Here is a 48,417-nt window from a genome sequence, read left to right as displayed (position 1 = left end):
TCTCCAGAGAGGGGCTCCTGCGCTTCGTCTACCCAAATAGCATGGATTGGGGGATACGACGTTTACCCGCTGTAGGCGCATGTGCGTGGGAGAGGCGTTTGCGATCCCCAGCCTCCCCGTGAACAAAAGGAGGAAAGCCAATGAAGATGCTCGCAGCATCCACTCTAACTCTCGCTTCCCTGTTGACCGGGTCAGTGAGCGCCGCCCCTATTCGGCGAGCCGCCGCCAAGACAAGCAACGGTCCCTATGTCGGGTGCTCTCTCTCGGGCGCCGCGGTAAGCGGCTGCAGAAACGTTCTCCACTTCAAGACTTACTAGAGCATGATGTTTTTATACGGAAACATAGCCTCAGTTTTTGAAGTAGTTGGTGCACTCGGCCTCGGAGAAGAGATCGAGGAGTTCACCAACCTTTCTCCAGGTTGCCTCCACGTTGCGGGGCTCCGCAGCTCGCATGAGATGTTTGAGTTTGGCGAAGACCTGCTCGATCGGATTGAGGTCGGGGCTGTAGGGCGGCAGGAAGATCCGGTGGGCGCCTCTCGCGCGGATAGCTTGGCGAGCCGCTTTGCCCTTGTGGCTGCCAAGATTGTCGAGAACGACGATCTCGCCCGGTGCGAGGGTGGGTGCCAACACCTTTTCGACGCACAGCGTGAAGAGTTCACCATTGATAGGGCCATCAATCACCCAAGGCGCACTGATCCGATCGTGGCGCAGCGCCGCGATGAAGGTCATGGTCTGCCAATGGCCGAAAGGTGCAGATGCTTGGAGGCGCTGCCCACAAGGCCCCAGCCGCGTAGCGGCGCCATATTGGTCTTGATCCACGTCTCGTCGATAAACACCAACCGCGCAATGTCGATTCCTGCCTTGATGCGCTTTCCAGCGGGTCCGCTTACGGGCGACGTCTGGGCGATCCTGCTCGGCTGGTAGAAGCTTTTTTTGAAGCTGAGCCCCTCGGCGTGAACAAAAGTCCACACCGCCCGCACGTCTGTCTTGATCCCCCGTGCAGCCAGCTCCTGCGTCAGCTTGCGCAAGGTGAATGGCCCCGAGCGAATGCGTTTGCGCAGCCAGTCGGCGTTGGCATCCGACAGAACCCGCTTCTTGTGGCCGCCGATCTGGCCGGGCGCCAGGCCTCCGGTATCCCGTCTCAGATTCTTCCACTTCGTCACGCAGGAGGGGCTGATCTGGAGCGCCTCGGCAATCGAACGAACCGTTTCCCCTGCGTCAGCTCGCGCTAAAGCCCGTTCCCGGATGTCTTCCGAATAGGGTCGCGTCATCCATGCTGGCCTCCGCCCTCCAACATCGAGGTTGAATCAGAAATCGTTCCCGGTGGGAATCCCGATTCCAGTCAAAAACAACATGCTCTAAGAGTGCCGAAGTAACAGGATGGAGAGGGGTTGGACGGATATCGAGAGCTCCTATTATTGAAGAGCCCTCGACCTGAAATAACGATGGGTTCGGTTTGGACTATTTGGGGAGGCTTTCCTCGGCGGCCTTTTCGCACGAAGGCCGACACGAGGTCGCCTTTGCGGCCTTGCCAGAGCACAGCTTTGCGTCGACCGCCATGGGTACCCCATTCGGACAAACCTACCAAAAGAAGAGCCCCGGCGGTTTCCCGCCGGGGCTCTCTGTCAGGTCGTTAGACCGAACTTACCAGTTGCGCTGAGCGCGCAGGAGCAGGGTGACCGTGTCCTGATCCTTGAGGTCGTAAACCGCAGCCGGCTTGGCAGTGGTGCCGGAGCCGCCGTAGGCGAAGCTGCCAGCATACTTCTGGTCGACGCGGAGCCAGTTGAGGTCAGCCGAGAACGTGAGGTTCTTGACCGGGGTCCAGCGGGTGATGACACCAACCGAGCCGACTGCGAAGTCGGGGTTGCAAGCCGTCACGCCAGCCAGGCCGCCGAACACGCCGCCGGTGCCAGTGGCGCCGCAGAGCGCGGTCTTGGCAACGGTGCCAAACTGCGCCTGAGCGTAAGCGCCGTACAGCGAGGTGTTCCAGTAGGGATCCCAATTGTGGGTGTAAGCACCACGGAAGCCCCAGGTCTTGACCGTCTCCTGCGAACCGCCGGTGATGAACACCGTATCCGGAGCATTGGCGAAGCCGACGCTCTGGTAAGAACCCACGGTCGACGCGCCCGAGAACATCGAGTAGCTGCTGCCCGCGAGGTTCTGGAAGTTGTAGCGGGTCGCACCATCGGTGTAGACCGCCTGCACGTTGATCGTGTCACCCGCGCCGGTCGGGATGTTTTTGATCGACAGAGCGAGCTGAACTGCCCAACCCCACTTGTCATCGGGGTGGCCAGTCGGCTCGGTCGCGCCGTAGTAGGCAACGTGGTTGTCATGCGCCGCAACCGACGCCTGGAACAGACCCCAAGCCTGGTCGACACGCACCGCACCGACGAGGTTCGGAGAACGCGAACCGCCGATGGCGTTGACGCCGTAGGCGCCACCGACCATGCCGGCTACGCTTGCGCCGGTCAGGTTCTGGTTGCCGGCCTGATAGTAAGCCGTGGCATCTTCCGCCGAGAATGAAGCCGTCACGCCCTGCCCGAAGTCAGCGGTGTAGCTGAACTGCGTGACACCAGTGACCGTGCCGGAACCGCCGGGGAGCGAGTCAAAGTTGTTGCCGGGATAGTTGGTCCAGGGCGCGTCGAACTGCGACACGGCCTTACCCATCGTGAAGCCAGCGAACTGGATGAAGGCGTAGTACACGCCGAGCGAACCGGCCGAGGTGTTGCCGTCGGTGCCATTGATGGAGGAACCAACGAGAGCGGGAACTGCACCCGAGGTGTTCAGAGCCAGCGTGCCGCTGTAGGCGGTGCCGCCGAACGCGCTGCCGGTACCGTTGTAGTTACCGGTCGTCCACGAGAACACGCCGTCGAAGAAGGTACGGACAACGCCGTATTCGGTGGCGGTGCGCGTGTCGATGTTCAGGTCTTCACGAGCGCGGATGGTGTAGTAGTTCGTCAGACGGTTGCGCGCGCCGTTGTTGCCGGTGAGCTGACCACTGAAGTCCGAGTTGGTGTTCAGCGCGACTTCAGCGCGCAGATAACCACCCAGCTTGATGCAGGTGTCGGTGCCCGGGATGTAGTAGAAACCCGCACCGTACAGCGAGCAGATCTTCACGTATTCGACCGCCTTGGCCTTCACGGGGAGATCGGCTGCCTGCGCTCCGCCCACGGCGATCAGACCCGCCGCTGAGCCGAGCAAAAGGCTCTTAACCAACTTCATGTTAAACCTCCAAGTTGCTCTTCAGGGAAGGTCACTGACCCGAACGGCCAATTCCCCAACCCCCTCTAAATCACCGCTTTGGCCACCTTCGCGTCTTCGGACACACCCGCATGAACGCGAGGGACTTAAGCGATCCGAATTGCCGGGGCGCTGAGGTCAGAGAAATCAGTAACTTACTGATTGCCAATGCTATTTGGATGCTTGTAGGTACAAGGCATCGTACAAAATGGCACTGGCAATGGCTGGACTGACTCGGACTTCGACCGGCGCATACGTGGCCCGAAAGGTGATTCCGAAGGACATCCGAACGGAATACGCGGCGAGATACGGGAACGCCTGGGAAGAGAAGTTCCGTCTGGAAAACTCGGCCTCCGAGCACGAGGCCCGGGCGCGGTTTGGCGAGTGGTTGGCAGACGTTGAGACTCGCATCGGGCGCCTCAGAGCGGCCAAGAAGAAAGGCCCCCAGCCCCTCACCCGTCACGACGCCTACGCCTTGTCAGGTCGGTGGTACACTTGGTTCATCAACCGGCATGAACGTGACCTGCGTACACCGGCCCACTGGAGGACCTTGGCGGACAATTTGCTGTGGAACATTATCCGCCCGCACGCACCCCAAGAATACGAGCGGAGCCACGGCGACGATCCGGATTGGGACTGGCGATTGGACCCGCAAGTGCGAGAGGCGATACGCCCCGACATGGCGGGCGTGGCACAGACGGCCGCTTTCCTAGGAGAAATGGAACTCAGCTTGTTTTCGGATTCAACTGACCTGTTTATCGATGCCGTGAGTGACAGTGTGTTGCCAGCCCTTCAGCGGCTGGAGGCGCTCGCGGGCGGGGATTATTCTCCAGATGATCATCCGCAGAGCCTGCCGCAATTTAAAGAACGCAATGTGGCTCAGCCCTTGAGGGCAATGGAGCTATTCGACGCTTGGATCAAGGCGGTGCAGCCTGCGGAAGGAACGGTATATCGGTGGGCAACGGTTTTTAAGGAAGCGGACCGATATTTTTCTGACGTAAAGCAAATCAACTACGACCGAGCCAAGGAGTGGATGAAGGGGCTCATCAATGACAAGCGGTCGGCCAACACTGTTGCGACAGCATGGCGCACGGCGCTGAAGACGGTTTTTGCGTGGGGCGTTGCGGAAAAGATGGTGGACAACAATCCCTTTCCGGAGGTGCGCATCAGCGTGCCTCGGAAAAACACGGAACGTGAGACGAAGGCGTTTGATGACTCGGAAGTAAGAACCATCCTCTCAGCCGCGCTACGCTGCAAGGATAGCAAATCGTACCGAGAACGGGCCTTGCGCTGGGTGCCGTGGATCTGTGCCTATACCGGAGCGCGCGCGGGTGAAATTACGCAGCTTCGGGCTAGTGATATTCTGCATCGAGACGGAGCATATTTCGCCCGCCTAACACCATCCGCAGGAAAGATCAAAACGCGAAAAGCACGAACCGTGCCTCTGCATGAGCACCTCGTGGCACAAGGGTTTCTTGAGTTCGTTGAAAGAGCGCAGGGACAACCGCTATTTTACAATCTGCGCAGATCTGATCGGCAGAACGGGAAGACGCGCCCCAGACAGAGCCCGGCTGAACGCATGAGATCACAAGTCGGAAGTTGGGTTCGTTCGTTAGGCATCACTGATCCTGAAGTAAGCCCAAACCACGCTTGGCGGCACACCTTCAAGGCTCAAGCGGCACGAGTCGGGATAGACGAGCGTTACAGTGACGCGATCACAGGGCACACGCCCGCAACTATCGGCCGATCCTATACGAAACCTCTCCCTAGCGATCTAGCTGAAGCACTGAAGAGGTTTCCAAGGTATTCGCTGGATTGACGCCAGCGGGATACGAACGCTTTGGCAAGTTTCACCCGACTAAGTCCCCGGCGGCGACTTCGCCCGGGCCGTACAGTTAGGTGGGATTGCCCCCGAGCGCCCTAAACTTACTGACAAACTGAGAGTTTATGCCGCTCACCTGTGCGGTCTGGATCGCCGTTTTGTGTCGGTAGCAATAGGCGGAGTTAGCTTGCTGCCGCAGCGGCGCCGCTCGAAGGCCCGTAGTTTCTTTGCGCTGATGCGAGCGCGCGCTTCAGGTTGCTATCAAACTCCGCCTGCATGTTCCGCATCGGGTGCGCACACCACTCCTTCGGCAGCCCTCTACGAATGCTCTCCTCATATAGACTGGTGTAAAGCTCAGACATGTAAGCGAAGAACGCTTGCGCCCTCTCCTTCCGCAGCTTCAGCTTAGAGATGGTGTTGCGCTCTGCGTATATCTTGTTGGTCAGCCCCTTCAACTCCAGCCACACCTCCTCGTCCGAGATGAAGGTGTCCATCATGACATTTTCGATGAAGACGAAGTTAGCGATGAACGTGCGGACGATATGGCCGCCTAAGCGGCTCACCACAAAATTTGACTCGAAGGTAGGGCTACTGTGAGAGGTCGTGTGGATGAAGCGCAACTCGCAAAGGTCAGAGAGCACCTTCGCAATCAAGTTGTCACCAAAGCCGATCTCCCGGACATGCTTGCGGATTTCGGACCCCTCCAGATGCCGAAACGCCTTTTCGCTGCTTAAATTCACGATGGCCGACAACACAAAGAGGCGGAGAAGTTGCGCCTCCGATTTGGCGAGTCTTGAATCAAATGGATTGCCGAGCGGCGAAAACTCCTCGAAGTAAACTTGCTGGTTGCTCAGCATGATCGCTCGCAGCGCTTCGTGCTGCGGCATGATGTATCGTCCCGTGGACTGAAAGACCCGCAGCGCCTTCCCGGACGCCGTCCAGCCAGATTGTAGAAATTCCCGGGTCATCCGCAGAGCGAGGCGGATGTCCGAGGTTGCAAGGACCTCGATCAGGTTCCCGAGTTCGGTTCCAAGCACTGACATTTGAACCAGATCGATTACCACGCCGAGACTGGAAAGATGGACCTCCGCCCCGTTTTCAGCCGTAAAGCTAGCCGATCGGCCTTCTAAAAGCTGCCTTGCAACGAAGAACCGTTTCGAGAGAACCGCCTGCACCGCAGGGGCATCAATTGCAACGGGATCAAAATCAAAGGCATCAAACACCGCCGTATGTCGATGGCGCACGTAGGTTGCTTCACGCATGGAACAGACCAGATTGATTTTGAGGCGTTGAGCCAACGCCATTGCGTCGCCAAAAATGCGCGCTTGGACCCCATCGTCCTCGAACTGATCGACATTATCGATGACCAGGAATACAGGGACGTTTTTGGCGACATAGCGCAGCACCTTCTCGACGTAAGGCAAGGTGCTTTCGTAATCCGCCATCAACAGGTGCGAGATCCGCCGCTTTCTTTCGCCCTCGTCGTTCGCCAGAAGATACAGCGGTCCCTTGAAGAGCGCATCAATCTCTTCCTTGTAGGCGTGCTGAATGCACCGGTCGTAATTCGAGAGATATGGCTCGGCGTTTATACGCTCTTTGAGTTCCTTGGCGAGAAAATCCAGAGGAATTTGGCTTGCGGAGTACGTCCTGAAGTCCACGTATAACCAGTGTGGATACGCCCGCCCCGCATGCGGTGCAAAAAGGTCTCGGGCCCCAACTCGCTTGGTAAATTCTAGGAATGTTGTCTTGCCAGAGCCCACTTGTCCCAGCACAAGCACGGCGACCGGCCGGGACCGAGCGGCCGCATCCCGTACTACGGCTGTCACGGCGCGGTCACTGTCCTTCATTGGCCGGACTGGCGCCTTTGCCGTCACCGCTTCCTTTTTCGCCACGTGCATCTTGATCCGGTGATCAAACCGGACCCTCTCGGGCGTCTTTACATAGCACTTTTCGAGCAAATCAGGATCGTTATTCACCACGTCTTCGGTGAAGGCGGTGGTGACAGCATCCTCGATCAGAGGAAACAAGCTATGCCTGCTGATCTTGGAGAAGCTCGTGGTGAAGAACCGATTTAATCGCCGATCATCAACTTGATTTTCAATTCGCCCCAGCAGCTCGGTCTCCAGGCTGCCGTTGATGACCGCTTCTCTCGAAAGCAGATCGTGAAACTCGGCATAGTCATCGTGCAGCGCCGATTGAAGCGTTTTGAAAATGATCGCCGATGACTCGTGAAACGGAACTTGATCGATCCTTGTTGCTGGGAAAACGATCCAACTGTTTCCGTTGGTGACCACCGCGAACGGTATCGAGAGTTTTCTCGCATAATCGCGTGCTTGAATAATGGCGTCCCCAGTCGCGCCAGTCAGGAGCTTGCGGCTGAGCTGCGCGCGGCGAACGTCCGGAACCTCTGAGAAAGTGACTCCGACTTTCTTCGCCTCAACTACCATGGCGGTCATGCCGGTCCGAATAGTGTAATCGGCCCAAGTCGTCTGACCGTCCTCTGAAACGCGGTCTTCCGGGTCGATGTCAGCATGCGTCCAGCCCAGGACACCGTACAGCACATCGTTGATGACCTTGAGACGCGTCGCTGCCTCGTTTGCGTCATGCAACACCAGGTGCTCGTACTGCGCCAAAATCTCCTGGGGCGTGGGCATCAGAACTCCTAGCGGGCGATTCCCCACGAAGAATACACCACGGCGCTGTCCCCGCTCTCAAATCTTACCCGTAAGAACGGTTGTATAAATTCTAAATGGACGTATAGTTTCTATACACCTTAGGAACGCGGCCATGACCCCAAGGGCACTCGTCGCCTACATCCGAGTATCCACGTCGCAGCAAGGCCGATCTGGGCTCGGCATCGAAGCTCAGCGTGAAGCGCTCCGGCGTTTCGCCAGCGCAGAAGGCTTTGAGGTCGCCCGGGAGTTTGTAGAGGTCGAAACGGGAAAGGGAGCGGACGCCTTGGAGCGCCGCCCGCAACTCAGGACGGCCCTCGCGGCCGCGCGCAAACTCAAGTGCCACGTGGCGGTCGCCAAACTGGACCGGCTCAGCCGCGACGTTCATTTCATTTCGGGCCTTATGGCCCACAAGGTCCCATTCCTGGTCGCGGAGCTTGGTCCGGACGTGGACCCTTTCGTCCTCCACCTATTTGCTGCGCTGGCGGAGAAGGAACGCGCTCTGATCGCCACCCGCACTCGGCAAGCGCTTGCCGCTGCGAAGGCCCGTGGCGTGTCGCTCGGAAACCCCAAACTGCACAGGGCGCGGACGACCGCCGTGGCGACGATCAAGGCGGAAGCCGACAAGCATGCGGCCAACGTGATCCCACTCATCCGCGAAGCCCAGAAAGCCGGTGCAAGCACTTTGCGCGAAATTGCGGAGGCGTTGAACGCGCGCGGAGTGGCGACGCCGCGAGGCGGCCAATGGTACGCGACGAGCGTCAAGAACATGTTGGATCGCGCCCCGCGGCCCACGCGAGCCCACGTGTAAGCTCAGGAGCGAACGATGGTCTATCTCACGGTCTTCGCAGTCTTCCTCGCCGGAGTCGCCGTTTCATTGGAATGTGGGGCAGCAGCTATGGTGTTCTTGGGTGTGGCGTATGGCGTCGCCAGGTATCTCGTGTAGCGACCGCACACCTATGGACTACTCGTGGTGCCCTCTGGATCAGGCGTGCGCGCTAGTCGTCATCGTCGCCATCTTTGCCAATCGTCCTTGGGTCCAATCCTCGACTCCAATCACGATCAGGTCCTAAACCGCCGCCCGGAGCAATCGACAAACCGCCTCCGGGGCCAATGGACTGTCCGCCATCGGGACCAATCGAGAGGCCGCCGCCAGGGCTGATAGAGAGACCACCACCCGGCCCGATTGATCGTCCTCCCCCAGGACCTATTGAGTCGCAGCCCCCAGGCCCAATTGAACCTTGGACGCAGTTCCTCCACGCTTGCGCACTAGTTGGGGCTGGGCACAGACAGCACAGCGCCAACACACCAATTACCGAAACAGTTTTCATCAAGCCCTCTTCAGCCTTCCGACGCGTTTTAGTCGCCGCGTGTGGCGCTGAGCAATCGCAACTTTTGTCATGCCCCGCTGCAACGGGTCCCCTTTGCGACGGGTCCCCTTTTGGGCTCATTTTGGAGATTCGGTTTTCGAAAGGGCGAGTAAAGGCCGTTGCTGCTGCTCAGCTCAGAGCAGGAAGTTGTGTCCCCCGAGATTTGCACAAGCCGACCCACAAGAATCCAAGAGCGCGCTTCGCTCACCGGGTCCCCTTGGGTCCGGGTCCCCTTCGCGCCACGGGTCCCATGTGGTCACTTTTGGGTGCTCGTGGAAGGCTGCAAAATCTTCCGCAGAACCGGGCGCATTTGAGCCTTATGTGGAACGCTTTCAACGGCTTACCTATTGAGACCCCTCACTCTTAGAGGAAGGCGCGCGCGCCACGGTCCGAGTGTGGTGCGATTGTGGCGCACTTCAGGGGAAAATGCCGTTAGCTCAACGACTTCGATCAATCTACCCCCCACTCTTACACAGAACGCAATTCGCACACGCAGCGCGAGGCGCGCGAGAACGCCCCGACAACACCCACAAGAACCCAAGAGTATCCACCGGCCAGATATAGGCCCTTGCTGACTCAGAAATGCCCGCGGGTGCGTTTGGGGGCTCCGGGCGCGGAGAGCACCTGCGCCTGACAGCTCTCCCGTGGGGTCCACGTGGACGCCCGTGGGGGCACCTCAGCACCGATCAGACCAGCGGGTCCCCGGTAGCCTCTCAGTGACAATAAACGAGGCTTACGCCCTGCGATTAATCACCTTCGGAACGCACCCCTCTAACCTCTAAGAAGATCATCTTTAGAGCTTTCAAGGGGTCGTTTCCTCAACATCGATCAATTCCAAATAAGGAAACCACCACCAATGCACGGCAACATCGGCCTGCACGAGCAATACGCGCTTGTGTCGCCGCAGGATTTCTCAGACCGCATGAACGACCGCTGGACGCACGACCTTTCCCTGTGCTCCTCGCAAGCCCTTCGGGACCTATGGAGGGTAATGGGCTCGACTTTCCGAGATGCCATCAGGGACACCGCGAAGAACCTCGTGATGCCTTGGCGGGTCCTGCAACCTCCAACGGGCTCCGGGAAGACTCAGGGTGCCTGTGTGTACTCAGCGATGCAAGCTGAGCTGAACCACACGCGCCCCCACGAGCACCCCGTGGGCATACTGATTGTAACACGCCTAATCGAACAGGCCGACGACCTCGTAAAGACCATAAATGCTTTGGCAGGCCGGACGGTCGCCGTTGCCAATCATTCCGCCAGCCGCGCCGCGCCTCAACAGCTCCAAGAGAGCGACGTGTTGGTCATAACCCATCAAGCTTACGTCAACGCCTCCCATAGCCTCTCGGGGCAGCGCGCCGCGACATGGGAGCGCCTCACAGAGTGGCGAGGAGGCAAGCGGCTTCTGACGATCATTGATGAAGCGTTGGCGAACGCCATTGAGGCCAGCAAGGTCACGACCAGCAGCCTCGCCCAGGTCATCGGATATATTCCGATCGAGGTCCGCAAAGCGTATCCACAACAAGTCACCGCGCTCGAACGGCTCAACGGAGTGCTCGTGGCTCTCGTGGATGCTCAGGGAGAGCGGGACAACGCCGCGTGCATGCTGTGGCAGGAGCACACTGCTCCAACCGATTTGGCACAGCTCCGGGAAGCCATGTGGGCGCAGCCTTATGACCGCACGGTCCTTGACAAGGACAGCCCGGAAGACAGAAGCCGGATTGCGAGGCGTGTGGACGACGTCTTGAAGGACGCTGAAGCCATCCTAGATCAGTTCGCCTATTACGCCCAAAAAGGGCGCGAGCACACAATCAACTCAGCGGCGCTGATGGTCCCGTTGGGGACTCCCGGCCCTGTCGTCCTCGACGCGACAGCACGCCAGAACTTTCTATGGGATCTTTTCGAGGATCGCGCGAAGATCACCCCCGTGCCGCACGGCGTTCGGGACTACAGCCGCGTGGTGCTGCACGTCGCGCGCACCCCTAGCGGCTTAGGCAAGTCCAGCATGATCAAGCACGCACCCGAGCGTTTTCCTCGTTTGCTGGACGCGCTGGAGAGAGAGCTTGCCCCCGAACGCTCCGTATTCCTATGCGTCCACAGAGCGGTTGAGCACATTGCGCTGACCTATAAGACGCATTTCACGAAGCTTGACGTTGGCCATTGGGGCGCAGTTGACGGGCGCAATGCGTGGGCGGACTACGATACGGCGGTCATATTCGGTTTGCCTTATCGGGATCAGATCTGGGCCAACAACACGTTCTTCGCACTTCAGGGGGCACAGGACGACGCGTGGCTGAGAGCGCCGAAGTGGAACGGACACAACGATGTGCGCGAGGTTCTGAAGCAAAGGCAATTGTCGGTGTCCATCATTCAGGCCATCAACCGAATTTGCTGCCGCAAGGTCATCGACTCGCACGGCCGGAGTCCCAGCGCAGACATCTACCTCGTGCTGCCGACCAGCATCCTAGGGGACGACATCTTACAAGACATCTTGGCCGATATGCCTGGGCTCGTTGTCAAAGATTGGCATTTCTCGGTGGACGGCCCGAAGCTCCGCAGAGCTCGCAAGGGCACGTCGCACGAAGCGCTGCTGAGCCTCATGAGCAATAAGCTCCCCGGTGAAATGCCAGTGAGCGCGATTCAGCGCGCGTTGTCTCTGACGCCGACCGCCCTGAAGAAGCTGCGGCAGGTTCTTTCGGATGGCGATCACCGCACCACGGCGGCGCTGCGCGAAATGGGGGTCGAGTATGTCGTTAGAGGTGCGGGGCGCGGGGCCAAGAGCTTCCTGGTGAAGCACAAGAAAAACTAAACGACAATGGCTGGGCACGCTGCTTCCCAAAAAGGAGCGCATGGCCGGTCTTTTTGCTGGAAGGCCCGGTAGGGCTTCAGCTGGACGCGCAGGGGTCGCTCAGGTCAACATTGGGAGGCGTGTCTCATTGCGGTCTAGACCCTTAGAGCAAATGTCTCAAAAATCCGAACTCGATACTACTGAGACGCCATTCTTATCGCGTCTTACTGTCTCAGGAGCGTAGACCCTAAGAGACGAAGTCGCTCCCTAGTGCAGCCGACGCTTAGCCGCTTCCACAAGATCAGCGTGCGTCAACAAGGCGGCATCGTAGTCGTTGAACAATCGGCGAATGTTTACCTGACCGTGAGCCTCAACAGTAGCCTCGAACAAAAAAGGCGTCTGATCCATAGTGAGAGACCGATACTCTGCGTTCCAGCCTAAGAACTTCGTTGTCACCTTCTCCGGGCCAACTATTTCGCATCCTAGGAGGACCTTATCAGGATTGTCATCCATCCATGCGCGAACAGTTTTCTGAGCTTCCAAGTCGTTCCCAACGTGCACCAGTCGTTTGCCTTGCAAAATGTAGAACCCGAAAGGAAATAATGTCATTCCGTCGTCTCCCCTTCGTATCGCACTGGTTGCTGAGGTCGTCCTCTGGCTGCTGCATTCTTCTGAGGCCCAGACGCCTCAAAGTTCATGGTATCATCATCAAAAGCTTCCCGAAGCCCCTACTGCGACTTCGCCTATTGCTCAATTTTTAATCTGGCGCGGCAGCGGACGAGGCAACGCTCTAGTTGTTGCATTAGCTCGATGGTGTGCATTGTGGCCGCTTCGCCAAGTTCTTTTTTGATAGAGGAGCAAACGGCACTCCGGCTCGTTGCAAAGCGTCTGATCTCACGTTTTGCCTTGGGAGTGAGGGACAGATAGACAACCCGCTTATCGGTGGTCGAGTTTGAACGACGTATAAAGCCCTTCTCTTCCAATGGGCGCGATTGGTGGACAATGAAGGGAGCGCCCACCCGCAATGCTTCGGCTACCGCCTTTACAGGCAACCCAAGTTCCCCAGCATCAGCAATTACCGAGAGAATATTCCATTGGGGAACAGTTAGCTGCAGTTCTGTGGCCCAAAATGCCTGAACATCGGACATTAGGAAATCTAAGGACCTAACCACGCGCACCACTTGGTCCAAGACATTCGGCTGCTGAGTTTGCTCAGGCTTTTCGTCCGCCATGATTTTCGCCATCCAAGCTAAACAACAAGAACCCCCGGCAGTTTCCCGCCGAGGGCCTTGGAGGTCTACCGGATCGTTAGATGAACCAGTCTTACCAGTTGCGCTGAGCGCGGAGCAGCAGCGTGAAGCTGTCTTGATCCTTCAGCTCGTACGTGCCGGGCGGCTTAGCAACACCAGCCAGACCCGCGGCCGGGATTACGAGAGCGCCCGAGTACTTCTGGTCCAGATGGGTCCAGTTGAAGTCACCCGAGAAGGTCAGGTTCTTCACCGGGGTCCAGCGGGTCACGAAGCCAAGCTGAGCGACATTGAAGTTCGGGTTGCAGGTGGTGCCTGCGGTCGTAGCAACCAGCGCGAAGAAGTTCGCGCAGACAGCTGCCGAAGCCGCACCCGAGTAGTTCACCTGAGCCCAAGCGCCGTAGATCGAGGAGTTCCAATAAGGATCCCAGTTGTGCGTGTAAGCACCACGGAAGCCCCAAGTCTTGATGGTCTCCTGGCTGCCCCCGGTCACGAACACCGTGTCGGGAGCACTGGCGATACCGATGCTCTGATAAGCACCAAGCAGGCCGGTGCTGCCGAAGGCCGACCAAGTTCCAGCGCTAGAAGTGGGCTGGAAGTTGTAGCGGGTTGCACCATCCGTGTAGACACCCTGGACGTTGATCGTGTCCCCAGCGCCGGTCGGGATGTTCTTGATTGACAGAGCGAGCTGGGCAGCCCAACCCCACTTGTCTTCAGGATGACCCGACGTTTCAAATGCGCCGTAGTAACCAGCATGGTTGTCATGCGCAGCAACCGAAGCCTGGAAGAGACCCCAAGCTTGGTCAACACGGAGCATGGCAATCAGGTCGGGAGAACGCGAGCCGCCGATGTCGCTCGCACCATAAGCACCGCCGAGGATGCCAGCAGCCGTAGCCGCAGTTGCAGCCGTACCGGGAACGCCGAGATTGACATTACCAGCCTGCATATAGGCAACCGCATCCTGCGCCGAGAACGTAGCAGTGATGCCCTGGCCGAAGTCAGCAGTGTACGAGAACTGGTTCACACCAGTGACCGTGCCGCCGCCACCGACAAGGCTGTCGAAGTTGTTGCCCGGATAGTTCTGCCAAGGCGCATCGAACTGCGACACGGCCTTACCCATCGTGAAGCCAGCGAACTGGATGAAAGCGTAGTACACGCCGAGCGAACCGCCAGAGACCTGGCCGCTGCCGGAACCAGCCGGGTTGTTGCCGTCATAAGCGGTGGCGCCGCCCGTCAAACCGGTACCAGCACCAGCGTAGCCACCAGTCGTCCACGAGAACACGCCGTCGAAGAAGGTACGGACAACGCCGTACTCGGTCGCGGTGCGGGTGTCGATGTTCAGGTCTTCACGAGAGCGGATCGTGTAGTAGTTGCTCAGCCGATTGTGAGCAGCACCAACGCCCGTCATGTTCGCGGCGTAGTCGCCGTTGGTTCCCAGCGCGACTTCAGCGCGCAGGTAGCCACCCAGCTTGATGCAGGTATCGGTGCCCGGGATGTAGTAGAAACCCGCGCCGTACAGCGAGCAAATCTTCACGTATTCGACCGCCTTGGCCTTTACGGGAAGATCAGCCGCTTGTGCTCCGCCTACCGCGAGCAGAGCTGCCGCGGAGCCGAGCAAAAGGCCCTTGAACTTCATGTTAAACCTCCAAGTTGAAGCCCCGTACAAATCATCGTACAAAGCCGTTTGAGCTACCCGCGAAAAGTCGTTGAAAATCAACGCATCCTCTCTGCTTAGGTCTACTTAAGCGAAAGACCTAAACGGGACGACCTTGGGATGCCCCCCTCCGTCGCCCGATCACAATTACCGAACGTCCTTGCACACACAACAAGAGAACGCTCCGAAACGGCCCGATGAAGCGTGTTTTCCGACGGGTGTTGCACAAATAACACGCAGATGTGATCGAACGCCCCTCGCAAACCCTTGTTTTTACTTGTCTTTTTTGACAGGTTCCATTTGCCCCACAGTTCCCGGTCTCATGGCTGGCGCGCGGACTTACGCACATCCGTCGCTCCGAGGCGCCCGAATCGTGGAATCGGCACGAAGACTCAAAGGCATGTGTAATGCCCGGTAACGCTCTGTGATCCGCGGTCCCCAGGGCCGCGCACCGGGCGCGGCAGAGACGCTTAATAAAGGCTGGAAGTCGCCTGGAAGATCGGGGAATCGGGGCGGACATTCTTGCTGATGGAAATCGTTGGGAATATTTGAACGAAAACACACGCTTCCAAATTGACCGGCCCAAGCAATTGGAGGCATAAGGCTCGCACCGGAGAGGTGGCCGAGTGGCTGAAGGCAACGCTTTGCTAAAGCGTCATACGGTCTCAAGCTGTATCGAGGGTTCGAATCCCTCTCTCTCCGCCACCCAGCAGAATCAAGGTCTGCGCGTTCCCTCCCCCGGAAGGCAGTCACGGCAAGGCTAAAAAGCCTGGCGCAAGAATCCGCGCGGCTGGTCCCGCTTGATTCGCGCTGTCCTTATATTACGGCGTGCTCCCGCCCAGGCGTGGGAGCGCCATATCCGCCAGTCGCGGGGATCAGAACGGCCTGATCCGCCCCGACATTTAGTCAGACGTCCGGGTTCCGGATCGCGATCGACGGGCGCGATCTGAATCGGCAGCCATAGGCTCGGCCCGGAGTCGTTCTTGTCGGGATCGCACGGGTTTGGTGTCTTGCTCAGCTCAATGAGCGGACACCCACGCCCTCGCCTCACGCTGCGCGGCGGAGATCTCTGCGTCCGACATCTGGCCGGCCACTTCCTGACGCAGCGCGACGGCGTCCTTGCGGCCCTTCAGCGCGGCAAGGTTGAACCATTTGTGCGCGGCGACGAGATCGACCAGACCCGAGCGGCCGCTTGCCCAGTAGATTCCGCGCTCGAACAGCACATCCGACAGCGCGCTCGAATCGATCGGCGTGGCCGCATCAAGATCGAAAGTACCCTGAAACATAACGCATCCCCTTTTTTTCTTATGCCGGCTCGTTCCCCCGAGCGCGGCTCCCGTCCAACTCTGATTGCGCGATCCTTCCGGATCATGCGCTGTTCAACTCATCCCCTGGGCTTCTCGCCCGTTGCCGTTTGCCGGCTTGTTGGAAGCGATGATGGCGGGCAAATTTGAATGGCAGTTTAAGTATCGCGATGAAGCAGACGTAAACGCGCGCGCGGACCACAAGCGTCGGCGTTGCAAAAAGTCCCTGATTTGCAGGCACTTCTCAGATTGGTCAGATTCCGTTTACCGCAGGATTTTGGGACATCGATAACCATCGCACACGGTGGCGCCGGCGCTGTGGCTGCTTCCCTTCAACTGCCCTCACCCGCAAGGGCCGGTGACCCAATATCCAGAGGCCGCGGTCGTGCCCCGCGAAGCGGCGGCGTACTGGATCGCCCGATCGGCGCCGGGCGATGACACCGCGCCTGGCGAAGCGGCGCGCAATCACGCCGCAGCCCGCCTTGCTTCTCTTGCCAAGCCATCAGGCCAGCATGACAGAAGCGGCGCGATCACGTCGCGGTCAAATCAGCAATGTCGGGAAAGGGGTGCCGGCAATACCCCGGCCTCAGGGAGAACGAGGGCGTCGGCGAACACGTCAGGACCAGATTCCAAATGAGCCCGAAAGCCGCTTGTGGAATTGCGGAGCCTTTGTTCAAGGAGACCGCACCGAACGAAGAAAACTTGTTTCTTCTGCCGGACCGGACTTTGACGAGCAAGCTCGCGAAAGCTGACGATCCGACCGTTGACCTGATGTCTCGCCGACACCCTCTATCGTCGACCAGAACCTCTAGGAGGCGCTGATGACGTGCCGGCTTCTGGAGCCGGCAACTTCCGAAGCGAAGTTACTTCTTCTTCTTCGCGACCTTGCGGGTCTTCTTCGCAGTCTTCTTCACTGCGCTCTTCGCCTTCTTCGCCTTCTTCGCTTTCTTGGCCATGTTGCCCTCCGATGTGTGAGATGGCTTTAATCGCTGTGCGCATTCGGGGATCGAATGCACTCACCCCGAATACACCAACACGACGAAAAAAACATCTTCTGACTTAAGGAAGTGTTGACGACGCAGCGCGCGTGCGCCAGCCGCGCTTGATTTGCGGACACGCGGAGAGACGCGACTGCGATTGCAAACGCGTCTCTCAACATCGATGTCGGCAAGCGTCGCGATTGCAGGAAAACACTATGCAGCAAGTATTATTCTGTGCGCGCACATCGCGCGCCATCGGTGCGAGCGCGCACGCTGCAAAGCGCGCGACTGCATCGTGAGGCGGAGTCGCGGACTCTGAGTCGCGAATTTTGGCAACGAAATTATTTTCATGCTTAACGGCGGAGGCGCGCGTCGGAGCGTGTGCAAGACGCCGTTTTGCGCGAATCGCGAGGACTGCGATTCGGTCGTCGCATCGCGCTTGGATGGGATGATGTTTGCCGTCGATGACGCGTGCGAGCGTTCGCATCGCGATGAAGCGAGGTGACGAGAGGCGTCGTCACCTCGTCCGAACGCGCGAGGCTAGACGCCGAGCTTGGACTTGAGCAGCTCGTTCACGGCCTGCGGGTTCGCCTTGCCGCCCGATGACTTCATCACCTGGCCGACGAACCAGCCGAGCGATTGCGGCTTGTCCTTCACCTGCGCAGCCTTGTCGGGATTGGCCGCGATGATGTCGTCGACAACCTTTTCGATCGCCGAAAGATCCGTCACCTGCTTCATGCCGCGGCTTTCGACCAGCGCACGCGGGTCGCCGCCCTCCTGCCAGACGATCTCGAACAGATCCTTGGCGATCTTGCCGGAGATGGTGCCCTCGCCGATCAGATCGATGATCCCCGAGAGTTGCTCGGGCGTGACCGGAGAGCCCGTAATATCCCGGCCTTCCTTGTTGAGACGGCCGAACAGCTCGTTGATCACCCAGTTCGCCGCCATCTTGCCGTCGCGAGCGCGGTTGGCGAGCCTGTCGAGCACCGTCTCGTAGAACACCGCGCTCTCGCGCTCGGCGACCAGCACGCCCGCGTCGTAAGCCGACAGGCCGAAGTCGGCGACGAAGCGCGCCTTCTTCTGGTCCGGCAGCTCGGGCAGCTTCGCCTTGAGCTCGTCGACGAAGCTCTGCGAGAGCTCCAGCGGCAGCAGATCCGGATCGGGAAAGTAGCGGTAGTCATGCGCCTCTTCCTTGGAGCGCAACGACCGCGTCTCGCCCTTGTTGGCGTCGTAGAGCCGCGTCTCCTGGTCGATCCGGCCGCCGTCCTCCAAAATCTCGATCTGGCGCCGCGCCTCATACTCGATCGCCTGGCCGATGAAGGTGATGGAGTTCAGGTTCTTGATCTCGCAGCGGGTGCCGAGCGGCCCGCCGGGCTTGCGGACGGAGACGTTGACGTCGGCGCGCAGGGATCCCTTCTCCATGTCGCCGTCGCAGGTGCCGAGATAACGCAGGATCGAACGCAGCTTGGTCACATAGGCCTTGGCCTGCTCGGCATCGCGGATGTCGGGCTTGGAGACGATCTCCATCAGCGCCACGCCGCAGCGGTTGAGATCGATCAGCGACTGCGACGGCAATTTGTCGTGCAGCATCTTTGCCGGATCCTGCTCCAGATGCAGCCGCTCGATGCCGATCGTCGCGGTCCTGCCGCCCTCGAGCTCGACGATCACCTCGCCTTCGCCGACGATCGGCGACTTGTACTGGCTGATCTGGTAGCCCTGCGGCAGGTCCGGATAGAAATAGTTCTTGCGGTCGAATACCGAACGTAGATTGATCTTTGCGTTGAGACCGAGCCCGGTCCGGACAGCCTGCCTGACGCATTCCTCGTTGATCACGGGCAGCATGCCCGGCATCGCAGCGTCGACGAGGGAAACTTGCGTGTTCGGCTCGCCGCCGAACGCGGTCGAGGCGCTCGAGAACAGCTTTGATTTCGAGGTCACCTGGGCATGGATCTCCATGCCGATCACCACCTCCCAATCGCCGGTGGCTCCTTTGAGAAGCTTGTGCGTGGCCGTGCTCATGTCCTGCTCCCGAGCAGCGTGGCAGCGATCCGCTCCCACTCCGCTTCCAATGAATCCTTTGCCGCGGGCTGGCCGGCCTGGCGGTACCAGTAGCCGGCGTTGCCGAGATCGCCTTCGACGCGGTGCAGATAGGCATGCACCCAGGCAGCGTCGCGACCGTTGTCATCCTGCACAATCTTGTGCGCCCGGTCCCAATCGCCCTTCCCAGCCCACCAGAGGCCGGCGAGCGGCGCGTTCAGACCAGGCGCCGGCGCCGCGCCGTCGAGGCTCGCGATGAAGTCGGCGACATTCACCACCACCTCGCGGGCGTGAAGCGGCCGGCGGCCTGCTCGATCACCTCGCCGAGCGAGAACAGCGTCTCCTCCTCGAAGGGGCGGCCGATCAATTGCAGACCGAGCGGCAGGCCCTGCGCGTCCGTGCCGGCGGGCACCGCGATGCCCGGCAGCCCCGCCATGTTCACGGTCACCGTGAAGATGTCGTTGAGATACATCTCGACGGGGTCCGCGCCGCCCTTCTCGCCGATGCCGAAGGCCGCCGACGGCGTCGCCGGCGTGAGGATCGCGTTGACGCCCGCAGCGAAGCAATCCTCAAAGTCCTTCTTGATCAGCGTGCGCACCTTCTGGGCGCGCAGATAGTAGGCGTCGTAATAGCCGGCCGAGAGCACGTAAGTGCCGATCATGACGCGGCGGCGTACCTCGGCGCCGAAACCTGCGGCGCGGGTGTTCTCGTAGAGCTCGATGATGTTCTTGCCGGGCTCTCGCAGACCGTAGCGGACGCCGTCGTAGCGCGCGAGGTTGGACGACGCCTCCGCCGGCGCCACGATGTAATAGGCCGGCAGCGCGTATTTGGTGTGCGGCAGCGACACCTCGACCAGCTCGGCGCCGGCTGCCTTCAGCCACTCTGCCCCTTGGCTCCAGAGTTTCTCGATCTCCGCCGGCATGCCGTCGAGACGGTATTCCCGGGGGAGGCCGATCTTCATGCCCTTCACCGACTTGCCGATCGCGGCCTCGTAGTCAGGCACCGCAATATCGACCGAGGTCGTGTCCTTCGGGTCATGACCGGCCATCGAGCGCAGCAGCATGGCGCTGTCGCGCACGCTGCGCGCGATCGGCCCGGCCTGGTCGAGCGAGGACGCAAAGGCGACGATGCCCCAGCGCGAGCAGCGGCCATAGGTCGGCTTGATGCCGACGGTCGCGGTGAACGCGGCCGGCTGGCGGATCGAGCCGCCGGTGTCGGTCGCCGTCGCGCCCATGCACAGCAGTGCCGCCACGGCCGAGGCCGAACCGCCGGACGAGCCACCCGGCACCAGCGTGGTGTTGCTTCCCTCGCGCCGCCAGGGATTGCCGACCGGACCGAAGCACGAGGTCTCGTTGGCCGAGCCCATCGCGAACTCGTCATTGTTGAGCTTGCCGAGCATCACCGCGCCATCGCGCCAGAGCTGCGAAGTCACGGTGGATTCGTAGGTGGGCACAAAATTGCCGAGGATCTTCGAGCACGCCGTGGTGCGCACGCCCTTGGTCGCGAACAGATCCTTGATGCCGAGCGGGATGCCGGCGAGCGGACCGGCGTCGCCCTTGGCGATCTTGGTATCGGCCTCGCGCGCCATGGTGCGCGCCTGGTCGGGCGTTTCCATCACGAAGGCATTGAGCACGCGCGCGGCTTCGATCGCAGACAGATGCGCGTCGGTCAGCTCGAGTGACGTGAAAGTCTTGTCGGCGAGACCCTTGCGGGCCTCGGCGAGCGTCAGCGATGTCAAATCGGTCATTTATTGATCGGGCTGCAGAAGAAAGGAGACAGGGTCTTGTCGTTGGCCGGGTCGTCTTTTTTGGCGGCTGCATTCGCGGCCGCCTGGAGTTCGTCGAGCACGGCATTGACGGCGACATCGGAATCGGCAGCCTTGCCCTGCCGCTCCATCTTGTCGAGGTAATTCATGTAGGCCTGATAGGCCTTCTCATCGTCGCAAAGCAGACACATCGGACTTTGTCCTAGGAATTATTCAACGACCTTCGGCACCAGGAAAAAGTGACCTTCGGTCGCGGGCGCGTTGGCAACGATATCGTCGGCGATGTTGCCGTCATTGACCACGTCTTGCCGCTTCTTCATCTGCATCGGCGTCACCGAGGTCATAGGCTCCACACCCTCGACATTGACCTCCGAGAGCTGCTCGACGAAAGCGAGCATGGCGTTGAGCTCGCCCTGCAGATGCGGAACCTCGTCCTCGGAAACCGCAATACGCGCCAGATGCGCGATGCGGCGGACGGTAGCGGCGTCGACGGACATTATATAAGGCCTCTCACGGCAAAACCTATGTGCCGTATAGCAGAGGCCGGTTTTGCGCCGCAACCGGCGCTAGCGCATGGTCCGGAAAAGTGCAACGCGGTTTTCCGAAAAGACCATGCGCAAACAATAACCTGGCCTACCCGGCCAGCGCTTTCATGCGGGCCAGCGCCGATTTGGCGAGATCCCGGGTCAATTTGGCCGCGGGGACCTCGCGGCCAAGCGCGACGGCCTGGCCGGCCCACAGATTGGTGAAATCCACCCTGCCCTGCTTTTCGGCAGCCGCCTTCAGCGGTCCCAGCGCCGTCGCCGCATGGGGAAATGGCGGCGCATCGGGCGAGATCGGGCCGGCCTCGCGCATCAGGCGGTTCTGGACACCACGCGCCGGCCGTCCGGTCATTACGTTGGTGATAACGGTGGAATCATCGCCCGCCTCGGCGAGCGCTTTGCGACCGCCCACGGTGATCTTGGACTCCGGGCAGCGCAGATAGGCGCTGCCGATCTGCACGCCGGAGGCGCCGAGCGCAAAGGCCGCGGCAATGCCGCGTCCGTCAGCGATGCCGCCGGCCGCGATGACAGGCACCTTCACGGCATCGGCGACCTGCGGCACCAGCGCGAAGGTACCGGGCTGCTCGGCGATCTCATCTGTCAGGAACATACCGCGATGACCGCCGGCCTCAGCGCCTTGCGCAATGACGGCATCGACGCCGCGCTGTTCGAGCCAGACCGCCTCCTTCACCGTCGTCGCCGACGAGATGACGAGACAGCCCGCCGCCTTGACGCGCTTGAGCAGGCTCTGCTCCGGCAGGCCGAAATGGAAGCTGACGACTTCCGGCTTCAGCTCTTCGACCACCTCGCAGAAGGCAGCGTCGAACGGCGCGCGGTTCGCCGCGTTGATCGGCGCCGCCGGATCGAGACCGAGCTCGGTGTAATAATCGGCGAGCCGCTGCTTCCAGCGCGCTTCGGCATCGGGCGTGAGATCGACAGGCGTGTGGCAGAAGAAGTTCATGTTCACCGGCGCCTTCACACGCTGGCGAATGACGTTGACCTGCTCGCGCGCCTTCTCCGGCGACAGCATCGCACTCGGCAGCGAACCGAGCCCGCCGCCCTCGGCCACGGCGATCACCAGTTCCGCATCCATCACGCCGGCCATCGGCGCCAGCACGATCGGGAATTCAGTCTTGAAGATATCGATCAGTCGACGGTCAGGCCACATGGTAAGTCTCTCTTGGTTCAGGCGAGTGGTGCGATGGAGTTGCGCCGGCCGGCAAGCAACTGCTCGGCCTCGGACGCAATCCGCTCGACGATCTCGGCTGCCGGTGGGATATCATGGATCAGGCTGACCGCTTCTCCGGCAAAGACGGCCGCAATTTCGAAATTGCCCCCCATTTTCGCTACGGCATACTCCCTGGCGATCTCGTCTGCGCGCTGCATCAGCTCGATCTCGCGGCCGGTCCAGCTCTTAATATGGGTGTTGAGGAGCGTGCGCGCGGTGAACGGCGCGGGCCAGAACAGTTTGCGCGACCAATCCGGAACGACGCCGCGCACGGTCCCATCGGCGTCGGCGGTGCGAATGCGCTCCTTGGCTTCCGCGGCGCCATTGGCCTCGACGCTGGCATAAAACCGCGTGCCGATCAGCACGCCGGATGCGCCCAGCATCATCATCGCCGCGAGGCCCCGGCCATCGGCGATGCCGCCGGCCGCGACCACCGGCACGCGCCCGGCGGCAAGATCGGCGATCGCGGGCACGATATCGACCGTGGTGCGCGAAGCACCATGGCCACCCGCCTCGGTCCCCTGCGCGATCAAGATCTCTGCGCCGGCATCGAGTGCCTGCTTCGCCATATCTTCGCTCTGCACCTGGCAGATCAGTCGGGCCCCGCTTGCCTTGATCCGCGGCGCGAACGGCGCGGGATCGCCGAACGACAGCATGACCGCCTGCGGGCGCGCCTCCAGCGCAATGTCGAGAAGCTCGGGCTGTTTTGCCAGGCTCCAGGTGATGAAGCCGATCCCGAACGGTGCAAGGCCCTTCAGCTCGGCGCTCTCGACCTGAAGCCGGGCACGGTCACCGTAACCACCGCCCAAAATGCCGAAACCACCGGCCTCGCTGACGGCGCGTGTCAGCCGGCTGCCCGCGATGGTGTCCATGGGCGCCAACAGGATCGGATGCCTGATCCCGAGAAGCTCCGTCAAAGGCGTGGTGATCGGCATGAGGTCTCCCACTCTGGACAGGAACATTACGTCCAACTAGCATTCTCGAAAAATGAATTGATGCGAACGCTGCCATCACAAAAGTGAAACGACGCCATGGAACTGAGCGACCTCAAGACCTTTGCCGCGGTGGCCCGCGCGGGCGGCATCACCCGCGCCGCCGAAGAGCTCAATACGGTCCAATCCAACGCCACTCAGCGCATCAAGGCGCTGGAGGCCGAGATCGGCACGCCGCTGTTCGAGCGCCACAGCCGCGGCATGGCGCTGACCGGCGCCGGCAAACGCCTTTTGCCCTACGCGCATCGCATGACGGCATTGTCGCACGAGGCTGTGCTCGCCGCGCGCGACGATGGCGAGCCGAAAGGGCCGCTGTCGATCGGCTCGATGGAGACGACGGCCGCCGTGCGGCTGCCGCCGCTGCTTGCCGATTTCCACCGCCGCTTTCCAGCCGTGCGATTGAGCCTGCGGACGTCGCCGACGGCCGATCTCGTTGCCGGCGTGCTCGAAGGCACGCTCGACGGCGCCTTCGTCGCGGGACCCATCGCGCATGCCGACCTCGCCGCAACGAGCGCGTTTCGCGAAGAGCTGGTGCTGGTCAGCGCGCGGCGCTGGGCCTCGCTCGCCGAGTTGCGCGCCGGCACGCCGGAATCGGGTCCCACCGCGCTGGTGTTCCGTACCGGCTGCACCTACCGCCAGCGCCTCGAGCAGATTTTCGTCGAGTTCGGCTGGCCCTCGGCGGCGCGCTTCGAGCTCGGTACGCTCGACGGCATGATCGGCTGCGTAGCCGCCGACATGGGCGTGACGCTGCTGCCGCGCGCTGTGGTCGAGCGCAGCGCGATGAACAGTGCCGTGACGATGCATGGCTTGAGCCCGTCGCATGCCCGCGTCGAGACGCTGTTCATCCAGCGCCGCGCCGGACATCAATACAGCGCACTGAGCGGCTTCCTGTCCTGCCTGACCGGGGATGACGACATCATCGCGGCCTGATATGCGCTAGTCCATGCCGGCTCTTATCCTGCCTCTCGTCAAAGCTGCAACCCACTGGCCCGAGCGCGGCGGGCTGATCGGTCTTGACTTGGGCACCAAGACCATCGGCGTCGCCGTGTCCAATCCGGACCGCCGGCTTGCGACCGGTGTCGAGACCATCCAGCGCAAGCAGTTCAAGCAGGACGCTGCCCGTCTGCTCGCGATCGCCAACGAGCGGAAGGTCGTCGGCTTCGTGCTCGGCCTGCCCATCAACATGGACGGCAGCGAGGGGCCGCGCGCGCAGTCGACCCGGGCGTTTGCCCGCAATCTCGCCAATTTGACGACGCTGCCCATCGGCCTCTGGGACGAGCGCCTCTCGACCGCGGCGGTCGAGCGCGAGTTGATCGGCATGGACGTCAGCCGCGCCAAGCGCGCCGAGGTGATCGACGAGCACGCCGCGATCTTCATCCTGCAGGGCGCGCTCGACCGGCTCGCAAATCTCCGCACGGCCCCGGGGAATGGCTGATCCATGGCGGTCGTGATCGCGGCGCTGCTGCCGGTCTTCATTCTCATCGTGCTCGGCGTGGTGCTTCGGCACAGCCTGATGCGGCTCGACACCCAGTGGCACGGGCTGGAGCGGCTGACCTATTTCGTGCTGTTTCCGATGCTCTTGATCCAGACGCTGGTGAAGGCAGACCTTACAAAAGTGCCGGTCGCCGGCGTCGGTGGCGCGCTACTGCTGTCGGCACTGACGATGTCGCTGCTCTGCCTCACGCTGCGCCCTGCCCTGGCGCGGCTCGGCATCGGCGGCCCCGCCTTCACCTCGATCTTCCAGGGCGCGACGCGCTGGCAGACCTATGTGGCGCTATCTGTGTCCGCCAACCTGTTCGGCGAAGTCGGACTGGCGCTCGCCTCGGTGGCGATGGTCGCGATCATCCCTCTGGTGAACGTGTTCAGTGTTGCCGTGCTCGCGCATTACGCTTCGCCCGAGAAGCAATCCGCCCGCGCCATCGTCATGACGGTGATCCGCAATCCGCTGATCTGGGCTTGCGCGATCGGTCTTGCCATCAACGTCCTCCATCTGCCGCTGCCAAAAATCTGGCACGAGGTCGCGGACGCGCTCGGCCGCTCCTCGCTCGCCATCGGCCTGCTCGTCACCGGTGCCGGCCTGCAGCTCAAGGGCCTCCTCCGCCTGAGCCTGGGCGCAACTCTCGGCGTGGCATTCAAGCTGGTCCTGATGCCCGTGCTCGCGCTGGCGCTTGCCGTCTGGTTCGGGCTGTCGGGCACCAACCTCGCGATCGTCGCGATCTGCGGGGCGGTGCCGACCTCGCCCAGCGCCTATGTGCTCGCCCGCCAGATGGGCGGCGACGCGCCGCTGCTGGCGCAGATCATCACGCTGCAGACGATCCTGGCGGCAATCACCATGCCGATCGCGATCGCGCTGGTGGCGTGAGCGCTAGATGTATGGTCCCATCAAGAAGAAGAAGGCTATATTGTACATCGAGTGCATAATCACCGCCAGCCAGGTTGAATTCCAGCGCCAGCGGAAATAGCCGAGCGCAAGTCCATCAAGGAAAATATACAGGCGCGAAAGCAAATCGTATGGGTGGACGACGCTCCATAGAATTGACGTGAGCACAATCGTTCCGATCGGCCCAAGAAAAGTTTGTGACCAACCGCGAAACATAAAGCCTCGAACGACGAGCTCCTCGACGACCGGCGCTGCAATGCAGCCCGCGACAAGCATGAGCAGCAATCCGCCTGCACCGCCGCCCACGGCATACGCATTCGTGCTCGGCTCCTGCCCACCGACAACGGCGTACGCCATCAGAGTCTCGAGGAGAAACATAACGACCGAGACGCCCAAGGCGATCATAATCTCGCGAGGACGCGGCCAATTCAGAGCCAAGTACTCGGAGAACTCCCTTCCCGCCTTTCGAATCGCAATCCAAAGAACTGCGACAGCCACAGGAGCCGACGCAATTCTGCCCGCGCTCTGCCAACTTGGCTGATTCCATAAGACGTCGATCTGGTCTGACGACAGACCTTTCATCGCGCTCGGTATGCTCAAGATGACGGTCAGTATGAGTTGGCCTGCAACGATATGAACGCCATACGCGACCAGGACGACGAACAACGTCTCCATGAAATCCCATGTCCGAGGCGGCCGGGTCGAGTCAGCGGCGGGAGAGCGTTTGGGAGATCGGACATTTTCCGCAACAACTTCACAGCGAAGGTGGGAAACAATTCTACCTATTCTGTCCGAGATTGTCGGGCGGACAATTGCGATCGAGCACAATGGTGAGAGGCCGCCCTGTGTTCGATGAGCCCGTCTCAGCTCCCCAGCCACATCGTCAGCACCACTGCCGTCATGTTGTTCAGCGCATGCAGCAGGATGGTGAGCCAGAGCGAACCCGCGCGGTAGCGCATATAGCCGAACCACAGGCCGATGGAGAACACCTCGGCGAGGAAGTAGAGATCGTATTGCAGATGCACCGCCGTCCACACCAGTGACGACAGGATGATCGCGCCGGGCACGCGCAGGAAGCTCTCCGACCAGCCACGGAACAGGAAGCCGCGCGCCAGCACCTCTTCCGACATCGGCGCGGCCACGCTGAAGGCGAAAAGCATCAACAGCGCAGCGCCGTTGTCGCGGCCGGATTTCAACAGATCGGTCATGAAGCCCGGCGTGGCCTCGCGGCCGAGGGATCGCGAAACCACCTCCCAGGCCAGCACGGTCAGCAGCAGCCCGGCCGCGCCGAGCAGGAATTGCCGCCAGCTCGGCCAGTACAGCGCGAGGTAGTCGGCGAAGGATGCCTTCTTGATGCGAATGGCGAGCCACACCGCCGCGAGCGTCGCCGGCAGGCCCATGATGACCGAGAGTGCCAGCGCCTGCGGCTCGCGGCCGACGACCTGCACCGAAGCAAGGTCCATCGGCAGGCCGCGCAGCCCCACCAGCAGAACGACGGCGCCAAGCTGGCCGACGAACATGGCGAAGAAAATGCCGAGGCCCCACAGCGCCGTGCCCCAGAATTTCCAGACGCGCGGCAGCGCCGGCGTCTCGACGAGCGGCGGATGGTCGGGATTGAGAGAGTCCATCAGGAGGCTTTCGGTTGGAAGGCTCACGGCAGCGCCCGCTCGAGCAGCGCACGCACATCGCCGCTCTCGAGCTCGACCGCGCCGTACATGCTGGCATGACTACCGGCAAGCCGCGTGGCAGCGAAAAGTTCAGCGTGACGAGACGAGACGCCGTTCAGCGCCGCAGCCGCGGCCAGCAGCGCCAGCTTCTCGACCGCGAGCCGCGCGACGCGCTCGCCGTCGGCGCGGCGGAAGGTCTTGCCGATGAACGCGACGGCCTCGCCCGCCCCGGACAATCCTTTCGTCTCGGCCGCCAGGGATTGCAGCACCGACATCGCCGCCTCGGGCTCGCGCGAGAGCGCGCGCAGCACGTCGAGGCACATGACGTTGCCGGAGCCTTCCCAAATCGCGTTGACCGGTGACTCCCGGTAGTGGCGCGCCAAAATGCCGTCCTCGACATAGCCGTTGCCGCCGAGACACTCCATGGCTTCGTAGAGGAACGGCGGCGCGCTCTTGCAGGTCCAGTATTTGATCGCCGGCGTCAGCAGTCGCATATAGGCGGCCTCTGCCGGATCATGGGGCGTGCGGTCGAACGCGCGGCAGAGTCGCATCACCAGCGCCGTGCTCGCTTCCACATGCAGCGCCATGTCGGACAGCACCGCTTGCATCAAGGGCTGGTCGGCCAGATGCTTCTGGAACACGCTGCGGTGACGGGCGTGGTGCAGCGCATGCGCAAGGCCCGATCGCATCAGCCCGACCGAGGCAATCGCACAATCCTGCCGCGTCAGTTGCACCATCTGGATGATGGTGCGGATGCCCTTGCCCTCCTCGCCGACGCGCTCGGCATAGGCGCCGACGAACTCCACTTCCGAGGATGCATTGGAACGATTGCCGAGCTTGTCCTTCAGCCGCTGGAACTGAATCGCGTTGACGGATCCGTCAGGCGCAAAGCGCGGCATGAAAAAGCATGTCAGTCCGCTATCTGCCTGCGCCAGCACCAGGAACGCATCGCACATCGGCGCCGACATGAACCATTTGTGGCCCGTGATGCGGTAGGTATCGCCGTCACGCACCGCTCGCGTCATGTTGGCACGCACGTCGGTACCGCCCTGCTTCTCGGTCATGCCCATGCCGAGCGTCATGCCGCGCTTGTCCCGCCATGGCACGAAGCTGGGGTCGTAACTCCTGGTCGACAGAACCGGCATGACACGAGCCAGCAGATCCGGCTGCATCGCCAATGCGGCGACAGAGGCACGCGTCATCGTGATCGGGCAGAGATGGCCGGTCTCGACTTGCGCAGCCATGTAGAATTTTGCGGCACGAATGACCTCGGCCGCATCGCCCGCGGGCTTTCCATCCGCGGTCCACGTCGAGATGTGCAGGCCCGCATGGGCGCTGTGCGCCATCAGCTCGTGGTAGGCGGGATGAAACTCGACTTGATCGCGGCGATTGCCCTTGGAGTCGAAAGTGCGAAGCTTCGGCGTGTTCTCGTTGGCAATACGCCCCCGGTCGGCCATCGCCGCCGAGCCCCAATGCTTCCCGAACGCTGACAGCTCCTGTTCCGCCGCTGCGCCGCCATTGGCCTTCACCGCTTCAACCAGCGGGCGATCCATGGCGAACAGGTCGACGTCCTCGAACGGAGGCGATTGGTTGAAGACCTCGTGGGTTGCAAAGCTGGGCTGGGTCATCTGGTTTCCTTGGCAGACTCAGTTCCGCCGCGGCTGGATCGGGAAATCATAGGCTGCCCCGCCCGCCCCCGGCAGGGAAAAATGCCACCACTCCTTCGAATAGTTCACAAAGCCTTGCCTCGCCATCGCGGCCACCAGCCGCTTGCGCCAGGCGCGCTGTTCCTTCGTGATTGACGGTGCTGCGGTATGCCCCATTGCATCGGTGCAATCATAGCCGGTGCCCATGTCCACACTGCCCTCCGGCAGCCGCGCCGCGGCCGGCGCGGTGCAATCCGCGTAGGATTTTGAAGGATCGATCTTGGCGGAATTGTCGGCCTTGAGATCGACCAAAGTGAGGTCGAGCGCAGCACCGGTGGAATGCTGCGAGTGGCTTGCGATATAGCCGAGACGAAACAGCTCGGTTTTGGGGATCCGCGGATTGTAGCGCCGCTCGGCCGCGGTCTCACGGCCGTTCTGCGACCACTTTACCATGTCGAGCGAGGCGCGCGCCGGCCGGTAACAATCGAACATCTTCAGCGACAGGCTCTGTGTCGCCAGCTCCTGCTGAACCGCCTTCAGCCGCAGTCCCACCTCCTGCTTCACCACGCATTCTCCGGCCTTGTAACCGGCCAGCGGACGACCGACGAAATTGTTCGATGTCGCGTAGCGGATGTCCTGGATGATGGTGGGATCGACGTCGCGCAAATAGACGAAACCACCGGGAAGGGATTGCGCTGAAGCGGACGTGACTGTGGTTATCGCAATGACCGCAATTAGAAGTGATTTCAACTTTGCCTCCGCATCGTCACGGCCGGACATCGCCGTCTGATGGAGGGCGTCGCTTCCGTCAGCCTATGCCCGGCCATCCACGCCCTTTTTGCGACGCTGATGCAAGAACGTGGATACCCGGGGCGAGCCCGGGCATGACGGAAATTGAGGCCCCAAACCCGACAGATCGGGGGATAACTCACCGCCCCGGCTTTGGCCCTTGCTCCCCCAGCCATCCGCGCCTATAGCTCTCGCTTTAATGACATCGAAATCGACCTTCGTCCTCAGCCACCGGCATTTGCTGGGCATCGAGGGCCTTTCCGCGGCCGACATCACCGGCCTCCTCGACCTGTCCGAAGAATATGTCGAGCTCAACCGTCAGGTTGACAAGAAGCGCACCGTCCTGCGTGGACGGACGCAAGTAAACCTCTTTTTCGAAGCCTCGACCCGGACCCAGTCCTCGTTCGAGCTCGCGGGAAAGCGCCTGGGTGCCGACGTCATGAACATGTCGGTGTCCTCCTCGTCCATCAAGAAGGGCGAGACGCTGGTCGACACCGCGATGACGCTGAACGCCATGCACCCCGACATCCTGGTGGTGCGCCATCACGCCTCCGGCGCGGTGGAACTGCTGGCGCGCAAGGTCGACGGTTCCGTGATCAATGCCGGCGACGGCGCGCATGAACATCCGACCCAGGCGCTGCTCGACGCCCTCACCATCCGCCGCAACAAGGGCCGGATCGAGGGCCTGGTGGTCGCGATCTGCGGCGACGTGCTGCATTCGCGTGTCGCGCGCTCCAATATCATCCTGCTCAACACGATGGGCGCCCGGGTCCGCGTGGTCGGCCCCTCCACGCTGCTGCCGCCCGGCATCGAGCGGATGGGCGTCGAGGTCGCGCGCGACATGCGCGAGGGCCTCAACGGCGCTGACATCGTCATGATGCTGCGGCTTCAGCGCGAGCGCATGAACGGCTCGTTCGTACCGTCGACTTCCGAATATTTCCACTATTTCGGGCTCGACCAGAAGAAGCTCGGCTATGCCAAGCCCGACGCACTCGTGATGCATCCCGGCCCGATGAACCGCGGCGTCGAGATCGACACCGCGGTCGCCGACGGCGCCCAGTCCCTGATCCGCGAACAGGTGGAGATGGGCGTGGCCGTGCGCATGGCGGTGCTGGAAGCGCTCGCCCGTAACCTGCCGAACGCGTGATGGCCATGTTGATCGACCGCCGCCCCATCCTGCTCGCCAACGCCCGCGTCGTCGATCCCTCCAGGGATTTCGACGGCCCCGGCGACGTCCTGATCGCCGACGGCATCATCCGCGAAACCCGCCGCGGTATCGGTGCAGCCGGCATCCCCGAAGGCACCGACGTCGTCAATTGCTCCGGCAAGATCGTCGCACCCGGCCTGATCGACATGCGCGCCTTCGTCGGCGAGCCCGGCTTCAGCCATCGCGAAACCTTTGCCTCGGCTAGCCAGGCTGCCGCGACCGGCGGCATCACCACCATCATCTGCCAGCCCGACACGGCACCGGTGATCGACAATTCGGCGACGGTCGACTTCGTGATGCGCCGTGCGCGCGACACCGCGATCGTCAACATCCAGCCGATGGCGGCGCTCACCAAGGGCATGCGCGGCGAGGAGATGACCGAGTTCGGCCTGCTCAAGGCCGCCGGTGCCGTCGCCTTCAGCGACGGCGACCGCAGCGTCACCAATTCACAGGTGATGCGGCGCGCGCTGACCTACGCGCGGGATTTCGACGCGCTGATCGTGCACCACACCGAGGACCCTGATCTGGTCGGCGAAGGCGTGATGAACGAGGGCGAGTTTGCTTCGCGCCTCGGCCTGATGGGCATTCCGAAGGCCGCCGAGGCCATCATCCTCGAACGCGACATGCGTCTCGTCGCGCTGACCGGCGGCCGCTACCACGCCGCCGCGCTGTCCTGCATCGAGTCGCTCGAGATCTTGCAGCGCGCCCGCGACGCCGGCCTTGCCGTCAGCGCCTCGGTCTCGATCAACCATCTTGCGCTGAACGAAAACGACATCGGCCCGTACCGCTCGTTCCTGAAGGTGTCGCCGCCGCTGCGCGCCGAGGACGACCGCCGCGCGATGGTCGCCGCCGTCGCCTCCGGCCTCGTCGACGTCATCATGTCCGACCACAATCCGCAGGACGTCGAGGTCAAGCGCCTGCCCTTCGCCGAAGCCGCTCCCGGCGCGATCGGCCTCGAGACCATGCTGCCGGCGGGCCTGCGCCTCGTCCATAACGACGAGATGGACCTCAAGACGCTGATCCGGGCGATGTCGACAAGGCCGGCCGAACTGCTCGGCCTGCCGGGCGGAACCCTGCGCGTCGGCAGCCCGGCCGACGTCGTCGTGATCGACCCCGACGTGCCCTGGGTGGTTGATCCCGCCGACCTCAAATCGCCGTGCAAGAACACCCCGTTCGACGAAGCCCGCTTTACGGGTCGCGCCATCAGGACCATCGTCGGCGGGCGAACGGTGTACGAGCATGTCTAATGGGCGCTGGCTATGTCAGCCATGGAGACACAGCCATGGGGCTTGATGCATTCCTGCCGGTGGCCTTCGTCATCGGCTATCTGTTCGGCTCGATTCCGTTCGGGCTGATCCTGACCAGGCTCGCCGGCACGCAGGATCTGCGCTCGATCGGCTCCGGCAATATCGGCGCCACAAACGTGCTGCGCACCGGCCGCAAGGGCCTTGCGGCAGCGACCCTGCTGCTCGACGCGCTCAAGGGCACCGGGGCGGTGGTGATTTCGGGCTACATCGCCGGTCCCAATGCCGCGATGGTGGCCGGCCTCGGCGCCTTCCTCGGCCATCTCTTCCCGGTCTGGCTCAAATTTCGGGGCGGCAAAGGCGTCGCGGTCTATATCGGCATCCTGCTCGGCCTGTTCTGGCCGGCGGCGCTGGTGTTCTGCCTGATCTGGCTCGCAACCGCGTTCACCACCCGCTATTCCTCGCTCTCGGCGCTGGTGGCGGCCTTCATCACGCCGCTGTTCCTGTGGTGGTTCGGCCACCTCGCACTGGCCTCGCTGTCGGTCGTGCTGACGCTGCTGCTGTTCTACATGCATCGCGAGAACATCAAGCGGCTGCAATCAGGAAAAGAAGGCCGCATTGGCGAGAAGGCTTAAGTCGCGCTGCTCGAAACAAGAAGCCGGAAAAAGTACGGATACCGCCGCACCTCTTCCGCATTATATGCCAAATCCTGTTCGCAACTCGGCGCCTGCTCACGGCTGGGAGTAGCGAACAGGTTCCATGCCTGTCATCCTGACGGGCAAATGGCGTTACGCGGTTGCTCAGAATGAGCGAGAAGATTGTCGGCACGCATGATGACGGTGGCTCGCAGGGCACTGCGGCAAGCCGCCTGCTGCTGACGACCAACATCTGGTCCGACGCGCCCTCGCAGAATCCCGCTCCCATTCTTCCGCCAAGGCCACCGCCTGCTCCCATCGTGCAACCGCCCGCGCAGACCGTCACGACGGCCGCGCCAGTCGAGCCGCCTCGGCCCAATCGATGGCCGCCGCGAAAACTCTCGCTGGCGCTGCAGGGCGGCGGCACCTTTGCCGCCTTCACCTGGGGCGTGCTGGAACGGCTGCTGGAAGAGCCGTCCATTGAATTCGACACGATCAGCGGCGCCAGTGCCGGCGCCATCAACGCGCTGCTGCTCGCCGGCGGCCTTGCCGAAGGCGGCCGCGAAGCGGCGCGCGCACGGCTGAACAGGTTCTGGGTCCGGCTGATGCACGAGGCCTCGTTCCGTTCGCTGATGCTGCTCGGCGGCTTCTCGCCCGCCGGAAGCTCGGTCGCGTTCGGGCCGACGCTGCGCTCGGGCCAGTTCGATCCGTTCGACCTCGATCCGCTGCGCCAGGCGTTGTCGCGCGACATCAATTTCGAGGCCCTGCGCGACGCAAAATGCCCGAAGCTGCTCATCGCAGCGACGCGGATCCGCGACGGGCAGCAGCAGATTTTCGGGAACGATGCTGTGACCGCCGACGTTGCGCTGGCCTCGACCTGTCCGCCCCTGGTTCACTGCGCCGTCGAGATCGACGGTGAGGCCTATTGGGACGGCGGCTTCGGCGGCAATCCGCCGCTGATCAAGCTGGTGCAGCAATCGACGACCGCCGAATTGCTTCTGGTCCAGGTCACGCCGACGCGCGACGGCTACGTGCCGATCACGCTCGCCGCGATCGATCGCCGGCTCGACCAGATCGCCGCCAACGCCGCGCTCAATGCCGAGATCGCCGCCATCGCATGGGCGCAGGATTCCGCCGCGCCTTCGCTGCGCCTCTCCAGGATCGCGGCAGAAGATCATGTTGACGGACTTGCGCAGCGCTCATCCACCGATCTCGGCCGCGGCTTCATCCGTCTGCTGCACCGAAGCGGCCGCGCTGCCGCCGAGCGCTGGCTCGGCCAAGGTGCCGTGAGCGCGAAAGCCCAGCACGCCTCGCCCGCGAACGAGCCCGCGCTAGCCTGATTTCGCCAGCGCGCTTTCCAGGAACCAGGCCGTCGAAAGTGCGCCGGGATCGTTGCCGAAGCGCGCGATGACCTGCACGCCGACAGGCAGGCCACCGACCTTCATCACGGGCACATTGACGCAAGGATTGCCCATCAGCGTCCACAGCCTGTTGTAGCGAGGCGAACCGGTCGAGGCGAGCTCCTTGGCCGGCGCGGTACCCGGCGCGGAATAAGTCAGCAGCACGTCGAACCCTTCGAACAGCTCGCCGAGCTCGCGGCGGCCGCGACGCGCGATGCGGCGGGCGTCGTCGTATTCCTTCGGCGTCAGCCCGACGGTCTCGTCGAGGCTGGCGCGCAGCATCGGCGCGATCTCGTCGTGATGCTGGTCGTACTCCCAGGCGAGCGCGCGATGCGCTTCAAAATCCTGGATGATGGGGTGGATGCGCCAGGCCTCCTTAACAGCCTCGGGCAGATCGATGGCCTGCACGCTGGCACCGGCCTTCTCGGCCGCCTTGATTGCCGCCAGCAACCCCTGTTCCGCCGCCGGCTCCACGGCCTCTGCGAACTCCTGTCTGACCACGCCGATGCGCGGCGCCTTCGCCGCGACGATACCGGCGAACTCGGTGCGGCCGGTCATCGCCAGCAGTCCGCGCGCGAGATCTTCCGCGCGCGACCCGAACAGGCCGACCGTATCGAGCGCCCACGAATAGCATTTCACGCCGACCGTCGGCAGCATGCGGAACGACGGCTTGATCGCCGCAGCCCCGCAATAGGCGGCTGGCCGGATCACCGAGCCGCCGGTCTGGGTCCCCAGCGCCAGCGGGATCATGCCGGCGCCAACGGCTGCCGCCGAGCCCGAGGACGAGCCGCCGGGCGTATGACCGGGATTGTGCGGATTGAGCGTCTGCGTCGGATCGCGCGAGGCGAAAGCCGTGGTCGTGGTCTTGCCGATGATGGTGGCCCCCGCCCGCTTCAGCATCATCACCACAGGTGCGTCGCTGCGCGGCTGCCAGCCGCGATAGATCTCCGAGCCCATCTCGGTCGGCATATCGGCGGTGTCGATGATGTCCTTGATGCCGACCGCGATGCCCCGGAGCGGGCCGGACGCTTGCGCCTTCGCCGACTTGTCGTGGCGCACGAAGGCGCGAACGTCCTTCTCCCTGGCCTCGATCGCCGCATGCGACTGGGCGATGGCGGCATCGGGCGAAAGCTCCCCCGCTTCGATGCGGCGCTGGAGGTCGGCAAGTGAGATCATGGCAAAATCCTTCTTATTGGCATCGCTTTTAGCATCGGGGCGAGACCGCGCAAGCGCACGTCCTTGTTGCCCACACCCTCAGGTTGCTCCATGCTGCGCCTGCAAGGAGACGCCGTGGACGCTATCAATCCCAATGTGGAGCTGACCGAGCAGGACCGGATCGACCGCCTGCGGCTGATCCGCTCCGACAATGTCGGGCCGCGCACTTTTCGCTCGCTGGTCGATCACTTCGGCACGGCGCGCGCCGCGCTGGAGCGGCTGCCCGACCTGGCGCGCCGCTGTAGCGTGGACGAAGCGAAGGCCGAGCTCGCCGCGAGCCGCCAATGCGGCATCGCCTGGCTCGCGCCCGAGGAGGACGGCTATCCGGCGCGTCTGGCGACGCTCGACGATGCCCCGCCGTTGCTCGCCGTGCGCGGCGACACCAGGACGTTGATGCGGCCGATGATCGCGATCGTCGGCTCGCGCAATGCCTCCGGCGCCGGCCTCAAATTCGCCGGCCAGCTCGCGCGAGAGCTCGGCGAAGCCGGCTTCATCACCATTTCGGGGCTCGCCCGCGGCGTCGACCAGGCTGCGCATCGCGCCAGCGTCGAGACCGGCACCGTCGCGGTGCTCGCCGGCGGCCACGACTGCATCTATCCGCCCGAGCATGGCGACCTGCTCGCCGCGATCCTCGAGCATCAGGGCGCTGCCATTTCCGAAATGCCGCTCGGCCACGAGCCGCGCGCCCGCGACTTCCCGCGCCGCAACCGGCTGATCTCGGGTGCCGCGCTCGGCGTGGTCGTGGTGGAGGCGGCGCACCGCTCGGGTTCGCTGATCACCGCGCGGATGGCCGCCGAACAGGGGCGCGAGGTGTTCGCGGTGCCCGGCTCGCCGCTCGATCCCCGCGCCGCCGGCACCAACGATCTGATCAAGCAGGGCGCAACGCTGGTCACGGAAGCGTCCGACATCATCAACGCGGTGCAGCCGATCATGGAGCGGCCGCTGATGATTCCCGCCCGCGAGCCCGACAGCGAACCGTTCGAAAGCGATCCGCAAGCGCACGATCGCGACCAGATCACTGACCTGCTCGGCCCCACCCCGATCTCGATCGACGATCTCGTGAGGATGTCCGGCGCCTCGGCCGCGATCGTGCGCACCGTGCTGCTGGAGCTTGAGCTTGCCGGTCGCCTCGAGCGTCACGGCGGCGGTCTGGTGTCGCTGATCTAGAAACGAATTGAGTTCTGTAGTTGCCGGCCCAGAGCTCGGCTCACCTCTCCCGTAGGGAGAGGTGATCCACTGAGAGCCGACCCAGCCGACGCTCTACGCGTTGTTGCGCTCGTCGAAGCGGGTGCGCGCGGAGGCAATCTGCTCCTGATGCTTGATCGCCCACTCGCCGAGCGCCTTCACCGGCTGCTGCAATCCGCGGCCGAGGTCGGTCAGCTCGTAATCCACGCGCGGCGGAATGGTCGGGAAGATCGTGCGCGTGACCAAGCCGTCGCGCTCGAGGCCGCGCAAGGTCAGGGTCAGCATCCGCTGCGAGATGCCGTTGATCATGCGCTTCAGCTCGTTGAAACGTTTCGGCCCGTCGCTGAGCATCATGATGACGAACACGCTCCATTTGTCGCCGACGCGGGACAGCACGGAGGCAACCCCGCGGCAGTCCGCGTGGTTGGGATCCGGCATGGGTTCGGGCCTTTGATTTGGCCTCGGCGCTACAGGCAAATCGCTGTGCTTCGGTTTCAATGATGTGCCCATGGCTCAAAAAAGTGCGTTCTTGCGGGGATTTTGACAGTCACTCATGTAGTGCGGGTTACAAATCTATACCATGGGTGACCCCAATGAAACTCCTCCATATCGACTCCAGCGTGCTCGGCCCCCACTCCGTTTCCAGGCAAGTCTCCGCCGCCATCGTCGACCGGCTCAAACGGGCGACCCCCTCGCTCCAAATCGTTTATCGCGACCTGGCCCAGATCCCGCTCGCCCACCTCTCCGGCTCGCATCTCGCGGTGGCCCAAGGCGCGCCTGCGCCTGCGGAACTCGCCCCCGACCTTGCCGCGAGCGCAGCGGTGCTCGACGAGTTTCTCGCGGCCGACATCGTCGTGATCGGCGCGCCCATGTACAATTTTACGATTCCGAGCCAACTCAAGGCCTGGATCGATCGCATCCTGGTGGCGGGGAAGACCTTTAGATACGGCGCGACCGGACCCGAGGGGCTTGCCGGCGGCAAGCGCGTGATCGTGGCGATTTCACGCGGCGGCCATTACGGCGCCGAGACGCCCTACGCGGCCGGAGAGCACCTCGAATCCTATTTGCGCTGGGTGTTCGGTTTTATCGGCATCACGAGCGTCGAATTCATCCCTGCCGACGGAATCCAGCTCGGCCCCGAGCATCGCGAGAAAGCGATCACCGGGGCGCTCGAGGCGGCAACGAGCCTCCGCGCCGCCTGAGGTCACGTCGACATCATCAGCCGCCAAAGCATCTGCGGCGGCTGATACACCAGCCGATGGTCCTCAATGCTAAATCCAATAGCCCTGTACGCCCAGGATGACGGCAACGAGGGACATGAGCAGGCCGATACCGGAAAAGATGGCGACCCCGATGAACTCTGATGTGTCGGAGCGTTTGGCGGGAACCGTGGAGCGTTCGGTGTAAATACGCGGTGCTGAAATCGGCGAAGCAATGCGGGCTGCTTTCGGCATAACGGACTCCTTTTAAAAATGAGTCTTTTGATCCCCGGCCCGTAGAAGGGTCTTTGCAACGCGCGCGAAGGTTCAACAAATCGCGCAAGCTTCCGAAAATACATCTCAAGAGACGAGGGAACCGGCCGGCGCAACCGTTTGCGGATTGCGGCGGCCGATTCAGCTTCAGATCACTGATCAGCCGCGATAGATCGGCGCGCCGCTCGGCGATGCCACCGCGCCGCCATCGACGAAGATCTCCTGGCCTTGAATGTGCGCGGCATCGTCCGAGGCAAGGAACAGCACTGTCTTTGCAATGTGATCCGGCTCGCCGATGCGGCCGAGCGGCGTCGACAATGCGATGCGCTTCTCGAACGCTTGCTCGGCTTCGGGCGTTGCGACTGCCGCGCCCCAGATCGGCGTGCGGATCGGGCCGGGCGCGACCACGTTGACGCGGATGCCGCGCGGCGACAGTTCCGAAGCCATGATCCGTGCCATCGCCCGCACGCCCGCCTTCGCCGCGCCGTAGGCCGAGTAGCCGGGAATGCCGAGTACTGAGATCACCGATCCGTTGAGGATGATCGAAGCGTTGTCATTGAGATAAGGCAGTGCCGATTGCACCGTGAAGAACACGCCGGTCAGGTTGGTGCTGATCACCTTCTCGAACGTCTCGAGCGTCGCCGAGCCGAGCGGCGTGCTGCCGGGAATGCCGGCGTTGGCGAACACGATGTCGAGCTTGCCGAATTTTTCCGCGCCTTGCCTGATCGCAGCCTCGGTCGCCGCGACGTCGGTCGCGTCGGCGACAACGGCCAGCGCATTCGCCCCCAGCTCCTTCGCGGCAGCATCCAGCGTCGCCTTGTTGCGTCCGCTGATGATCACCTTCGCTCCCTCGGCCACGAACAACTTCGCCGTCGCCAATCCAATGCCGCCATTGCCGCCGGTAATCAGGGCCGTCTTACCTTTCAGTCTCACGCTCGCCTCCGACTAGTTGCATAATTAAACCAGATTGCCATCTAGGCTTTTTGGTTTTATAATGCAACCACACAAGCGCGTGATCGGCGCTCAGCTGCGCGAACGCGGCAGGATGAAAGCGATGGTGAAACGAACCAGTTTCGAAGGCGATTCATGCCCGATCGCGCGCTCGCTTGAGGCGCTCGGCGATTGGTGGTCGCTCTTGATCATTCGCGAGGCGTTGTTCGGGCTGCGTCGCTTCGGCGAATTCCAGAACAAGCTCGGCATGGCCAAGAACATCCTGGCGGCGCGGCTGCGCTCCCTCGTCGACCACGGCATTCTCGCGACCGCCCCTGCCTCCGACGGCAGCGCCTACCAGGAATATGTGCTGACGCTGAAGGGCCGCGGCACCTTCCCGATCCTGGTGGCGCTCCGGCAATGGAGCGAGGAATTCGACGACCACCCCGAGGAGATCGCGACCATCCTGGTCGATCGCGCCAGGGGACGCCCGGTGAAGAAGCTCGAAATGCGCGCCGAGGACGGGCGATTGCTGAGTCCCGCCGATACCACGCTGAAGCCGCGGTCCGCACCGCGACGGCGGAGCAGTGCGCTCAACCGTTAATCCGTCACCCTGAGGTGCTCGCCCCTTCGGGGAGCCTCGAAGGGCGACGGCCCGGCTGACAGCTCGGCGGCACATCCTTCGAGGCTTCCGGCGCGATGCTTCGCATCACGCCGCTCGCACCTCAGGGTGACGGGACTAACGAAGGCCCCCTTCACGACAGCTTGCGCTTGCTCCGCAGCCGCAGATGCTCGTCGGCTTCGAGCTTGGTCATCCCCAAGAGATAATGCAGCACATCGAGCTTGTGCCGTTCGGCGAGCTTGCGCAAGGCGCCGACCTGCTCGGCGATGAAAGCCACGGCTTCATCGACGCCGCCCTCCCCCGGTTCCTCGCTGCGCGACCCTGCCCGCGCGCCTGAAGCGGCGCGCGCCCGTTTCTTTCCTGGCTTTGCCACCAGCCCCACCCGAATCCATGCCCCACGGAAACCTTACGCCGACATCGGCCACAACTCAAAGGTGGTATTTCGCAACTTTCTCGATATGAAACTTTTCCCAATTCGGGGGCTTTCAACACCCCTCGATTTGACAGCGGCGGCCTCACCACCCATGTTCGGGGCGAAACGGCCGACCCGAATCTTGTCGATTTCGGCCTCAGATTTCCCCGTAAGTTACTGGAACTACATGAATATCGTCATTGTGGAGTCGCCGGCGAAAGCCAAGACGATCAACAAATATTTGGGCTCGTCCTATGAGGTTCTGGCCTCGTTTGGCCATGTCCGCGATCTCCCGGCGAAGAACGGTTCCGTCGATCCCGACGCCAATTTCAAGATGATCTGGGAGGTCGACCCCAAGGCAGCTGGCCGGCTCAACGACATCGCCAAGTCCCTGAAGGGTGCCGACCGCCTGATTCTGGCCACCGACCCTGATCGCGAGGGCGAGGCCATCTCCTGGCACGTGCTGGAGGTGATGAAGGAGAAGCGCGCGCTGAAGGATCAGAAGATCGAGCGCGTGGTGTTCAACGCCATCACCAAGCAGGCCGTCACGGACGCGATGAAGCATCCGCGCCAGATCGACGGCGCGCTGGTCGACGCCTATATGGCGCGCCGTGCGCTCGACTACCTGGTCGGCTTTACTCTCTCTCCCGTGCTGTGGCGCAAGCTTCCGGGCGCCCGCTCGGCCGGCCGCGTGCAGTCGGTGGCGCTGCGCCTGGTCTGCGACCGCGAACTCGAGATCGAAAAGTTCGTGCCGCGTGAGTACTGGTCGCTGATCGCTGCGCTGCTGACGCCGCGGGGCGAGGCCTTCGAGGCGCGTCTGGTCGGCGCCGACGGCAAGAAGATCCAGCGTCTCGACATCGGCACCGGCGCGGAAGCCGAAGACTTCAAGAAGGCCCTGGAGCTGGCGACCTATGCGGTCACGGCGGTCGATGCCAAGCCGGCGCGCCGCAATCCGCAGGCGCCCTTCACCACCTCGACCTTGCAGCAGGAAGCCAGCCGCAAATACGGCTTTGCGCCCGCGCACACGATGCGCATCGCCCAACGCCTCTACGAAGGCATCGACATCGGCGGCGAGACCACCGGCCTCATTACTTATATGCGTACCGACGGCGTGCAGATCGCCCCCGAGGCGATCACCCAGGCGCGCAAGGTGATCGGCGAGGAGTACGGCAAGGCCTATGTGCCCGACGCCCCGCGCCAGTACCAGGCCAAGGCCAAGAACGCCCAGGAAGCGCACGAAGCGATCCGCCCGACCGACCTCTCCCGCCGTCCTGATAGCATGAGCCGCAAGCTCGATTCCGATCAGGCGCGGCTATATGAGCTGATCTGGAAACGCACCATCGCGAGCCAGATGGAATCCGCCGAGCTCGAGCGCACCACCGTCGATATCACGGCGAAAGCCGGCGGTCGCACCCTGGAGCTGCGCGCCACCGGCCAGGTCGTCAAGTTCGACGGCTTTCTGACGCTCTACCAGGAAGGCCGCGACGACGAGGAGGACGAAGACTCCCGCCGGCTGCCCGCAATGAGCCAGGGCGAGGCGATCAAGCGCGAGTCACTGTCGGTCACCCAGCATTTCACCGAGCCGCCGCCGCGCTTCTCCGAGGCTTCGCTGGTCAAGCGGATGGAAGAGCTCGGCATCGGCCGGCCCTCGACCTATGCCTCGATCCTCCAGGTGCTGAAGGACCGCGGCTACGTCAAGCTGGAGAAGAAGCGTTTGCACGGCGAGGACAAGGGCCGCGTCGTGGTCGCATTCCTCGAAAGCTTCTTCAACCGCTACGTCGAATACGATTTTACGGCCAATCTGGAGGAGCAGCTCGACCGCATCTCCAACAACGAAATCTCCTGGCAAGAGGTGCTGAAGGATTTCTGGACCGGCTTCATCGGCGCGGTCGACGAGATCAAGGATCTGCGCGTCGCACAGGTGCTCGACGTGCTCGACGAGATGCTGGGTCAGCACATCTATCCGCCGCGCGCCGATGGCGGCGATATTAGGCAGTGCCCGAGCTGCGGCACCGGCCGGCTCAATTTGAAGGCCGGCAAGTTCGGCGCCTTCGTCGGCTGCTCCAACTATCCGGAGTGCCGCTACACGCGGCAGCTCGCCGCCGACAGTGAGCAGACCGCCGACCGTTCGCTCGGCCAGGATCCCGACACGGGCCGCGATGTCTGGGTGAAGGCCGGCCGCTTCGGCCCCTACATCCAGCTCGGCGAGCAGAAGGATTATGAGGAAGGCGAGAAGCCGAAGCGCGCGGGCATCCCCAAGGGCACCTCGCCTGCCGATGTCGACCTCGAGCTTGCGCTGAAGCTGTTGTCGCTGCCGCGCGAGATCGGCAAACATCCGGAGACCGGTCAGCCGATCACGGCGGGCCTCGGCCGCTTCGGGCCGTTCGTGAAGCACGAGAAGACCTATGCCAGCCTCGAGGCCGGCGACGAGGTCTTCGACATCGGCCTCAACCGCGCCGTGACGCTGATCGCGGAGAAGGTCGCCAAGGGGCCGAGCCGTCGCTTCGGCGCCGATCCCGGCAAGGCGCTCGGCGACCATCCGACGCTCGGCACCGTCACCGTGAAGAGTGGCCGGTATGGCGCCTACGTCACCGCTGGCGGAGTCAACGCGACGATTCCGGCCGAGTTCGAGAAGGACACCGTCACGCTGGCACAGGCGATCGCGTTGATCGACGAGCGCGCGGCCAAAGGCGGCGGGAAGACCAAGGCAAAGAAGGCAGCGAAGCCGGCCAAGGCCAAGAAAGCTGTAGAGAAAGCTGCGGACGGCGAGGACGCCGCGCCGAAGCCGAAGAAAGCGGCCGTGAAGAAAGCGGCCAAACCGAAAACCGAATCCACCAGCAAGGCGCGCGCAGGCGTGGCGCCGACGGCCAAGACTTCAGCGGTCAAGACCTCGGCGACCAAGCCAGCTGGCGCAGCCAAAGCTCCGGCCAAGAAGAGTGCCGGCACCAATTAGAGGTTAAGTGAAACGCAAGAATGACCGTGGCTTTCCCGAGAGGCAGGCCATCGTCGCCTTCATCAAGGCACATCCAGGAAAGGTCGGAACCCGCGACATCGCGCGCGAGTTCGGCCTGAAGAACGCCGATCGCATCGAGCTCAAGCGCATTTTGCGCGAGCTTGCCGATGACGGCACCATCAAGAAAAAGCGCCACACCGTCTCCGAGCCGGACAGCCTGCCGCCGACGCTGGTCGCCGACATCACCCTCCGTGACCGCGACGGCGAGCTGATCGCCTCCCCCACCGAATGGGACGAGGTCGAGAGCGGCGAACCGCCAAAGATTCTCATCGAGATGCCGCGCCGGCCCAAGCCCGGCACCGCCGCAGGCGTAGGCGATCGCGCGCTGCTGCGGGTCGAACGCACGGACGAGACCGAGGGACCGGCCTATCGCGGCCGCGTCATCAAGGTGTTCGACAAGGCCAAGAGCCGCATCCTCGGCGTGTTTCGCGAGCTCCCCGAAGGCGGCGGACGGCTCGTGCCCGTCGACAAGAAGATGGCGGACCGCGAGCTGAACATCGCTCCCGCCGACACCAAGGGCGCGCAGGACGGCGATCTCGTCAGCGTCGATATCGTTCGCACCCGCAGCTTTGGCCTCGCCTCCGGCCGGGTGAAAGAAAAGCTCGGCTCGGTCAAGAGCGAGAAGGCGATCAGCCTGATCGCGATCTATGCCCACGACATTCCGCTGCAATTTTCTTCCGCCGCCGAGCGCGAGGCGGAAGCGGCCGAGCCCGCCAATCTGAAGGGACGCGAGGACTGGCGCGACGTTCCGCTCGTCACGATCGATCCGCCCGACGCCAAGGATCACGACGACGCGGTGCATGCGCAGGCAGACCCCGATCCGAACAACAAGGGCGGCTTCATCGTCGATGTCGCCATTGCCGATGTGAGTTTTTACGTGCGGCCGGGCACCGCGCTCGACCGCGATGCGCTCGACCGCGGCAATTCGGTTTATTTCCCCGACCGCGTCGTGCCGATGCTGCCCGAGCGCATCTCCAACAATCTCTGCTCGCTGGTGCCGGGCGAGCCGCGCGGCGCACTCGCCGTGCGGATGATCATTGCGCCTGACGGCCGCAAGCGCTCGCACAGCTTTCATCGCATCCTGATGCGTTCAGCCGCCAAGCTGAATTACGCGCAGGCACAAGCCGCGATCGACGGCAGGCCTGATGACACCACCGGCCCCCTGCTCGATCCGATCCTGAAACCGCTTTACGCCGCCTACGCCTGCGTCAAGCGTGCACGCGACGAGCGCGATCCACTCAATCTCGATCTGCCCGAACGCAAGATTCTCCTCAAGAGCGACGGCACGGTCGACCGCGTGGTCGTCCCTGAACGGCTCGACGCGCACAAGCTGATCGAGGAGTTCATGATCCTCGCCAACGTCGCCGCGGCCGAGATGCTGGAGAAGAAATCGCTCCCGCTGATCTACCGCGTGCATGACGAGCCGACGCTGGAGAAAGTCCACGCGCTCTCCGAATTCCTGGAGACGCTCGACGTTCCCTTTGCCAAATCAGGTGCGCTGCGTCCCACGCTGTTCAACCGCGTGCTGGCCCAGCTCGAAGGCCATGATTATTACCCGCTGGTGAGCGAGGTCGTGCTGCGCGCGCAGGCGCAGGCCGAATACTCCTCCGAGAATTACGGGCATTTCGGCCTGAACCTTCGCCGCTACGCGCATTTCACCTCGCCGATCCGCCGCTATGCCGACCTCGTCGTGCACCGCGCGCTGGTCCGCGCCCTCGGCCTTGGCGAAGGCGCGCTGCCCGACAGCGAGACGCCTGAAACGCTCGGCGAAGTGGCCGCGCACATTTCGCTGACCGAGCGTCGCGCGATGAAGGCGGAGCGCGAGACCGTGGACCGCCTGATCGCCCATCACCTCGCCGACCGCATCGGCGCGAGCTTTCAGGGCCGTGTCTCCGGCGTCACCCGCGCAGGGCTGTTCGTCAAGCTGAGCGAGACCGGTGCCGACGGACTGATCCCGATCCGGTCTCTCGGCACGGAATATTTCAATTATGACGAGAGCCGCCATGCGCTGATCGGCACGCGCAGCGGCACCATGTACCAGCTGGGCGACGTCGTCGACATCAGGCTGATCGAAGCTGCTCCCGTCGCCGGCGCGCTGCGTTTCGAGCTGCTGTCATCCTCCAGCGAGACCAGCCCGCGCGAGCGCAGGCGTCCCGGCGGGCAACGCCGCCCCTCGTTCAAGGCCCATCCCGGCCGCAGCCCGGATAAAAAACGCAAGCCGCCGAAATTAAAATCCGGCAAAGCGAAGGGCAAAGGAAAGAACAAGGGCAAGAGTAAAGGGACCAAGGGCAAAGGGAAGAAGGGCAAGGCATGGTGACGATGAGCACAGTTCCCAAGATCTGGACGCGCGAGACCGGCCTCGTCGAGAAGCGCGATCTCTTTGCCGCGATGAAACGCGGTTTCCGCGGCCGCTGCCCGCGCTGCGGCGAGGGAAAGCTGTTTCGCGCCTTCCTGAAGACCGCGGACAATTGCTCGGTCTGCGACCTCGACTTCACGCCGCATCGCGCCGACGACCTGCCCGCCTATCTCGTCATCGTCATCGTCGGCCATATCGTCGTGCCCACGATCCTCTGGATCGAGACCAATTACACGACGCCGGTCTGGCTCAGCTTCGTGGCCTATCTGCCCTTCACCTTCTTCGCCTCGCTCGGGCTGTTGCAGCCGGTGAAGGGAGCTGTGGTCGGCTTGCAATGGGCTCTGCGCATGCACGGGTTTGACGACAACCCGCCGGATGGTATTCCGCCTGTGTAAGCAAAAAAAGCGTTCGGGTGAGGACATGACGGATATTGCGCAAGCCGAGGAGAAGGCCAAGGTCCACGAGGGGAAGGAGGCCGACCACCATCCTTATTTCCGTCCGAAGGATGCGGCCACGCTGATCCTGGTCGATCGCAGCAGCACTGTGCCGAAGGTGCTGGTCGGCAAGCGCCACGACAAGGTGGTGTTCATGCCCGGCAAGTTCGTCTTTCCCGGCGGCCGCGTCGACAAGGACGATCATCGCGTGCCGGTCGCAGCACCGATCACCGCGGAGCTGGAAGCCAATCTCGCCAAGGGCAGCCCGAAGACGCCGGCCTCACGCGCCAAGTCGTTGGCCATTGCCGCGATCCGCGAAGCCTGTGAGGAGACCGGCCTCTGCCTCGGGCGCAAGGCCGAGGGCAAGGCCAGGCTCGAAGGTCCGTGGCAGCCTTTCGCGGATGCGGGCCTCTTGCCCGATCCCTCCAGCCTGTTCCTGATCGCGCGTGCGATCACCCCGCCCGGCCGCGTCAAGCGCTTCGACACGCGCTTCTTCACGGCGGATGCGTCCGCGATCACCCATCGCGTCGAGGGCGTGATTCACGCCGATGCCGAGCTGGTCGAGCTGGTCTGGGTCGAGCTTGGCTCCAAGCCCCTCGCCGATCTGCATCCGATGACGCGCAACGTGCTCAACGAGCTCGACGCGCGCCTTGCCACCGGTCCCTTGCGCCATGACGCGCCGGTGCCGTTCTTCCATTTCTACGGCGGCAAGATGCAGAAGGACATTTTGGGCTAGTCCTCATCCGGCTCGGTGCCGACATAGTCCCGCGCCGGCAGCTTCAAGAGGCGACCGATCTCGCTGGCGAGCCTGTCCGCCTCCTCGCGCCTGGTAAAACTCTGAAGCATGATCGGCTCGGTGCCCTTGCCGCCGCAGAGGTTGACGTCGTAGGTCGTCAGCTCAGGATCATAGTCGTCGGTAATGCTGATGAAGTGATACTCGGCGAGATCGCGCTGCTTGCGGATGTTCAAAGGGCCGAACTGCCTGGTGATGACGATCTGGCGCAACGCGTCGTTGAGCACGACGAAATAGCGGAACGTCAGCAGGATCACGCCGGGAATGCCGATCAGCAGTCCGAGGCCCGTGAACACCAGCACCGGCACGAGATCGTCCGCCAGCCTGCCGAAGCCGGAGAAATCCTGGCGCAGGCCGAGCGCGACGTTCCAGAGCAGATAGGCGCTCGCCGCGAGCAGCGGCAGCGACAGCAGCCGGCCGAACCAGGGCATCGGCCGGTCGATCCGGACAACGCCGCCGTCCACGCTCATCGCGCTGGCCATGAACAATCTCCTCGGGAATGAAGGTCATGACTTGGTCGGGCTGAGCGGCGGATTGGTTCGATGGCCCCTTCTGTCATTCCGGGGCGCGCCCTTTGGCGCAAACCAGGAATCCATCCCTCGTCGGTCACCGCGGCCCCATGGATTCCGGGCTCGCGCTAGGCGCGCCCCGGAATGACGGAATTGTGCTGAGCACGTCGCGAAAAACAAAAGAATCTTCCCTTCCCCACCAATGGCGGAGTTCCCCGGCGTGCCTATGTCTTTCCACAACGACACCAGAACGGGATTTTGGGCGCGATGGCACAACGGCAACTCAAGCTTGGCGCGTTCATGCGCCCGATCAGCATCCACACCGGCGCCTGGCGCTATCCCGGCGCCTGGCCCGACGCCAATTTCAACTTCGCCCACATCAAGACGCTGATCCGGAAGCTCGAGGCCGGCAAGTTCGACGCCTTCTTCATGGCCGATCACCTTGCCGTGCTGAACATGCCGATCAATGCGCTCAAGCGCAGCCACACCGTGACCTCGTTCGAGCCGTTCACACTGCTCTCGGCGCTCTCGGCTGTCACCGAGCGCATCGGCCTGATCGCGACCGGCTCGACCACGTTCGACGAGCCCTTTCACGTCGCCCGCCGCTTCGCCTCGCTCGACCACATCAGCGGCGGCCGCGCGGGCTGGAACATCGTCACCACCTCGAACCCGGACGCGGCGCTGAATTTCGGCCTCGACGACCACATGGAGCACGCCGAGCGCTACAAGCGCGCCCGCGAGTTCTACGACGTCGTCACCGGCCTGTGGGATTCCTTCGCCGATGATGCCTTCGTGCGCGATGTCGAGAGCGGGTTGTTCTTCGATCCCGCGAAGATGCATGTGCTCGACCACGACGGCAAATATCTGAAGG

General features: G+C 62.7%; 41 protein-coding genes, 1 tRNA gene and 1 pseudogene. 19 read left to right on the top strand and 24 right to left on the bottom strand.

All coding sequences use genetic code 11. From position 1 onward, the window contains the following. Window positions 1-347 precede the first annotated feature (347 nt). A pseudogene (locus tag IF809_RS28765) lies at window positions 348-1,270 on the bottom strand (IS630 family transposase). Between the two features lie 373 nt (window positions 1,271-1,643). Further along, window positions 1,644-3,221: a porin gene (locus IF809_RS28760; RefSeq protein WP_453997393.1), complete on the bottom strand. Its 1,578-nt coding sequence runs from the start codon at window positions 3,219-3,221 to the stop codon at window positions 1,644-1,646. 226 nt (window positions 3,222-3,447) lie between these two features. On the opposite strand from IF809_RS28760, the gene IF809_RS28755 reads away from it, so the two are divergent. Beyond that, window positions 3,448-5,058, top strand: coding sequence for a tyrosine-type recombinase/integrase (locus tag IF809_RS28755; protein WP_462839229.1), 1,611 nt, complete (start codon window positions 3,448-3,450; stop codon window positions 5,056-5,058). 185 nt (window positions 5,059-5,243) lie between these two features. Here the strand turns inward: IF809_RS28755 and IF809_RS28750 are convergent, their stop codons facing one another. Next, window positions 5,244-7,715 (bottom strand): hypothetical protein, encoded by a 2,472-nt coding sequence (locus tag IF809_RS28750; protein WP_462839228.1) that lies wholly within the window; start codon window positions 7,713-7,715, stop codon window positions 5,244-5,246. A gap of 133 nt (window positions 7,716-7,848) precedes the next feature. Here IF809_RS28750 and IF809_RS28745 point away from each other — a divergent pair, with 133 nt between their 5' ends. Continuing rightward, complete coding sequence (locus IF809_RS28745) at window positions 7,849-8,544, top strand: recombinase family protein (protein WP_462839227.1); 696 nt, start codon at window positions 7,849-7,851, stop codon at window positions 8,542-8,544. Window positions 8,545-9,959: 1,415 nt separating this feature from the next. After that, window positions 9,960-11,909 (top strand): DEAD/DEAH box helicase family protein, encoded by a 1,950-nt coding sequence (locus IF809_RS28740; protein ID WP_462839226.1) that lies wholly within the window; start codon window positions 9,960-9,962, stop codon window positions 11,907-11,909. 246 nt (window positions 11,910-12,155) lie between these two features. Here the strand turns inward: IF809_RS28740 and IF809_RS28735 are convergent, their stop codons facing one another. The 3 genes from IF809_RS28735 to IF809_RS28725 form a co-directional block, all read right to left on the bottom strand. Continuing rightward, window positions 12,156-12,497: a hypothetical protein gene (locus IF809_RS28735; protein WP_462839225.1), complete on the bottom strand. Its 342-nt coding sequence runs from the start codon at window positions 12,495-12,497 to the stop codon at window positions 12,156-12,158. A 134-nt stretch (window positions 12,498-12,631) separates the two neighbouring features. Beyond that, window positions 12,632-13,120 carry a MarR family winged helix-turn-helix transcriptional regulator gene (locus IF809_RS28730; protein WP_462839224.1) on the bottom strand — a complete coding sequence of 163 codons (489 nt, stop codon included), beginning with the start codon at window positions 13,118-13,120 and terminating at the stop codon, window positions 12,632-12,634. A gap of 91 nt (window positions 13,121-13,211) precedes the next feature. Continuing rightward, window positions 13,212-14,771: a porin gene (locus IF809_RS28725; RefSeq protein ID WP_462839223.1), complete on the bottom strand. Its 1,560-nt coding sequence runs from the start codon at window positions 14,769-14,771 to the stop codon at window positions 13,212-13,214. Window positions 14,772-15,401: 630 nt separating this feature from the next. Between IF809_RS28725 and IF809_RS28720 the strand changes: the two genes are divergently transcribed. Further along, window positions 15,402-15,494, top strand: a tRNA-Ser gene (locus IF809_RS28720). Window positions 15,495-15,808: 314 nt separating this feature from the next. On the opposite strand, the gene IF809_RS28715 is transcribed toward IF809_RS28720, so the two are convergent. The 8 genes from IF809_RS28715 to IF809_RS28680 form a co-directional block, all read right to left on the bottom strand. Then, the gene (locus IF809_RS28715; RefSeq protein ID WP_128966651.1) at window positions 15,809-16,075 is read right to left on the bottom strand and encodes a hypothetical protein; all 267 of its coding nucleotides are present in this window, start codon (window positions 16,073-16,075) and stop codon (window positions 15,809-15,811) included. 1,538 nt (window positions 16,076-17,613) lie between these two features. After that, entirely contained in the window at window positions 17,614-19,092 is a 1,479-nt protein-coding gene (gene gatB / locus IF809_RS28710; RefSeq protein ID WP_453997391.1) for an Asp-tRNA(Asn)/Glu-tRNA(Gln) amidotransferase subunit GatB, read from the bottom strand. After that, complete coding sequence (locus tag IF809_RS28705; RefSeq protein ID WP_453997389.1) at window positions 19,089-19,391, bottom strand: hypothetical protein; 303 nt, start codon at window positions 19,389-19,391, stop codon at window positions 19,089-19,091. Before IF809_RS28705 ends, gatB begins: the two co-directional genes overlap by 4 nt. Continuing rightward, window positions 19,382-20,857, bottom strand: a complete 1,476-nt coding sequence (gatA, locus tag IF809_RS28700) for an Asp-tRNA(Asn)/Glu-tRNA(Gln) amidotransferase subunit GatA (protein ID WP_453997387.1) — start codon at window positions 20,855-20,857, stop codon at window positions 19,382-19,384. Before gatA ends, IF809_RS28705 begins: the two co-directional genes overlap by 10 nt. After that, entirely contained in the window at window positions 20,854-21,066 is a 213-nt protein-coding gene (locus tag IF809_RS28695) for a hypothetical protein (protein WP_453997385.1), read from the bottom strand. Before IF809_RS28695 ends, gatA begins: the two co-directional genes overlap by 4 nt. Window positions 21,067-21,084: 18 nt before the next feature. Then, complete coding sequence (gene gatC / locus IF809_RS28690) at window positions 21,085-21,372, bottom strand: Asp-tRNA(Asn)/Glu-tRNA(Gln) amidotransferase subunit GatC (protein WP_453997383.1); 288 nt, start codon at window positions 21,370-21,372, stop codon at window positions 21,085-21,087. Window positions 21,373-21,508: 136 nt separating this feature from the next. Then, window positions 21,509-22,585 (bottom strand): NAD(P)H-dependent flavin oxidoreductase, encoded by a 1,077-nt coding sequence (locus IF809_RS28685; RefSeq protein ID WP_462839222.1) that lies wholly within the window; start codon window positions 22,583-22,585, stop codon window positions 21,509-21,511. 17 nt (window positions 22,586-22,602) lie between these two features. Continuing rightward, window positions 22,603-23,580: an NAD(P)H-dependent flavin oxidoreductase gene (locus IF809_RS28680; protein WP_462839221.1), complete on the bottom strand. Its 978-nt coding sequence runs from the start codon at window positions 23,578-23,580 to the stop codon at window positions 22,603-22,605. A gap of 96 nt (window positions 23,581-23,676) precedes the next feature. Between IF809_RS28680 and IF809_RS28675 the strand changes: the two genes are divergently transcribed. The 3 genes from IF809_RS28675 to IF809_RS28665 are packed head-to-tail and all read left to right on the top strand — an operon-like array spanning window position 23,677 to window position 25,999. After that, window positions 23,677-24,567, top strand: a complete 891-nt coding sequence (locus tag IF809_RS28675) for a LysR substrate-binding domain-containing protein (RefSeq protein WP_462839220.1) — start codon at window positions 23,677-23,679, stop codon at window positions 24,565-24,567. A 13-nt stretch (window positions 24,568-24,580) separates the two neighbouring features. Then, window positions 24,581-25,072 (top strand): Holliday junction resolvase RuvX, encoded by a 492-nt coding sequence (ruvX, locus tag IF809_RS28670; protein ID WP_462839219.1) that lies wholly within the window; start codon window positions 24,581-24,583, stop codon window positions 25,070-25,072. Window positions 25,073-25,075: 3 nt separating this feature from the next. After that, window positions 25,076-25,999: an AEC family transporter gene (locus IF809_RS28665; protein ID WP_453983505.1), complete on the top strand. Its 924-nt coding sequence runs from the start codon at window positions 25,076-25,078 to the stop codon at window positions 25,997-25,999. A gap of 3 nt (window positions 26,000-26,002) precedes the next feature. Here the strand turns inward: IF809_RS28665 and IF809_RS28660 are convergent, their stop codons facing one another. The 4 genes from IF809_RS28660 to IF809_RS28645 form a co-directional block, all read right to left on the bottom strand. Beyond that, on the bottom strand, window positions 26,003-26,692 hold the full coding sequence (locus tag IF809_RS28660; RefSeq protein ID WP_462839218.1) for a lysostaphin resistance A-like protein: 690 nt from the start codon (window positions 26,690-26,692) through the stop codon (window positions 26,003-26,005). Between the two features lie 188 nt (window positions 26,693-26,880). Beyond that, window positions 26,881-27,645, bottom strand: a complete 765-nt coding sequence (locus tag IF809_RS28655; protein ID WP_453983645.1) for a CPBP family intramembrane glutamic endopeptidase — start codon at window positions 27,643-27,645, stop codon at window positions 26,881-26,883. Between the two features lie 23 nt (window positions 27,646-27,668). Beyond that, the gene (locus tag IF809_RS28650; protein ID WP_462839217.1) at window positions 27,669-29,312 is read right to left on the bottom strand and encodes an acyl-CoA dehydrogenase family protein; all 1,644 of its coding nucleotides are present in this window, start codon (window positions 29,310-29,312) and stop codon (window positions 27,669-27,671) included. Window positions 29,313-29,330: 18 nt separating this feature from the next. Further along, complete coding sequence (locus IF809_RS28645) at window positions 29,331-30,080, bottom strand: M15 family metallopeptidase (RefSeq protein ID WP_462839216.1); 750 nt, start codon at window positions 30,078-30,080, stop codon at window positions 29,331-29,333. Between the two features lie 238 nt (window positions 30,081-30,318). Between IF809_RS28645 and IF809_RS28640 the strand changes: the two genes are divergently transcribed. The 4 genes from IF809_RS28640 (at window position 30,319) to IF809_RS28625 (ending at window position 34,545) form a co-directional block, all read left to right on the top strand. Beyond that, on the top strand, window positions 30,319-31,266 hold the full coding sequence (locus IF809_RS28640) for an aspartate carbamoyltransferase catalytic subunit (RefSeq protein WP_462839215.1): 948 nt from the start codon (window positions 30,319-30,321) through the stop codon (window positions 31,264-31,266). Window positions 31,267-31,271: 5 nt separating this feature from the next. Further along, window positions 31,272-32,573: a dihydroorotase gene (locus IF809_RS28635; RefSeq protein WP_128969361.1), complete on the top strand. Its 1,302-nt coding sequence runs from the start codon at window positions 31,272-31,274 to the stop codon at window positions 32,571-32,573. A gap of 35 nt (window positions 32,574-32,608) precedes the next feature. Then, on the top strand, window positions 32,609-33,205 hold the full coding sequence (plsY, locus tag IF809_RS28630; RefSeq protein WP_462839214.1) for a glycerol-3-phosphate 1-O-acyltransferase PlsY: 597 nt from the start codon (window positions 32,609-32,611) through the stop codon (window positions 33,203-33,205). A gap of 170 nt (window positions 33,206-33,375) precedes the next feature. Further along, window positions 33,376-34,545: a patatin-like phospholipase family protein gene (locus IF809_RS28625; protein ID WP_462839213.1), complete on the top strand. Its 1,170-nt coding sequence runs from the start codon at window positions 33,376-33,378 to the stop codon at window positions 34,543-34,545. On the opposite strand, the gene IF809_RS28620 is transcribed toward IF809_RS28625, so the two are convergent. Continuing rightward, window positions 34,537-35,781: an amidase gene (locus IF809_RS28620; protein WP_453997365.1), complete on the bottom strand. Its 1,245-nt coding sequence runs from the start codon at window positions 35,779-35,781 to the stop codon at window positions 34,537-34,539. The two genes, IF809_RS28625 and IF809_RS28620, sit on opposite strands and share 9 nt — an antisense overlap. A 90-nt stretch (window positions 35,782-35,871) precedes the next feature. Here IF809_RS28620 and dprA point away from each other — a divergent pair, with 90 nt between their 5' ends. Next, window positions 35,872-36,987, top strand: a complete 1,116-nt coding sequence (dprA, locus tag IF809_RS28615; RefSeq protein WP_462839212.1) for a DNA-processing protein DprA — start codon at window positions 35,872-35,874, stop codon at window positions 36,985-36,987. Window positions 36,988-37,080: 93 nt separating this feature from the next. Here the strand turns inward: dprA and IF809_RS28610 are convergent, their stop codons facing one another. Next, window positions 37,081-37,515 carry a winged helix-turn-helix transcriptional regulator gene (locus IF809_RS28610; protein WP_453983498.1) on the bottom strand — a complete coding sequence of 145 codons (435 nt, stop codon included), beginning with the start codon at window positions 37,513-37,515 and terminating at the stop codon, window positions 37,081-37,083. Between the two features lie 83 nt (window positions 37,516-37,598). On the opposite strand from IF809_RS28610, the gene IF809_RS28605 reads away from it, so the two are divergent. Further along, window positions 37,599-38,207, top strand: coding sequence for an FMN-dependent NADH-azoreductase (locus IF809_RS28605; protein ID WP_453983497.1), 609 nt, complete (start codon window positions 37,599-37,601; stop codon window positions 38,205-38,207). Window positions 38,208-38,276: 69 nt separating this feature from the next. On the opposite strand, the gene IF809_RS28600 is transcribed toward IF809_RS28605, so the two are convergent. Together IF809_RS28600 and IF809_RS28595 are read right to left on the bottom strand one after the other, a co-directional pair. Then, a complete protein-coding gene (locus IF809_RS28600; protein WP_462839211.1) occupies window positions 38,277-38,459 on the bottom strand; it encodes a hypothetical protein in 183 nt (60 codons plus the stop codon). A 177-nt stretch (window positions 38,460-38,636) separates the two neighbouring features. Beyond that, window positions 38,637-39,410: an SDR family oxidoreductase gene (locus IF809_RS28595; protein ID WP_462839210.1), complete on the bottom strand. Its 774-nt coding sequence runs from the start codon at window positions 39,408-39,410 to the stop codon at window positions 38,637-38,639. Window positions 39,411-39,531: 121 nt separating this feature from the next. On the opposite strand from IF809_RS28595, the gene IF809_RS28590 reads away from it, so the two are divergent. Beyond that, complete coding sequence (locus IF809_RS28590) at window positions 39,532-40,011, top strand: winged helix-turn-helix transcriptional regulator (protein ID WP_462839209.1); 480 nt, start codon at window positions 39,532-39,534, stop codon at window positions 40,009-40,011. 151 nt (window positions 40,012-40,162) lie between these two features. Here IF809_RS28590 and IF809_RS28585 read toward each other — a convergent pair whose 3' ends face one another. Next, complete coding sequence (locus IF809_RS28585) at window positions 40,163-40,402, bottom strand: hypothetical protein (RefSeq protein ID WP_128966674.1); 240 nt, start codon at window positions 40,400-40,402, stop codon at window positions 40,163-40,165. 226 nt (window positions 40,403-40,628) lie between these two features. On the opposite strand from IF809_RS28585, the gene topA reads away from it, so the two are divergent. From topA to IF809_RS28565, 4 genes are read left to right on the top strand one after another with little or no spacing between them, the layout of a single operon-like run. Further along, window positions 40,629-43,394: a type I DNA topoisomerase gene (gene topA, locus IF809_RS28580; RefSeq protein ID WP_462839208.1), complete on the top strand. Its 2,766-nt coding sequence runs from the start codon at window positions 40,629-40,631 to the stop codon at window positions 43,392-43,394. Between the two features lie 7 nt (window positions 43,395-43,401). Further along, window positions 43,402-45,771 carry a ribonuclease R gene (gene rnr, locus IF809_RS28575; RefSeq protein WP_462839207.1) on the top strand — a complete coding sequence of 790 codons (2,370 nt, stop codon included), beginning with the start codon at window positions 43,402-43,404 and terminating at the stop codon, window positions 45,769-45,771. Beyond that, on the top strand, window positions 45,765-46,205 hold the full coding sequence (locus tag IF809_RS28570) for a DUF983 domain-containing protein (protein ID WP_128966677.1): 441 nt from the start codon (window positions 45,765-45,767) through the stop codon (window positions 46,203-46,205). The genes rnr and IF809_RS28570 overlap by 7 nt, the downstream gene beginning before the upstream one ends. Window positions 46,206-46,230: 25 nt before the next feature. Next, entirely contained in the window at window positions 46,231-46,980 is a 750-nt protein-coding gene (locus IF809_RS28565; RefSeq protein ID WP_128966678.1) for an NUDIX hydrolase, read from the top strand. Here IF809_RS28565 and IF809_RS28560 read toward each other — a convergent pair. Then, window positions 46,977-47,519, bottom strand: coding sequence for a hypothetical protein (locus tag IF809_RS28560; RefSeq protein ID WP_462839206.1), 543 nt, complete (start codon window positions 47,517-47,519; stop codon window positions 46,977-46,979). The genes IF809_RS28565 and IF809_RS28560 overlap by 4 nt on opposite strands. Before the next feature lie 294 nt (window positions 47,520-47,813). Between IF809_RS28560 and IF809_RS28555 the strand changes: the two genes are divergently transcribed. Beyond that, window positions 47,814-48,417 (top strand): LLM class flavin-dependent oxidoreductase (locus IF809_RS28555; RefSeq protein WP_462839205.1); only part of this gene is annotated, 604 nt, incomplete at its 3' end.

The organism is Bradyrhizobium sp. UFLA06-24, from assembly GCF_054967145.1.
The sequence above is the reverse complement of the archived record's forward strand: the minus strand, read 5'-3'. Positions and strand labels throughout refer to the sequence as shown.

Excerpts from the sequence above, each read along its gene's own strand:
- IF809_RS28760 (WP_453997393.1), bottom strand. The coding sequence starts at position 3,221 with ATGAAGTTGGTTAAGAGCCTTTTGCTCGGCTCAGCGGCGGGTCTGATC.
- IF809_RS28755 (WP_462839229.1), top strand. The coding sequence starts at position 3,448 with ATGGCACTGGCAATGGCTGGACTGACTCGGACTTCGACCGGCGCATAC.
- IF809_RS28750 (WP_462839228.1), bottom strand. The coding sequence starts at position 7,715 with ATGCCCACGCCCCAGGAGATTTTGGCGCAGTACGAGCACCTGGTGTTG.
- IF809_RS28745 (WP_462839227.1), top strand. The coding sequence starts at position 7,849 with ATGACCCCAAGGGCACTCGTCGCCTACATCCGAGTATCCACGTCGCAG.
- IF809_RS28740 (WP_462839226.1), top strand. The coding sequence starts at position 9,960 with ATGCACGGCAACATCGGCCTGCACGAGCAATACGCGCTTGTGTCGCCG.
- IF809_RS28735 (WP_462839225.1), bottom strand. The coding sequence starts at position 12,497 with ATGACATTATTTCCTTTCGGGTTCTACATTTTGCAAGGCAAACGACTG.
- IF809_RS28730 (WP_462839224.1), bottom strand. The coding sequence starts at position 13,120 with ATGGCGGACGAAAAGCCTGAGCAAACTCAGCAGCCGAATGTCTTGGAC.
- IF809_RS28725 (WP_462839223.1), bottom strand. The coding sequence starts at position 14,771 with ATGAAGTTCAAGGGCCTTTTGCTCGGCTCCGCGGCAGCTCTGCTCGCG.
- IF809_RS28715 (WP_128966651.1), bottom strand. The coding sequence starts at position 16,075 with ATGTTTCAGGGTACTTTCGATCTTGATGCGGCCACGCCGATCGATTCG.
- gatB (WP_453997391.1), bottom strand. The coding sequence starts at position 19,092 with ATGAGCACGGCCACGCACAAGCTTCTCAAAGGAGCCACCGGCGATTGG.
- gatA (WP_453997387.1), bottom strand. The coding sequence starts at position 20,857 with ATGACCGATTTGACATCGCTGACGCTCGCCGAGGCCCGCAAGGGTCTC.
- IF809_RS28695 (WP_453997385.1), bottom strand. The coding sequence starts at position 21,066 with ATGTGTCTGCTTTGCGACGATGAGAAGGCCTATCAGGCCTACATGAAT.
- gatC (WP_453997383.1), bottom strand. The coding sequence starts at position 21,372 with ATGTCCGTCGACGCCGCTACCGTCCGCCGCATCGCGCATCTGGCGCGT.
- IF809_RS28685 (WP_462839222.1), bottom strand. The coding sequence starts at position 22,585 with ATGTGGCCTGACCGTCGACTGATCGATATCTTCAAGACTGAATTCCCG.
- IF809_RS28680 (WP_462839221.1), bottom strand. The coding sequence starts at position 23,580 with ATGCCGATCACCACGCCTTTGACGGAGCTTCTCGGGATCAGGCATCCG.
- IF809_RS28675 (WP_462839220.1), top strand. The coding sequence starts at position 23,677 with ATGGAACTGAGCGACCTCAAGACCTTTGCCGCGGTGGCCCGCGCGGGC.
- ruvX (WP_462839219.1), top strand. The coding sequence starts at position 24,581 with ATGCCGGCTCTTATCCTGCCTCTCGTCAAAGCTGCAACCCACTGGCCC.
- IF809_RS28665 (WP_453983505.1), top strand. The coding sequence starts at position 25,076 with ATGGCGGTCGTGATCGCGGCGCTGCTGCCGGTCTTCATTCTCATCGTG.
- IF809_RS28660 (WP_462839218.1), bottom strand. The coding sequence starts at position 26,692 with ATGGAGACGTTGTTCGTCGTCCTGGTCGCGTATGGCGTTCATATCGTT.
- IF809_RS28655 (WP_453983645.1), bottom strand. The coding sequence starts at position 27,645 with ATGGACTCTCTCAATCCCGACCATCCGCCGCTCGTCGAGACGCCGGCG.
- IF809_RS28650 (WP_462839217.1), bottom strand. The coding sequence starts at position 29,312 with ATGACCCAGCCCAGCTTTGCAACCCACGAGGTCTTCAACCAATCGCCT.
- IF809_RS28640 (WP_462839215.1), top strand. The coding sequence starts at position 30,319 with ATGACATCGAAATCGACCTTCGTCCTCAGCCACCGGCATTTGCTGGGC.
- IF809_RS28635 (WP_128969361.1), top strand. The coding sequence starts at position 31,272 with ATGTTGATCGACCGCCGCCCCATCCTGCTCGCCAACGCCCGCGTCGTC.
- plsY (WP_462839214.1), top strand. The coding sequence starts at position 32,609 with ATGGGGCTTGATGCATTCCTGCCGGTGGCCTTCGTCATCGGCTATCTG.
- IF809_RS28625 (WP_462839213.1), top strand. The coding sequence starts at position 33,376 with ATGAGCGAGAAGATTGTCGGCACGCATGATGACGGTGGCTCGCAGGGC.
- IF809_RS28620 (WP_453997365.1), bottom strand. The coding sequence starts at position 35,781 with ATGATCTCACTTGCCGACCTCCAGCGCCGCATCGAAGCGGGGGAGCTT.
- dprA (WP_462839212.1), top strand. The coding sequence starts at position 35,872 with ATGCTGCGCCTGCAAGGAGACGCCGTGGACGCTATCAATCCCAATGTG.
- IF809_RS28610 (WP_453983498.1), bottom strand. The coding sequence starts at position 37,515 with ATGGGCACATCATTGAAACCGAAGCACAGCGATTTGCCTGTAGCGCCG.
- IF809_RS28605 (WP_453983497.1), top strand. The coding sequence starts at position 37,599 with ATGAAACTCCTCCATATCGACTCCAGCGTGCTCGGCCCCCACTCCGTT.
- IF809_RS28600 (WP_462839211.1), bottom strand. The coding sequence starts at position 38,459 with ATGCCGAAAGCAGCCCGCATTGCTTCGCCGATTTCAGCACCGCGTATT.
- IF809_RS28590 (WP_462839209.1), top strand. The coding sequence starts at position 39,532 with ATGGTGAAACGAACCAGTTTCGAAGGCGATTCATGCCCGATCGCGCGC.
- topA (WP_462839208.1), top strand. The coding sequence starts at position 40,629 with ATGAATATCGTCATTGTGGAGTCGCCGGCGAAAGCCAAGACGATCAAC.
- IF809_RS28570 (WP_128966677.1), top strand. The coding sequence starts at position 45,765 with ATGGTGACGATGAGCACAGTTCCCAAGATCTGGACGCGCGAGACCGGC.
- IF809_RS28565 (WP_128966678.1), top strand. The coding sequence starts at position 46,231 with ATGACGGATATTGCGCAAGCCGAGGAGAAGGCCAAGGTCCACGAGGGG.
- IF809_RS28560 (WP_462839206.1), bottom strand. The coding sequence starts at position 47,519 with ATGGCCAGCGCGATGAGCGTGGACGGCGGCGTTGTCCGGATCGACCGG.